Consider the following 57,671-nt stretch of genomic DNA (forward strand, 5'->3'; position numbering starts at 1 on the left):
CAACACGCTCTACAACGCCTAATTTAAAGGCTAAGGTGTAATCTCGTTGTGTGCGCTTACGGCTTGAGTTAATTGATGTTGTCATAAAGAAGTCCTCTTTATGTCAACGTATTTCAGGACGGGACATCAGATGTAAAAAAGCCCCGACTAATGTCGAGGCTTATTTACTATTCATAAAGAATAATGGTACCCGAGGCCAGACTTGAACTGGCACGCTGTTACCAGCGAGGGATTTTAAATCCCTTGTGTCTACCGATTCCACCACTCGGGCAAACTCTGTATATCGCAAGCTTTGCTGTTGATATTTAACTCTTTGCTTCGATTTTATACTTAAGTTTTAAAATACTTAAGCTTCGAAGTTTAACGCTTCAGCTCGCTTTGAGCTGTCACCATCATAATAATGGTACCCGAGGCCAGACTTGAACTGGCACGCTGTTACCAGCGAGGGATTTTAAATCCCTTGTGTCTACCGATTCCACCACTCGGGCAAACTCTTTATATTAACAACGGGAATCGTGTCATTAATACCTTAATATGGAGGCGCGACCCGGAGTCGAACCGAGATCGACGGATTTGCAATCCGCAGCATAGCCATTCTGCCATCGCGCCATTTTTCCAACCTATTAAGATTGGAGCGACATATCGGGTTCGAACCGATGACCTATACCTTGGCAAGGTATCGCTCTACCAACTGAGCTAATGTCGCCTTCAACTGATATAATGTTATATCACGCAGAGTTAAGATTTTGTTTTCACTTCGTCTCTCGTCTACGGGGTGGCATTCTACCGATTTGCGATGCTGTGTCAACCGCTGTTTTATCGATAACTTACTGCTTGCGCACTAAATAATCTCTTTGATTTTTTATTGTGCTATTCCGCCGTCAGATCTTTCCAAGCAGCTAAAATGTAACTCATCATTGACCAGAAGGTTAATACCGCAGCGATATATAAGAGCACAAATGCGGCTTGGATCATCAGCGGATTGTATTGCCAAATCAGGCCAATAATCGCCACCATCTGCGCCGCAGTCTTATATTTACCGATCCAAGATACGGCAACCGTACCGCGCTTACCTAATTCGGCCATCCACTCACGCAGGGCTGAAATGACAATTTCGCGACCAATCATAAAGAGGGCGGGAAGAGTAAGCCAAACATTGGCATATTGGTCCACTAATAAAACAAGCGCGGTGATCACCATCAATTTATCGGCAACGGGATCGAGGAATGCGCCAAAACGGGTCAGTTGCTTCAGTTTACGGGCCGCATAACCGTCTAATGCATCCGTTAACGCCGCCAGCCAAAACACAAATGCGGCAACAAAAGGTGTCCAACTATAGGGTAAATAAAACAGCACCACGAAAATGGGCAGTAAAAAAAGCCTGAAAAGAGTTAATGCTATGGGTAAGTTAAACGGCATGATCAAACCAGTTAGTCAAAAGCAGCGCCAATCTTGCCTTAATTTTATCACCCTCGCAATGCATCATGAATGGTTTGTGCCATTTCTATGCTGATCCCTGGTACTTTGACTAATTCCGCCACACTTGCCCCTTTCACTTCCTGCAAACCACCTAAATGCTGTAACAAAGCTTTACGGCGTTTAGGACCAATACCAGGAATCGATTCCAGTGTTGATGTATTGCGGGTTTTCTGGCGGCGGTTTCTATGCCCTGTGATGGCAAATCGATGTGATTCATCGCGAATATGCTGGATAAGGTGCAACGCTGGCGAATCGCCCTCGAGGGAGAAGCTGGTTTCTGTATCCCCTAAAATTAAGGTTTCGAGCCCAGGTTTACGCCCTTCGCCCTTTGCAACCCCAACCAACTGTGGCGCTTTATCTAAATGGATAAACTTTTCGTCAACGACCTTCTGGGCAATACGCAACTGCCCGAGTCCACCATCGATAAACAAAATGTCAGGGATTTTACCGCCCGCCTCAATCTTATCGAAACGACGACTAATGGCTTGTTTCATCGCGGCATAATCATCACCCGGAGTGATACCCTCGATATTAAAGCGCCGATACTCACCTTTATGTGGCCCTTCTCGATTGAACACTACGCAGGAGGCAACAGTACTTTCCCCCATGGTATGGCTGATATCAAAACATTCCATCCGTTGGATAGGCGCGTTCAATTCTAAAATTTCTTCTAATAATACAAAGCGCTGCTCGACCGTATTCTTATGAGATAAACGCGTGGTAACGGCATTGCTCGCATTGGTCACAGCCAGACGTAGGAAGCTGGCCCTATCGGCGCGCACATTGGTCTTGATTGCAAATTTTTTATCCAGTGCCGTAGAGACTGCCGCTTCCAGCTCGTGCAACTCTTCAAAGTTGTGGCTGATGACGACTTCCTTTGGAATTGTACGCTGTATATCTGCATTTAAGTAAAACTGCAGAATAAAGGATCGCAGCACTTCATCCATATCCGTTTCGGCTGGCACAGAAGGATAATAACTGCGACTACCAAAGATTTTACCCTCGCGGATAAATAACAAATGGAAACAGGCGATACCCGACGCATAGTGCACGCCAATCACGTCCATATCGCCTTTATTGTTCGATACTTCCTGCTGCTCGGCGACCTTACGCAGCGCCATAATTTGATCGCGAAAGCGTGCCGCCTGCTCATATTCCTGCTGCTCGGCCGCTTGTTCCATCTTAACCACTAAGGCGCTGATCACTTGCTGATCTTTGCCCTTTAAAAACAGGCTGGCGAGTTTTACTTGCTCATCGTAGTCGGCATTGCTGACTTTACCCACACAGGGCGCGCTGCAGCGAGAAAGCTGATACTGCAAACAGGGTCGTGAGCGGGATTTGTAATAAAGGTCGTCGCATTGGCGAATGGGGAAGAGTTTCTGCATTAAATGCAGGCTTTCACGTACCGCGCCGCCATTGGGGTAAGGGCCAAAATAATGGCCTTTTTCCCGCTGCGGGCCGCGGTGATAGGCAAGCCTTGGGTGTTCGTGTTGACTCAATAAAATGTAGGGATAAGATTTATCATCACGCAACAACACATTGTATTTAGGCATGTATTGCTTGATGTAATCATTTTCAAGCAGCAGCGCATCGGTTTCACTGTGGGTCAGTGTCACATCAATATGGTGAATATGTGAGACTAAGGCTTGGGTCTTAATATTGCCTAAATTTTTACGAAAATACGATGAAAGCCGTTTTTTAAGGTCCTTGGCTTTCCCCACATAAATGACGTCACCTTTGACGTCATACATGCGATAAACCCCGGCGGAAGATGAAACCGTGCGTAGAAAACTTTGGGCGTTAAACACACTCGACATTATTCACACCCACGTCTTTCAATAGGCAGACAAGATATCAACATCAAAAACGAACATACCCTAGGATTAGAAATGACCCGCATCCAACATTTTGTAGCGAATAGCTAAACGTGTCAGCTCAACATCACCACTGATCCCAAGCTTAGCAAATAAACGGTAACGATAGCTGTTAACCGTTTTAGGGCTTAGGTTGAGCTGCTCAGAAATATCATTCACTTTCTCACCATTAGTGATCATCAGCATGATCTGCAGCTCACGCTCAGATAAGGCCTTAAATGGGTTGTCATCGGCGGGATTAAACTGGCTCAGCGCCATTTGCTGGGCAATTTCAGGGGATAAATAACGTTGCCCGCGGGAAACCTGACGTATGGCTTGCAATACCTCAGGCGGTGTTGCTCCCTTGGTTAAATAACCCGAAGCTCCCGCCTGCATCACCTTGCTTGGGAAAGGATCTTCGGTGTGCACAGTTAACACTATAATTCTTGCATGGGGTTGATAACGTAAAATTTTACGCGTGGCTTCGAGCCCCCCCATTCCGGGCATATTCATGTCCATCAAGATCACATCGGCTTCGTTTTGACGAGCCCACTGCACCGCAGTCTCGCCATCCGGGGCCTCCCCCACTACTTTGAGCCCACGCTCATCTTCCAAGATACGGCGGATCCCAGTTCGCACAAGCTCATGATCGTCAACTAAATATATCGATATCAACTTAACCCACCTTTTATCTTTCCCGTCCGAGCCGCACACTATAAAAGCAATACAGCAAACGGATTACGAGTTTATAGGGCTAATTTAGCCCAACAACCCCGTTTCGCAAAGCATAAAATGAATATTGTTAACTAGATGATATTTAAAGGAACGATTACAGAATGCCTCCCCAATAAAAAGCGTTTAAAAAGGCAGCAATATACAGCATCCAATCCCACAATCGCGCCAATAACAAGGGTTTGGCATAACTCGTATGGTGCAGGCGCTGCGCTTCGAATGAGCACCCCAAGGGTTCAAACGGCTTGAATGCAAAAAGCCGCTAATTACTTAGCGGCTTTTTGACTTAATATGGCGGAGGAGCAGTGTTTCGAATGAGGAACCCGGGGTTCAAATTCCTTAAACAAAAAAGGCTATCATTGCTGATAGCCTTTTCCGTGAAATATGGCGGAGGAGCAGGGATTTGAACCCTGGGTGGGCTATAAACCCACGCCGGTTTTCAAGACCGGTGCATTAAACCACTCTGCCACCCCTCCGAACGCCGCAAATAATATAAGTATCGTTATGTATTGTAAACCTCAATTTTCGAATATCGAATCGAATGCTCATCTTATGTTCAGCACGGTGTTTTTTCGGGCGGAATTCAAACTAATTTTTCTCAATTAGAGGGCAAACGCGCGTAAAAACACCTATACAGTGAGAGACTTGTGGTTCGGGTATGGTAAAATCACGCTAACTTCTTACGGTAAATGCTTATATGAATTCACTCTTGATATCGACATCGTCACTCGCACCTGAATTTAGCCTCCCCACCCTATCTCAATCGGCTGTCAATTTAAGCGCCTTACTCTTAGGCCAAGAACGTGCCCTTGATGCCTTTAAGCTAAACAATGCCATCAAAGATCAACAACTTTATCTTGCCGATTTCCCAGGGATTGACCGTCATTTAATAATACAAGCCTTGATGGAAACCTTAGCGCCACAAGCGCCCGCTTATCTTGTGGCGACTAGGCCAATAGATAAGAGCATTAAGTTTCAATGGCAGAATGAACAACCACTAGGGGAGCAGGGCTGTATTGCAGAAAAAAGCACTCAGTATCGATACCTGAGTGGCAATATCCGTCGCGTGGATCTGCTTGGACGAATGGTACAATCGGGGAACTCTAGTCAATATCAAGCAGGAGCCTTGGCCCAATGCCATACCCTCTTTATCTGTGCCGAGTCCCTATGGAAGCGTGAGAGTTTATGGGATTTAGTCATGCAAATCCTCACGCAAAAAGAATATCAAATCAGCAGCACTTTAAGCCCTATTCCATTGAACTGTAAAATCGTACTCGTTGGCGCGGGGATGATATACAGCCAAGTACGTTCAGAGGATTGGCAATTTCAACGCCATTTCACTCTATTAGCGGAACTAGCAAGTGAAATGGATCTCACTCGTTATAAAGAATCCCAGTACGCCGCTTGGTTACAGGCTATCGCCCACAGTGTTGAGGTGAGTTTAGAGCAATCTAGTCTCGCGCCCCTGTTCCGTTACAGTGCGCGCCTGACGGAACATCAACATCGCTTAAGTTTGTCTATGCTCGAGTTTGCTCAATTGATGGCACAGGCTAAAGCCTACAGTGGTAAGCCTAGTATTAATGCCAGCAGCATTGAACATGCTCTTATCCAAGCGAATTACCGCCACAATAGCTCCGAAGAATTCTCGGGCCAAAGTTTCGATGATAATTTCATAAATCTGCCAACAACCGGTGCTATGGTAGGACAAATCAATGGATTAACGGTTATCGATGCCATTGATTACAGCTACGGTGAACCCGCCCGAATTACTGCATCTGTTCATTACGGTGATGGGGAAGTGGCAGATATTGAAAGAAAATCTGAACTTGGCGGCAATATTCACGCCAAAGGGATGATGATCCTATCGGCCTGTTTGTATCGTATCTTTGGCCGTGACGCGCCACTGCACCTCAATGCCAATATCGTTTTTGAACAGTCCTATCAGGAAATTGACGGTGACAGTGCATCACTCGCCGAATATTGTTGCCTTATGTCAGCCATTGCCGAACAGCCGATTATTCAGTCACTAGCGATAACAGGCGCACTCGATCAGTTTGGTAATGTGCAGGCTATCGGCGGTATTAATGAGAAGATTGAAGGATTCTTTAATTTATGTGAGCGCCGAGGTTTAACGGGTGAACAGGGCGTGATTATGCCCAAATCGAATGTGTTACAGCTTAACTTAGCCCCTAAAGTGATTACAGCTGTAGGCAAAGGGTTATTCCATATCTATGCTGTCGAACATATGGATCAAGCGGTTGAGCTATTAATGCAGATGCCCGCAGGCGTTGCCGATGAAGACAATGATTTCCCTCACGATTCTTTATATGGTTTAGTGCAGGAAAGACTCGATAAACTTGCAGGTAATGGTGAAGAGGAAATTGGCCTAATGGCGCGATTGCTCGCAAAATTAGGATTATTTCGTCGCTAATTAGCTGATCGGAGTTGTTTAGCTTACACGTGTTCGCTAATCTTGGCGACTCTTATTGCTGGAGTAGTAAAACAATGAATAAAGCAAACAGTTTCAATAAAGAAGAACTCATCGCCTGTGGCCATGGGACATTATTTGGTCCAAACTCCCCTCGCCTCCCCGTCGATAACATGCTGATGATCGATAGGATCGTCACCATTAACGATAATGGTGGTGAGTTTGGTAAAGGCGAAATTGTTGCTGAACTCGATATTAATCCAGAATTATGGTTCTTTGACTGCCATTTTATTAGCGATCCTGTGATGCCCGGCTGCTTAGGCTTAGATGCCATGTGGCAACTGGTCGGTTTTTATTTAGGTTGGGAAGGCGCAGAAGGTAAAGGTCGTGCCCTTGGCGTGGGTGAGGTCAAGTTTACCGGCCAAGTATTACCAGGGGCGAAAAAAGTCACTTACAAGCTCAATATCAAGCGTACTATCCACCGTAAACTGGTGATGGGTATTGCCGATGCCACCCTCGAAGTCGATGGTCGTCAAATCTACAGTGCAACCGATCTTAAAGTCGGCGTATTTAGCGATACTTCCACGTTCTAATTACCTCGAACTCTTAACACAAAATTGCCCTCATCTGAGGGCAATTGTGCTGCATTACTCTGTGTATTCCGGGTTATTTAACTTGTTGAGCAAAGGCTCATCATTTGTTAAATAACCCATTAACTCGGCCATCCACACCTTCACGCCAACCGCCCAACCACTGCGATCGCGAATCAAGATTTGCATAAGGACAGAGCTCCTTCGAGCGCCCACCTACACCAGCTTGGAATCCTTTGGAAAAAGCTCTATCTAAACGATCTCGTTTTTGTCTTTTCATGCAAGCGTCCTCTGTTCTACATAAAATAGAAGCAAAAGCTTCACCCATAGGAATAGTGCTTTTTTACCCTAAGATCAATCAAAAAAATCGCTCATTATATCGACTATTTATTAAACTATTGAGATCTTAGTTAAAAAAAATCGAGGCATTTTTGCCTCGATTTTTGAGTCTGAATTCAATCTTAAAAACTAGCCTTTGCGACGACGGAACCAAATCAGTGGTAAGGCAAGTAACCAAGCCAAAGACGCGGCGCCCTTACGCTCATAGTTACCCGTCTCTGTACTATCGTTTACGGTACAAGCCTCTCCATTGGTAGTTGGCTTCAGCACAACCATACGTGGAATATAAGCTGTCACAGGGTCGCCATTACCGCTCAATTCAAATAGGGGTAAGCCATTTTCACCAACAACCACATTTCCCTTATCATCAAACTGGTATGACGGCTTACGAATAAAAGCGGTTCCGACAATAGTGCCATCTTCATTAATACTCGATGCCTCTACGACCAAGATATCGCTCTTATAGGTCAAAACCTTACCTGAACCGTCTTGCACTTCAACTGGATGACGAGTCCAATTACCATCACTACCTTTCTCATAACCTTTCGATTCGCAGGTGAGTAAAGTATTTAAATTGCTAAATTCGCCCGTAGATTTCTCATAGAGAAAGCCTGCCTTAGGGCGAGGCTTTTCTTTATCATAGGTCGTTTCAATATAACCAACGACTTGGCCTTTATTATTGATATCCCTAGGCTTACTCGAAAGGTCCGTTAGTTTTGTTGCAAAATCATTCGGAGTGACATAGCCAACATCAGGGGTATTTATATCAAAATAAAAGAATTTATCGCGTAAATATCCTTGGATATAACTGCGATAGCTACCTACCACAATACCATTGTCGTTAATATCATAGGCAATCGAATTCGAGATAGAATCACCCATTTTAATCCAGTGGTATTGATAGTTACCGTCGGCATCTTTAGACCAATAGGCGGCGTCCTGGCGCAGTTTATCGGTATTGTTGTTGCGGTAAACATGCGAGCGCCCAACGACAACACCATTATCATTCACTCCTAGGGCTTGGGCGGTGAAAGTTAACGTACTACCGCTTGCAGGCGTGAGCCCTAAAGGTAACGTCGTGCCAGTGGCGACACCGTTATCGATTTGCCATACATAGGCGCGGGTCTGATATTGGATATTACGTGTGCCGCTTTTATTTGGATATTGCTCACGCTGCACACACACATCTAACGGCAAGGTATTATCCGAACTGAGGCAATAAGTAACACGATCGCCACCATATTTGCTGATATCGGTGCTCGCATAACCCACAACAAGATTATTGTTGTTAACGGCCGAAGCAGCAGACCAACCGCCTAATTCAACAGTTTTATCGTCTTTCACATATTGAGTATAAGGTGGTGGTAATGGAATTTCAGAGTCACCCGTTTTCACCACACCACGGAATTCAAAGTCACGGTAATACCAATAATCATCTGTAACCTCTGTGGTTGCAGTATTTTCAGTTTTCTTTTCCGGAGAAGTCATACTTCCGACTTTGACCCCCGCATCATTGATACCATAGTAAAAACTATCGACTGAGTTTATCACTGTGGTATCACTGGGGGGGGTTGTTCCACTGATACTGTCAAAAGTCGGTAACCATGCACCCTCAGCGCCATTTTGGGCGGCAATAAAAGCAAAGTTATTGGCAATAATTGGCTCTGTAATAGAATAAGTGATGCTTTCTTCAGGTGCGATACCATCTTCAACATCAATCACGCCATCTTCGACATCAGAGGTGCTAAGCTTTTTCTTACCCTTTGATATGCCGACTAACTCATCATTTGCATTGACGCCTAAAGCATAACCGTTACGCGTTCCTTCGAGCGTGCCTTTCAGGTCATAATTGTCAATATTAACAATTTCATAGACTGGTGCGGCATGGGCACTATTCAATACGCCAAGGACACCTAAGGCAACCAAGGACAGGGCGTTATCCAACTTTAACTTCATTAATTCTATTCCCATTTTTATTATTGGTTTACTTCAGTGACTCAAGCTCTTCCCATCGCTCGAAGCAAACTTCCAATTGCTTTTCTTTATCCGCCAACTGGCTTAATACCAGATTGACTTTATCTTGCGCCTGACTGTAAAAATCGGGATTGCCGATAGTGGTTTGCAGTGCAAGTATATCTTCCTCTAACTGTTCCATCACATTGGGCAACGATTCTAATTCACGTTGTAACTTGTAAGACAGTTTTTTCACTGCTTTAACAGGTTCGGCCGTCTTGACTTCCACCGCTTTAGCGGGTGTCGCTGGAGCTTCGACCGTCTTTAATGAACTAGGTTCCTCTGAATAAAACTTTGCTCCCTGATCGACCGCATCCTGGTAGCCACCCACATATTCACTCCAGTGGCCGTTACCGGCATACCACCAGCTACTTGTGACAGTGTTATCGATAAACGCCCTATCATGGCTGACCAATAACAATGTGCCCTGATATTCGGTTAGCAGCGACTCTAGCAATTCTAGGGTCTCGATATCAAGATCGTTTGTCGGTTCGTCGAGAATGATAAGGTTTGCAGGGCGGATCAATAATTTAGCCAGCAATAAACGGTTTTTCTCACCACCGGAAAGGGCTTTTACCGGCGTTCTCGCTCGCATAGGCGAGAATAAAAAATCCTGTAAATAGCTTAAGATATGGCGATCTTGGCCATTGATCGTAATGGTTTTTTTACCTTCGCCGACGTTATCTTCAACGGTTTGCTCAGGATCTAAAGCTTCACGGTATTGGTCAAAGTAGGCAATTTCTAACTTAGTGCCGACTTTAACTTCGCCAGACTGGGGTTGTAGCTTTTCAATCAACAACTTAATCAGTGTTGATTTACCACAACCGTTTGGACCAATTAGGGCGATACGGTCACCACGGATCACCGTAGTATTAAAGTTCTTAACCAGATTTTTATCGGGTAAATTATAATTTAAGTCTTTAACATCAAATACTAACTTACCAGAACGCTCGGTATCAGCCACCGCCATTTTGGCGTTACCCTGACGATTTAAACGCTCGCTGCGTTCTTGACGCAATGCCTTGAGTGCACGCACTCGACCCTCATTTCGAGTACGTCTGGCCTTCACCCCTTGACGGATCCACACTTCCTCATCGGCTAGGCGTTTGTCAAATAATGCATTTTTATCCGCTTCGACCCGTAGCCATTCCTGCTTACCATCAAGGTAAGCTTGATAATTACCCGGCCACGAGGTAACAACACCGCGGTCTAAGTCCACGATTCGAGTCGCCATACGGGCAATAAAACCCCTGTCATGGCTAATAAAAACGATGGCACCTTGATAATCGAGTAGAAATTTTTCTAACCACTCAATGGTATCAATGTCTAAGTGGTTAGTGGGTTCATCGAGCAGCAATAGATCAGGCTCACTCACCAGTGCGCGGGCCAATGCCACCTTACGTTGCCAACCACCGGATAGTTCACTTAAGGATTTATCTGGATCTAAGCCTAACAGTTCGCAATTTTGTTGGATGCGCGAATCTAATTGCCAGCCATTGTAATGGTCTAAGGTTTCCTGCAGGCTCTGCATTTCATTGAGCATGCGATCCATCATTTCAGGGGAGGCATGGGCGACATCGTGTGACAACTGGTGATAACGCTCAAGCGCCTCGCCCACTTCCTTAAGGCCGGCGGCAATATAGGCATAAACAGTCCCTTGCTCGGCTTTAGGCGGATCTTGCTGTAAACGGCTAACAGTCACATTACCATCAATGTTAAATTCACCTTCATCCAGCAGCACCTCACGGTCTAAAATCTTCAATAAGCTCGACTTGCCAGCACCATTGCGCCCAACAATACACACTCGCTCACCGCGTTCAATTGTAAAATCCGCATTCTGCAGTAGCGGCGTGTAACCATAGGCTAAAGAGCCATTATTGATACGAACCAGACTCAAACTAAGCTCCTAAAAAATCTTGTAATTGTGTTGCGTTAAATGGCCAAAATAGGCAGCGTCCATCCCATGCTTTCACTACTGGGATCGACACACCATAACGCTCCGCTAATGTTTCATCATCGCAAATATCGATAGCTTGAAATGCAATCCCCGCCTTGGCGAGCAGTTCGGCGGCTAATTCACACAGATGGCATCCTTCTGTGTGGTATAGCACATAAACCTGCTGCGGTTCAGACATAGGGTCTAGTGACAATTCAGGCATGGGTAATTAACCAAGTATTGTGGATATGGGGATTACGCTTGTAGTCCATCGGCAAGGTGATGTCATCGATGTTTTTCACTGTGATATTCATCTTAGTGAGTGTTTCTATGTCCATCTTAAACTTACGTTTATTGTTGGAGAACACTAACTCCCCCGTTGGGCTTAAGAGTTTCACCAAGGCGCCGAGTAAATTGACATGATCCCGTTGCACATCGAAGGAATCTTCCATTCTTTTTGAGTTAGAAAAGGTCGGAGGATCGATAAAAATCAAATCATACTGCACTTTTTTATCGAGAGTACAATCGCGGATCCACTGTAAGCAATCCGCTTGCACAAATTCATATTGCTTACCTTGTAATCCATTAAGTGCAAAGTTTTCCTTTGCCCATGCAATATAAGTATTTGACATATCGACCGTGGTGACAGACTTTGCCCCACCGAGCGCCGCATGCACCGACGCAGAACCCGTATAGGAAAATAGGTTCAACACCCTGCGACCCTTTGCTTTTTGACCAACGAGACGACGAGTCAATCTATGGTCAAGGAATAAACCCGTATCTAAATAACCCGTTAAGTTCAACTTAAACTTAGCGCCATACTCAGTGGTGATAAGTTCTAATTTACGCTCATCGAGCTTTTGATATTGATTAGTGCCCTTCTGACGCTCACGGGTTTTCATGATGATTTTGTTAGGATTAATCCCAATCGCTGCGGGTAACGCCAACAGCACATCACTTAAACGACGCTTGGTCACAGCCTCAGGAATGGTCGCTGGCGCCATATATTCCTGCACAATCACATAGTCTAAATATTTATCGACTGCGACGTTATATTCAGGAATATCGGCATCATAAATACGATAACTATCAATGCCTTCTTTGTTCGCCCACTTCTCTAACTGCTTCGCATTTTTCTTGATGCGGTTCGCAAAGGCGGGCGCGATATCGGCAATATCGACCCCTTCAGGCAACACCGGCGCATCACGACGTGTACTGGTTGCATGCAAGGTATAAATGTTAAAGGCACACTCGAGGGCACCGTTAAACATCTTCATTTGTTTATCGGCTTTCAACTTAAGCGACGAGACTAGCTCGATATCACTACAGAGCATGGCAACTTTCCAACCGCCGAATTCTTTTTTAAATTTATCGCCAAGTTGGTAATAAAGTTGCAAAAGTTCAGAGACATTACCTAAACGCTCGCCATAGGGCGGGTTGGTGATGAGATAGCCTTCTGCCGCAGGCGGCTCAATATTAAGGGCATTAGCGACCTTAAACTCAATCAGCTCCAGCACGCCGGCATTTTCGGCATTGCGTTTAGCCAGTGCAACGAGGCGCGAATCAATATCCGAACCATAAAATTTAATCTCGCAGCGCTTAACCCCTAAGGAAGCGCGGGCCTTGGCTTCGGCAACAATCTCTTGCCACAGGGTTTTATCGTGGCGACGCCAATGTTCAAATCCAAAACGACTGCGCTGCAACCCAGGAGCAATATCCGCCGCCATCAATGCCGCTTCAATCAACACTGTACCACTACCGCAAAAGGGATCGAGTAAGGTAGTAGGCGCAGCCTGCCAGCCACTTCGCACTAACATATTCGCGGCAAGGTTTTCTTTTAAAGGCGCTTCACCTGTGGTGGAACGGTAGCCCCGTTGGTGCAGCGATGGGCCGGAAAAATTCATCGCAATGGTAATCACACCATTACGGAAATGCGCATCGACTTTAAAATCCGCATCGGTGCGAGAGACATTAGGGCGCTCATCGCCATCGTCACGGAACCTATCGACTATCGCATCTTTAATTTTCAGTGCGCCAAACTGAGTATTGTTGATAAAGCCGCCCGTACCATGAAAATCGATACTAAAAGTGCTTTTATTAGAAAAATGTGCAGGCCAATCAATACAATAAGCGGCATTATACAGTTGCTCTGCCGACTCACAGCTGCCTTTATAGATAACCAATACAATCCGGCTGGCTAAACGAGTCCATAAAGTAATGCGGTACGCTAAGGCTAAAGGCGCGGTGAAATACACACCGGCAACACTTTCTTTAATCTCAGTCGCACCAAATTCAGTCAGTTCTTGGGCTAAGCTATATTCAAAGCCCTTAGGGGCAGCGGCAAAAAAATTAAGCATGGGATAATCAGTACGCAGTCAAAATCAAAGCGACATTATACCTGCTCGAATAGATAAAAGATAAACAGTTATTAGCCAAAGCCAGAATTTGTCAGTCGATTTCGTGCCTGCTCACTGAACAAAACACTAGGCTGGCCCTAAGATCGCCTAAAACCCCGGCACTACGCTTTATATTTGAGCATTCACCCTACTTTTTAAGATTCGTCCTTGCATTGCCCTCTCGCTGCCGTTATAGTCTGCCCCGCTTTGAAGACGGACGCGGGATGGAGCAGCATGGTAGCTCGTCGGGCTCATAACCCGAAGGTCGTTGGTTCAAATCCAGCTCCCGCAACCAATTTAAAGCATAGTTTACAGATAGATATCGGACGCGGGATGGAGCAGCATGGTAGCTCGTCGGGCTCATAACCCGAAGGTCGTTGGTTCAAATCCAGCTCCCGCAACCAATCTGATATATAGGTTTATAAATAGAAACAGCTTGTCTGGCTCAACTCTTTATAAACAACAGGCGAAGGTCGTTGGTTCAAATCCAGCTCCCGCAACCAATCTGATATGTAGGTTTATAAATAGAAACCGCTCGCCGGGCTCAACTCTTTATAAACAACGGGCGAAGGTCGTTATTCAACCCCTACTCTCGTAATTAATTTAGTGTAAAAATAGTACGGCAATACAGATAGATATCGGACGCGGGATGGAGCAGCATGGTAGCTCGTCGGGCTCATAACCCGAAGGTCGTTGGTTCAAATCCAGCTCCCGCAACCAATCTCTTGATAAAGAGAACATAACCAGCATAGGCTGGTTTTTTTGTAGCTAAAATTTGCAATACCGCTGACTCTCCTCAAGTAGACCAAATGGCTCCCATAAATCCGTTTATTTCAAAAGCGCCAGTAAGCCTGCGAACAGTCTACAAATAGCCACTCAGGTGTTTGCCGCCCCATAAGCATTTCTGCTATGATCCAGCGCTGACTAATCATAATTCCACAAAATTTAAGATAATCAGATTTAAACCCTTTTTATCTTGCGATATCAGATCCATCGCCTGCAGGTACAAGTATGATTAACCACTTTAGTGTGCTCGGCATCAAACCCAGCGCCAAAGAAGACGACATTAAAAAAGCCTATCGACGACTCTCAAATAAATACCATCCAGATAAGTTGTTAGGTGCCTCTGAAGAGGAAAAGGAACAAGCATCACAGCAACTCGAACGCGTTAAAAAAGCCTATGAAGTGCTATCAGACCCCAAGCTTAGAAATGCGTTTATCAAAGATTTCAATAACGTGATAGTGACAGATCCCGCTGGTGCCATGCGCGAGCTATGGGATCAATTTTACCCTTGAACGTTTAATGTAGAGTAATGCCACATGGCCAAAAAACTGAATATCTCACGCATTAATGAGCTAAAAAATAATGCCTACGACAATATCGAGTCCTATGATGACCCCGATACTCCCAAGGCATTAGAACAATTTACGAGTCAAATCAGAAAGGTATTACAAGCCGATCCAAAAATGTTGGATTCAGTGCCTGAATATCTCCCCGTTGCGCTCTACGGTCGAGTAAAGTTTCCTGCCGATGCCAAGTTGAAATGGGCCCATTGGATCAATACGGCCACCCAACCCGAATGGGATGAGTTTAAGGTCACCATTGGCTTTAATAATGCCGATCTGCCATTAGTATTGGCCGTACGAGCCTATTCAGAAGATTTGCTTATTGAAAGCTGCGCTGTTTTGTATTTACTTGAAACTCAAGGTAAAGCAGCACCTGCACCTAAGCATAGTGAAGACGATGAAGATGATGACAACGACTATGTCGGTCATTCCGATGACGACGATGAAGGTGAAGAGGAAGATGGCTACTACGATCACTATGATGATGAGGACCGCTAATGAACACTAGTCTCATTGAGATAACCGTTGCCGAAATAAAAGAACTGGCAGACGTAGAGCCCAAACAAGCGAGCAAACGTTTCGAACTCATCGCCACCACTATGAGTGATGAGCAATTGGTTGAAGTCATTGAACAGATGGATATAGTCACGCTGACTCAAATTAATAGTCACCATGATATATCCTGCCCTTCAATCATGTCTGAACTGATGACCCCAGAGCAAATCCGCGACATAGTGTGTCAGCAACCTTTGTACTGGGAAGAAAAAATTAAAAACAACGCTGAAGAACTCATACAGCATACCTTTGATTTTTTAACCTATTTAATCCGCATTCAAGATAGCGAAGAAAAACAAACCGCCATTTTAGAATGCATTGCCGACGATCCTGCAGGCCTCTTCTACCTGTCTATCCCCTTTATCGAAATGATGTTGGGCGAACAACACCAAGACGATGATGGCTTTACCGATCTCTATGATGACGAAGAAGACACCGACACCGTCGGCTACGATAGTCGCTCTAAGAGTGAAGAAGCCCACAGTTTGAGCATAGATGATCCCCGCAGTCTGATGGCGCTTATCCACGAGCTGGCACCCGATGTCGAAAAAGCCATCAAAAATCTGCTGCGCAACGAAAGCTCAGGCTGGGAAATCATCATTAGCAAGTTCGTCAATGAACTCGTGATCCAAGCCAAAGAGAAAAACCAAGTGGCGGATGAGTACGCTGAAGTAGATGATATGTTTAGCTTTTTGGATTAAGGAATCTTTTGATGCAACTGGTACTGCGTGATGTAGATCAGGGACCATACCTGAGTAAGGTATTGATCCAAGGCCAAGCAGACGAATCGCTGAGCGGTGAACAGCTGTCACAAATCAAATCCAAAGCCATTTTGATGAGTCTCAAACTGGCCGACAAGTTCTATAACAAGTATAAAATGCACTTGCTAGAACAAGCGGCCCACGATGTGATTGGTGTCGTAAGTCTAGGTTTAATGGAACTTTCCCATCAAGATCAACAACAAGCTATACGTCTACTGACAACGGCCGACGGTGTTGTTAAATGCTTCCAAAAGGGATGGAGTATGCTGAGCACGGTGAGCAAGCATAAGCTCGCCAACGGAAAGTCGCTCTATGGAGATGTTGACAAATTCCTCCTTGAGCAAGTCTCTAGCCCTCCAGATGCAGAAGAATGGCAGGGGTTTCATGCCTACCAAGAGGCATTAGTCGAATACCAGCATCAACAGTCGATCGCCGCCTTAATGGCGCAGTTTTATGTGCAAACTCAGTACGATCCCTTGGACTTTCTTAACCTTGAAAGCGTATTAGCCGAAGCAGTGTTATACAGAATGTTGTTTGATAATGCGAAAGTCAGGCAGGATTTGAAAAAGCGAATAGCCAAAGTAACACTGTTAGATGAATGGTTTACCCTTGAGCATATTGAGCTTCAAACCCAAAAGGCGCTAGCTGAGCTACCCGCAGAATTAGCTGAAACCATCAGCAAAGATCTCGGTAAAAACTTTACCCCTGCCCTACTTCGCACCCTAAACTTTGCGAAAAGCTACCGCGAGCTCTTACTCGATGGCGCTTCCCCAGAACGTCTAGAGCGATTCGAGCACAAGGAAGGTCTTGTCGGCCTCCTAGGCTGGCCGCTGTATATCGTGTTTTAATCTTGGCGGTTTTTAACTTGGAGTACAGGGCTCGATAAACCCAGTACTCCTTTTATCGCCAATGCGTTATTTAAGCGTCACTTTTATTTTGAATAATTCAACAGGTATTTAGAAAACCGGCATGTACCTAGAAAAGCGAAAAGAACTTGAAATATCAGAAGGATTTTTCAAGTAGATCAACAACGTTAAGCTTCCTTGCGCCCCCCATTGCCGCGATTTGAGCCAATAGCAACTCTGCGCAGGCCAATGCATCTGTCAGCGCACTGTGGGCAGAGTATACAGGTAAGCCATAGCGTTCACGGCAGGCCCCAAGGCGCAAGCTACCTTCTTTGATGACAGAATGCTCCCGCAGCAAACGCAACCTTTCAACCAAAAGGGTATCAATTGTCGGTAACATCACAGGCTGATGATAAATAGCGAGCATATCCTGTTGTAGAAAGCGGCAATCTAAAGGTGCATGGTGTGCAACGAGAACCCTGCCACGGGTGCGGCTAAGAAACCACGCCATGGCTTCTTCAATACTGACAGCTTGGACTAAATGATTATCGAGAATGCCATGAATAGTGGCACTCTGACCGACACTGCCACGAATTTGCACCAATTTCTGCTCCGCACCCGCCAGTGGAATAGCCCCATGTTCAATAGGCACAAGACCAATACTCAAAATTTGATCGCGCACGGGATCGAGCCCCGTCATCTCCAAATCCATTGCCATCAGTGGCGCTTCGGACAAGGGCATATCCAGTAAGGGCATTAAGGATTGGTAATAATCTTTAAATAGCCGATGCTGACTGCGTAGGATGCGCCATTTGAGCTTGGCCTTTACCCTCAAACTGCCCATTTAAAAGCTCCGCATAAACTTCATTTTCATCCCTGACTGAGCATCGTGCACCACCTTAAAGGCATCCCTTAATTGGTGACGCACTAATGAAGACAAATGCGCGGGTAATAAATAATTGCTCAGGGGCTGCCCCTGGGTATGTTGGTAACCTTGATTAGCTAAACGCATATGAGCGATAAACTCATGGGCATCGGCCAAATTCAGTGCATCCTTGCGATTCAGAATATTCGCCTCCATTAAGGCACGAATGCGTTTAGCCGTATTCACTTCTTTAATGCCTGCGGATAACGCATAGACACGGGCAATATCATTGATTAAAGCATTACCTTTATGTTTTAAATCAATACCTTTAACTTCGCTCCCATCACGCTCGAGCACAAACTTGCGAAAGAAGCCTAGGGGCGGAGACTCAATCAGTGAGTTACCCGCCATCCCCGCCAGAAATATATCGTTATCGCGGGTTTGGGCTAACACTTTATCCTGCAGGGCATCGAATAGGGTTTGCGGACCGTACACTGAGCGCATATCGAAAAAGATACTGGCGTGCATCAGCGCCTTGGGTTCTGGGGTGATCACCCATTTTTCAAAGACCTGCTGCCATTGTTGCAGTGACATTCGCCACTGTGGATTTTGCGCCATAATATTACCGGGGCAAAAAACATAGCCACATTGATCAAGCCCGGCACACACGGCATGGGTGAGTGCATCGAAATATCCCTTAGCGTAATCATCCATTTCTTCAGCGACTAACAGACCGTTATCTTGATCGGAACATGCCGCTTGATCCTGTCTGCCCTGAGAGCCAAAGGCTAACCAACAAAATGCCATCGGGGGCTCACCCAGCAATTGCTGATTGAGTACAATTAAGCGCCGTGTCAGGGCATCGGTAACCGAAGTTAACACCCGGCCAATTTCTTCGGCTCGTGCATCGGCGCTGATTAAATTTTGCAATAACAAGGGGATTTGCTTGCTCACATTGATGAGGCTTGGCAGATCCAGTTGACGTTCTATTTCACCAATCAACAGCAAAGGTTGTGAGCCCTGACCACGTAAAATATCTGTGCTCGTGACCATGCCAATGGCTTTCCCCTCATCAATAATGGGTAAATGGTGAATGTTATGCTCACTCATTAGCAGCATTGCTTCAAAAATCAATGCATTAGATGAAATAGAAATGGGTGATACTGTCATAGCTTGATGAACGGCTAAATGGCCATCGAGTCCAGCGGCCAACACACGATTACGCAAATCCTTATCGGTTAAAATACCAACTAACTTGTGATTATCTATGACTAAAAGCGAGGATACGCGGGCATTACGCATCAACAGCGCGGCTTGGGTCACACTGGCATGGGCATCGATCATAATGGGGTCGGGTGACATTAAGGTACTGATACGGCTTGTGGTCGTCAGATCTTTCGCCTTAAAACGCGCCTCATGGCGCAAACGCTTTGCAAAGGCACGGGTAAAAAACTTATCAAAATTGCGGTTGTCGCCCCTCAATTGATCAAACAAAGTCTGGGGCAAATGGTAAACCAAACCATCCTCTAGGATAGCGACTTTATTGACGACTTTCTCACCCGATAACAGGGTTGAAAAACCAAAGAATTCGCCCTCACCGACCCTATCCACCAGCACCCCTTCGGGATCGCGCACCTCAAAGGCACCGCTGCGAACTATGTATAATTTAGGCGCATTAGCATCAAAGGTGACATAACGAGAAGCTTTACTGTAATACCCAACGGTGACCGCCTTAGCACAACGTAAAACAGTTTCATCGGCTAATGTTTCAAAGGGAACAATGGATTTTAAAAATTGCACAACGGGCTGCAATTCGCTGGCATTCATTGGCAACACCTTATTTTTAGGTGGGTTTATCTTCACTATAACCTGCAATAATCCTACACCATATTCGACTAAAGTCAGTGAACCAATAAAGACAAAAAGAGCGCCTAAGCGCTCTTTTCAACTCGATGATAATACAGACTAACTAGTGACCGCTTGCTTCGCCAGAGCCTTTAGGGAAACGGATAGACTCAACCATTTCCTGTACATGTTGTGGTGTAGCAGAGGTCACTTTACTCACTAGCGCAGCAACTGCAAAGTTAACCACCATACCCACCATACCAATACCCTCTGGTGAAATACCGAGGAACCAGTTTGCAGGCACGTTAGCCGTTGGATCAACAAACTTAAAGTAGATGATATAACCAGAGGTGAACAGTAATCCCGTTAACATACCGGCAATCGCACCTTCTTTGTTCATGGTTTTAGAGAAGATACCCATGATAATTGCAGGGAACAGTGACGATGCCGCAAGGCCGAAGGCAAAGGCCACTACCGCCGCCACAAAGCCTGGAGGATTCACCCCAAAGTAACCCGCAATCACAATCCCGATTCCGGCCGCAAGCCTTGCAAACATCAGTTCCTTCTTGTCAGAGATATCTGGCATTAGGTTCTTTTTAAGCAGATCGTGTGAAACCGAGGTTGAAATCACCAACAATAAGCCCGCAGAAGTCGATAGAGCTGCAGCTAAACCACCAGCGGCGACCAAAGCAATCACCCAAGCTGGCAGATTAGCGATTTCAGGCGTTGCTAATACGATGATATCGTTATCGATTTTCATTTCGTTAGGGCTAGCCGCATCTTCCATTTTGCCTTTAGCATAATAGATTTTGCCGTCGCCGTTTTTATCATCCCACTTGATAAGACCAGTTTTTTCCCAGTTTTTGATCCAATCGGGTGCAGTCTCATAGGCTACGCCTTTTTGATCTGGACCGTTGATGGTTTCGATCATGTTTACGCGAGAGAATGCCGCTAACGCAGGTACAGTAGTATACATAATCGCGATAAATACTAATGACCAACCCGCAGTTATACGCGCATCTTTTACCTTAGGTACAGTGAAGAAACGCACGATAACATGGGGTAAACCTGCAGTACCGACCATTAAGGCGCCAGTAATACAGAACACGTCGATCATGCTCTTAGAGCCATCGGTATAGGGTGCGAATCCCAGTTCAGTCGACAGATTGTTAAGCTTTTCTAATAGATATACCCCAGTATTATTACCCGCAGCATCGATAAGCTCGGCACCGAAACCAATTTGAGGAATAATATGACCCGTCATCATCACAGACAGGAAGATAGCCGGCACCATAAAGGCGAAAATCAACACGCAGTATTGGGCAACCTGAGTGTAGGTAATTCCTTTCATGCCGCCTAATACAGCGTAGAAGAACACCACAGCCATACCAATATACACACCGGTATCGACTTCAACTTCTAAGAAGCGAGAGAACACCACCCCCACACCGCGCATTTGCCCTGCGATGTAAGTAAAGCAAATGAAGATGGCACAAATCACCGCAACGGTTCGCGCCGCCTGCGAGTAATAACGCTCACCCACAAAATCAGGCACAGTAAACTTACCAAACTTTCGTAAATATGGCGCCATACACAGGGCTAATAGAACATAACCGCCAGTCCAGCCCATCAAGTACACACTGCCGTCGTACCCAACGAAAGACACAATACCCGCCAGAGAAATAAATGACGCCGCCGACATCCAGTCCGCCGCCGTCGCCATACCGTTAACCACAGGATGCACACCGCCACCAGCAACATAAAACTCTTTGGTAGAGCCTGCCCGTGACCAAATTGCAATCCCGATATAGAGCGCAAACGACAGCCCTACGATAAGATACGTTAATCCTTGAACACCCATTTCAATTCTCCTTAGTCTTCTTGTACGTTATATTTTTTATCTAAGGCGTTGGCTTTTGCCGCATAGACAAAAATAAGCACAACGAATACATACATAGATCCCTGTTGTGCAAACCAGAAGCCTAATTTAAATCCCATGAAATGGATTTCATTGAGTACATCAACCAATAGAATGCCGCATCCAAATGACACTGCGGCCCAAATAGCTAATAAGCCAAGAACGAGACGTAAATTCTTGCGCCAATAGCCTTTTGCTTTATCGTTGTTTTCAAAACCCATAGCGACTCCCCTGTGCTGTTTTATTATTAAGTCATGTTTAATCTAGCAACAGCTGAGGTGACCACAATCAAGACCTTAGTCTAATTTGTGAATAGACTCACAATTAAATAATAAAAATAATGATTAAAATCAATGGTTTAACAATAAAATTACACTTTAAGGATGGTGGTGATTTTTTCGCAGGTTAGACCAATGTCGTACAGATAATACCAATCGTATTAAATATCTGTTCATTCAGCGGGAGTTCAACGCACTTTAGACAAGGCGAAGGCTTGAAGGCCTAGTGGTGCTCTGTCGAAAGCCTTAAACGCAGTATAAAGCGCGTTGAAACCCGCCCTTCGGGAGCCACACAGGCACCCCACTCCCGTATTGCATTGACTTAAAAGGGAATGACAATTTCTGCGTCAATGCGCCTTGGATTGAGATGCCTGTGTGGCTCTGAACTGATTAGATATTTAATGTGATTGGTATAAGAACCGCATTTATCAAGAGCAGCCTAATTAATGAACATAAAACAAAAAATAACCCAGCATCCGCTGGGTTAGTCATCAAAAACAGGGGCAGAATGAGTTTATAAACAAAATCAATCTGGCGTTCAGGCTTATTTAGCAGCCAAAAACTTCACTAATTGTGCGAGTTCTTCCGGGCTATGGGCAGTGGACGTTAACATATAACGTCCGTTGACCAGCAATGCTGGCACCCCTTTAAGGCCTGCTAATTCTGCTTGGGAGTCATAGTTCATCATAGTAAATTTAGCATCGACAGAATTCATTGCCGCATCCACATCATCGGCTTTGGCCCCCTGTGCCACGAAAAAGGCTTTAACCTGCTCGGGTCGAGTAAAGGGCTCTCCTTTCTCGTGGATTTGTTTAAAAATAGTCTCATGCACTTGCTGGGTCATTTTCAGCTTTTGCGCCACATAATAGGCAAGTTGACTCAATTCCCAAGCGGGGCGTCCAGCACCAACAGGGGTGCGCTCAAAGGCCACCTCTTTACCGAGTAAGGCGATCGTCGATACCATTAGCGGTTCTTGTTTGTAGCAATGTGGGCAGTTATAGGAGAAAAACTCCCGTAACACAGGCTGTTGCGTTTCGGCTATTCCCGCCACTGTGATGTAATCTTTACCTTCTTCAAAGTTTGCCGCCTGTAGCGCAAAACTGGCACTCAGCATTAGCCCACACACTAAGGCGACTACTGGGCGAACAACATTAAATACACTCATTATACTGTCTCTTTTCGTTGAATTTGTTGTATATAGGGATTGTACTTGGTCAAACAAGGACTAAAGATAACCTAAAAATTCAGTCTATATCTTTAACTTTTGTTCACCCACATGCCGCGAGCATAGCAAGTGGTGACGCATATTGATAACTGAAACCTAAATCGGCCACAATCGCCTCGCCGACGATCACCTTACTAGGCATTGTCAGTTGATTAAACATCGGGGACACTAGACCCAAGGACTGGGCGGCAGCCTGATAAAATTCAGCCTTAGTGGGATGTAAAGGTGCGCAAAGATTATAGATAGGAGCGATAGTTTTACCCTGACAACTCGCCGCTAAAATGCTGCTCACGGCCCGCACACAATCGCTTAAATGGACTAAATTGACCGCCACATTAGCCCCTGGCACATCGGTTTTGCCCGCCAGAAAACGCCCAGGATGACGTTTAGGCCCGACTAGCCCTGCAAAGCGCAGGATACAGCTATTTTTTTGGGCACCAAACAAGGCTTCAGCATCTAACAAGGTTTGGCTATCTAAGGTTTCAGCAACAGCATCGGCCTCCGTCATCAGCTTATCTTGGCTTGGGTACACACCCGTAGTGCTGATAAACACGATACTTTGATATTGCCAACCTTGGGTTAATGCGATGAGTTGTTGTAATTCTTGAAGATAAGCCCCGTTGCCACGCTTTAATCTGGGCGGAATATTGACCACAAGAAAATCGGTTTGCAATACTCTTTGTAATGCTTGCGCATCGGGCTTAACCTCGGCGTCTGCACCTAACTGCAATTGAAAGGCTTCAATACCAGCATCCGTGAGTAAAGCAAGTTCATCGATACTGCGCTTACAACCTGACAGCCGATACCCTTCTTCAACCAATTGCTTTGCCAAGGCAAAACCAAACCAACCACAGCCTACAACAGCGACGCTTGTGGATTTAGCGCCCGGTTGTTGTTCCATATTTGCCATAACCATTCCAAGGAAGTCAAAATCAGCGGATAGAATACGGAACTTAACTCATAAGATTCAAGCTTGCAGCGAGCTAAAATAAAAACTAATGCCCTTATCCACCTGTAAAGTGCGGATCGCTCCCTCGGTCAACTCCTCCGCCTTAATAGCCTTTTGTACCGTCACGCCTTCATCACTTAAAAAACGCAGCGACGCTTCACTGCCATCTTCCTTACAGGCCCACACTTGGGGTTGACTCACATCCTTAGTAGTCATAATAACCTTCGCCACACTGTCGTCCGATAATTTGACGATAGTCCCGGGGGGATAAATCCCCAGGATCTTGACCAATACGGCGATTAAAGATTCTGCATGCTTACTCGCCCGATTCTTAAACAAATACCCTAATGCCACTTGAGGAGATGAGGTTTGCTGACCACTCAATTGCTGATCATAATCATTTGCTAAGCTCACTATTTGAGTAGTGATGGGAATTTTATGGCCAGTTAAACCATCGGGGAATCCAGAACCATCAATAAACTCATGATGATGCAAAACGATATGTAACACTTCCTTTGGGAATAATCCGCTACGATTGAGCATGTCATAGCCAAAGTTGGGGTGCATCTGCAGATAGTTGGATTCATGGGCAGTCAAAGCCCCCCGCTTTCGGCGAATAATGTCGGGGACTTTAAGCTTACCAATATCGTGAAATAAACTCCCAAGGGCAATATCCCGCAGCTCCCTCGGGGTGAGATCCAATGCATGACCTATCATCATCGCCAGCACGGCCACAGAAACCCCGTGTTGCGTCACACTGACCTCCTTTTCATCCATCCCCACTAAGGTAAGAAAGGGTTTTTCCACATCCTGCAGATGACTCAAAAGATCTTCGACAAGTGCGGCCGATAGGCGATAAGCGCCCTCGGGATCACTGACAATTTTACTAAACACATTGCGGCAATTATTCACGCCTTCTAAAAAACGCTTCTGGCTTAAACGCATTGCCCTACGGGTATCGGCCTTAAGATCCCGCTCGGGGGGAGCCTCTGCAACCTCTTCAATATCTTCAACTTCATCCAAGGTTTTAGCATCCCCGAGACTCTCGGAAATCAGGAACACATAGGGCACGCCTAAGCCACGGATCATTTCAATTTGAGCGGCACTGTTGATATCGACCCGGTTAAATAAAAAAGGATGATTCGTCCATGACAAAGGCAACTTGACTCTCATGCCAAGTTGAAGTTCGGATAATAATAGTTTGCGTTGTTCTGCTTTTGCCACGCAGTATGACTCCTTTCAAATGCACCGAAGAAAAATGGACTGGCAGTCCATTACTTCGATGCACCTTTAAGCTAAGTACATATAACTATAGATGATTCCAAGAAATCAGTAAGCTATAAGTCAAAAAATGCTTATCAAACTGAGGGATTGCACACATAAATTTCACGGTTTAGAGCAGGATTCTGATAAATATCAAAAATAACAACAGGATAATATAGGTTAGTTTGCTTTTGAGCCTAGGCATCCTTTGGCCAATCCGCAAGATAATAGCCAAGTCGTTTCGATTTAAGCACATATAAACTGGACCAAAACAGCACTAAAGCATCGAGGGCTAGACTCCAGTGGAACAAAAATTGCCCATGGAACAGTCGCTGGCCTAATAGCAGGGCATCCACCAACAGGAGTAACCACAATCCCCATTTTAGGTGCACAAAAAGTGGCCTTACCCATAATGGTGAACGGCGACGTTCGGCAATCACCACAAAATAGAGCAGCACGGCGCCAAGGCCCGCGGCGAGTGACAGTAAAAAGTCGGCTTTTTCAGGATAGAAAATGCGCACCAATTCAGCCCTATCATTTGCTTGCGTTAATGACGCAATAAAAATACACCAGCCGCGGGCTAAAAATGCCAAAAGCACATATAAGAAAATAGGGGGCTTGATATGGCCTTTATCATCGAGCCAAGTGATGTGACTGAAATTCAAATAGGTTTCCATTAAGAAGAAGCTAAAGCAGCATTTCTACTAAATGGTGCCTATTCAGCCAATTTCAATGGTGATCTGCAATATACCCTTAAGATTCAAGATCCAGCAGACGGATGCTAAAGCCATAAAAACACAGGCCCATAATAACGCAAGTTAGCAAGACCATTTATTGCTCCTGCATAAATGGCATTCACGCCATCCATGGCGATTGCAGTTATTTGCAGACCTTGCGGGCTAAGTTAAAAAACTAACACCGCATAAAGTGTGTTACCCCGAGAAACATCAGGCGCCGAGACGGAGCGTCTAGGGCACTTAACGCTTCGCAGCCAAAAGTGCTAACAGTTCGGCCTCATCGATCACTTTCACGCCGAGTTCCTGTGCCTTGGCCAATTTTGACCCCGCCGCCTCACCCGCCACTAAACAATCGGTATTTTTTGAGACACTGCCAGCGACTTTTGCCCCAAGAGCCTGTAGCTGTGCCTTAGCATCGTTGCGGTTAAGCTGGTTTAAGGTGCCCGTTAATACCCAAGTTTGGCCTTTTAGGGGTTGTGCGTCCGCGCTTGGGGCTTCGATGGCAGGCCAATGGACTCCGGCTGCGATCAAGGCATCGATCACCTCAAGGTTATGGGGCTGGGCAAAAAAGTGCGCCACATGTTGGGCAACGACAGCTCCAACGTCCTCAACCTCAGTTAACTGCTCCACAGTGGCAATCCGTAGTGCATCTAAACTGGCAAAGTGCGCCGCAAGATTCGCAGCCGTCGCCTCACCGACTTCACGGATCCCCAGGGCATATAAGAAACGTGCTAGGGTCGTGGTTTTAGCCGCTTCAATCGCCGCAGCTAAATTGGTTGCCGACTTCATCCCCATACGATCGAGCATGGTCATCATAGAAGCGGTAAGCTTAAACAGATCCGCAGGACTTTGAACTAACTCTTTATCAATCAATTGCTCGACGACTTTATCGCCCATGCCATCTATATCTAATGCCTTGCGGGAGGCAAAATGCTTAATCGCTTCTTTACGCTGCGCCTCACAGAATAAACCACCACTGCAGCGAGCAACGGCCTCACCTTCGAGACGTTCGACTAAACTGCCACACACAGGGCAATTGTGCGGAAATTCAATTTCTTTAGCATCTTCAGGGCGTCTTTCAGGGACTATGGCCACTATCTGGGGGATCACATCACCGGCGCGGCGGATAATCACAGTGTCACCGATTTTAATCCCGAGACGCTCAATCTCATCGGCATTGTGCAGCGTGGCATTAGAGACGGTCACACCGCCCACAAATACTGGCTTTAAACGTGCGACGGGGGTGACTGCACCCGTACGGCCCACTTGAAAATCGACTCCTTCGAGTAGGGTCATTTCTTCCTGTGCGGGGAATTTATAGGCAATCGCCCAGCGGGGGGATTTTGCCACAAAACCTAAACTTTGCTGCTGGACAATATCGTTAACTTTCATCACCACGCCATCGATTTCAAAGGCTAAATCACTGCGACGGCTGAGAATATCTTTGTAGTAGTCATAGACTTGGCTTAGTTCAGCACAGACTTTGATTTCACTGCTGACGGGTAAGCCCCACGACTTAAGCTGCTGCAACTGCTCGAAATGGGTTTTCCCTAGGGGATAGGTATCCGGCTCAACGACGCCCAAGGCATAGGCATAAAAGGCCAGTGAGCGAGAGGCGGTTATCTTACTGTCGAGTTGACGTAGGCTTCCCGCCGCCGCATTACGTGGATTAACAAAAAGCTTTTCATCCTTTGCGCGAGCGCGTTCGTTAAGCGCTTCAAAGGCCGCTTTAGGCATAAAAGCTTCACCACGCACTTCAACCAGTTCAGGGAAATCATGGCCACGTAATTTAAGTGGGATTGATTTAATGGTCTTGACGTTTTCGGTGATATCTTCACCCGTAGTGCCATCACCTCGGGTTGCGGCGCGCTCAAGCACGCCATTGCGATATAAAATGCTTACCGCAAGACCATCGAGTTTAGGCTCACAGCAAAAACTCACCTCACCCACTTTATCGGTAACACGTCTATGGAAAGCACTAAAATCCGCCTCATCGAAGGCGTTATCGAGGCTCAGCATAGGTTTGAGGTGGGTGATTTGCTCAAATTTAGCCAGCGCCATTCCCCCGACACGCTGGGTCGGCGAATCGGCAGCAATATACTCGGGAAACTGCGCCTCTAACTTAAGCAAACGCTGCATCAACCTGTCGTACTCGGAATCCGTAATGCTCGGCGCATCATCCACATAGTAACGAATATTATGTTCGTTCAGCGATTGGCTGAGGGCCTGCATCACCTGCAGCGCATTTTCGGGTGACACATCGGAAGAAAGGAGTTTATCGAGTTGAATGTCTTGCATATTCTTTATCCAGAATTCTTTAGATCACAAAAAATAGATCACAAAAACTGAGGCCGCAATTAGCGGCCTCATCAATCTATTAACCGCCAAGTTGCGGCGTCGGTTTAAGCATTAGCGCGAATACGGTGCAAATAGTCTTGTTTAGTAAACTCGCCCCAGGGTTGACGCTGACCATCGAGTACAACCGCATCAATATCATCCGCTAGCTGGCGCGCCGAATTGAGCATGATGGAGAAATTCATTAAAGCATCGCCATAGCAAGGTAGCGTCATAAAAAACACCACGCCTTGGGTGCTGAATTGCTCCATATTATCGGGATCGAACACTCCAGGCTTTAACATATTTGCAATTGAAAACAACACCTTACCATTACCAGCATTGTCCACATGGCGGTGGAAAATATTCATATCACCATATTTAAAGTTGAGCGTTAAGAAGCAAGGCAGCAGTTCAGCGCCATTAAGTTGCTGGCCTTCTTTGGCGACCACATGCAGCACTAATACATCACGGGGTTCACCTAAACCTTCTTCTACGGCTTCTTCGACATCTTCGTCTTGCATCTCTTCTTGATAGACATCTTCATCATCAAACAATGCGGTTTGAGTTGGCACGGGGGCATGGGCTCTTTGTGCTTCTTCTGCCGCTTTTTGGGCAACCATAGCGGCATGGGATTGACCCATATGCGCAGAGAGCCCCGTGAGTATCGGCTCTTGACGCGAAGCCTTAGGGCCACGGTGCTGCTCTTTTGCTGTCGGTGACTGCAGACTAAAATCCGGTTGTTGCAAAATAGGCTCTTGCTTAATCTCTAGCTTAACGTCTGGCTTAATCTCTAAGTTAACATCTGGATTTAGGTCTTGTTTAAAGAGCGATTTAGAGTCTACTTTGGTATCTTGTTTTAAATAGGGATTAATCGCAGGTATCTCATGGCTGGTTTCACCCGCCTTACGCACACGTACGGCACCAATCCCATCGGCATCAAAGCCATCGGCATCGACCCGCTTAGGCACACCCTCGCCTCTGTCAGCCTGTTTCTTATAAAAATTGCCCATTGGACTATCTTTTAATGACTTAGGTTGTTGTCTTCTGATAGACCAAAATCCATGCACCAGCACAGCAACTATGGCTATGGCGCCTAAAACAAACAGAACTAGTTGCAAATCTTCCATTGGTTACCCTGTCTTTCTTCTAGTTATCCAGCGTCAGCCATCGCCACCGCTTGCTCTAAATCTACCGCGACTATACGGGATACACCCGGCTCGTGCATAGTCACGCCTATAAGTTGATCAGCCATCTCCATGGTTATTTTGTTATGGCTAATATATATAAACTGTACGCTTTGCGACATTTCTTTGAGTAATCGACAGAAACGTTCCACGTTGGCATCATCTAACGGTGCATCCACTTCATCTAACATACAGAAGGGTGCGGGATTCAGCCTAAAAATAGCGAATACCAATGATAAAGCGGTTAAGGCTTTTTCACCACCCGAAAGAAGATGGATTGTGCTGTTCTTCTTACCCGGTGGCTGGGCCATAATAGTCACGCCCGTTTCCAGCAAGTCATCCTCTGTCAGTGCTAAATAGGCCCGTCCGCCACCAAATACCTTCGGAAATAACCGCCCGAGATCTTCGTTAACGGTATCAAAGGTGGTCTTAAAGCGTGTACGGGTTTCCTTATCTATCTTACGGATCGCCTCTTCTAAGGTGGCGAGCCCTTTATTTAAATCGTCATCTTGATGATCCAGATACGATTTTCGCTCACTTTGCTGTTCAAATTCTTCGATCGCGGCGAGGTTAATCGCTCCTAAGCGGATGATTTTTTGCCGTATTTGATCTAAATCACTCTGCCACTTATCGGGATGACCATCTAAAGGCAAAGTATCGATAATCTGTGACAGGACAATTTTTTGTTCCTGCAGCGCCTCTAATTGGCTTTCTGCTTGGCCTTTTAATCCTTCACGACGTAACTTTAACGTGCTCAGGCTTTGAGTCAAGCCCTCAAGCTTACCAAGCTCTTGTTTTTGCTTTAATCCTATACGGTTTAATGCCTCTGAAAGCGTACTTTGCTCCGTTCGTACAATTTTAAGGCTCTGTTGTTGCTGCTGTTGTTGATTAAGCAACTCGGCTAATTGCACGCTCAATAACCCACTATTTTGCAGTCCACTTTGCTCTTGGACGCTGGCAAGCTGAGCTGACAACATTTCTCGAGACTGGATTAATTCACTGACACGGATTTGCTGTAGCTGAATTTGCTCGCTGCTGACGGCAATTCGCATCGTGACCGACTGCAAGCTCGCCCTTAGGGTCGATAACTGGCGTTCAACCTCAGTGATCCGAGCCTTTAATGCTTGGTGGCGCACTAAATCCGTTTGGGTATCCTGATTGAGTTGTTGCTGCTTTTCTAGGCTTGTCTGCAGGCTATCCTCAAGTTCGGCTTCTTGCTCTTCAAGCAGGTTAAATTGCTCAGTTAAGGTGAACATCTCAGTCGCACTGAGTGACAGAGCTTGTTCAAGCTGAGTGCGTTTCGCGGCGGATAACTGAGCCTGCTCAGTTGCATTCGCCAATTGCACCTGTTTAGTGGTCTGTTCTAGTTGCAGTTGATGTAACTTCTGCACCCCAGAGGTCAACTGTTGCCTCGCTTGGTTTAGGTTAGCAGCGCATTCCGATAACCTAGTTTGCAGCAGAGCAAGTTTACTCTCCCACTCACGGATACTTTCGGCTAATTGCCCCTGCTCTTTACTGAGTTGCACTAGGGACTCGGCGTTATCTTGTTTAGCAATTAAAAAACCTTGGCCCAATAAATAGCCATCGGCGGTGACAATACGCTCATTATCCTTAAGGAGAGGCAACATCAGCCTAGCAGATGGTAGATCCTGAGCCCATTTCAGCCCAGACAACCAAGGGGCAAGGTTGACATTGGATTGAAGCTTGGCTTGATATTCACTCTTTAGACCTATCCCAGCAGACGGTATGGTAAAGGGCTGAAAACCCACTTCAGTCTCAATTACCCCAACGGGTAAGTTCATCAGGCCATTGAGGGCAAGTTCGGCGGCGGTTTCCCAGCCATTTTCGACGGTTAAACTTTGCCATAGCTGCGGTTTATCCGTGAGCTGCTCTTGTTTTGTAAGCCATTGCTCGATCAACTCAAAACGGGCTCGCATTGAGGTAAGTTCTTGGGAAATCCGTTCAAAATCAATTCGAACTTGATCTAATTCTGCCGTCTCTGTGCTGACTTGATGCTCAAGCTGATGATTAACTTCCACTTGCTCGGCGAGCGTGTGCGTGATTGTCGCAACTGCTTGGCTAAGGGGCGTGAGTCTATCTTCCTGCTCAAGTTGAGTCAGAGCTATTAGCTCAGCCTGTTGCTCACGGCTCTGTTGCTGCTTATGCTCCAACAATTGCTGCTGATGTGTAAGCTTGCTGCGACTCAGCTCAAGCTGTAATTGGTGCTTTGCAACCAACGCCGCTTGCTGGCGTAAGCTTTCAGTCTGCTGCTCGTTACGCTCGACACTCATTGCCCACTGACATTGCAGCTCATCCAGCATTTCTTGCTGCTCATCATGCTGGGGGGCCAGTTGGGATAACTCTAACTCCAACGCCCTGAGATTGGTTTGATAACCTTCGAGTTTATCCGTATGTTGCTGGATCTGCTCCTTAACCTGGATTAACTGCGTCTCAAGCTGGGCATCGCGTTGTTTTTGGCTCTGTAATTGCTGCTCTAACTTGGCGATTTCGGTGCCAGTAAGATAATAGGCCTCGACCGCACGCTGCTCCTGTTCAGCCAACTGAGCGAGTTGTACTTGTAATTCAGTGGTTTGTAACTCATCGGTTTGCGCAAGCGACTGCGCCGCGGCTTGTTGCACTTCGATGGCGCTGATTTGCTCAGACAGGTTTGCCATCTGGGCTTGCAACTCTTGATAACGCATCACAAGGAGTTCGGCGTGGGTCTTGCGCTCGGCCTGCTTTAACTCTCGGTATTGTTTGGCGGCCTTAGCTTGCTGGGCAAGCTTATCGAGTTGTTTACCTAACTCGCTACGAATATCCCCCAAACGTTCGAGGTTTTCACGGGTATGGCGAATGCGATTTTCGGTTTCACGACGGCGCTCTTTATAGCGGGAGATCCCTGCGGCTTCCTCTATAAAAGTTCGCAGATCTTGGGGTTTAGATTCAATAAGGCGAGAAATAGTGCCCTGCTCAATAATGGCGTAGCTGCGTGGGCCAAGGCCAGTACCCATAAATAAGTCGGTAATATCTTTTCGGCGACACTTTTGCCCATTGAGAAAATACCAAGATTCGCCATCACGGCTGACCTGACGCTTAACCGATATTTCTTCATAACTGGCGTATTGGCCGGCAAGACGACCTTGTTTATTTTCAAAGACCAGTTCAACTCCGGCCACTGAGACAGGTTTGCGCGCACTGGAACCGTTAAAAATCACGTCGCTCATGGAATCACCGCGCAGGTGTTTAGCCGAGCTTTCGCCTAATACCCAACGTACGGCATCGATCACATTCGACTTACCGCAGCCATTTGGGCCAATAATGGCGGTTAATGCCTGTAAAAAAGGAATTTTAGTGGGATCGACAAACGACTTAAAGCCGGCAAGTTTTATTTGTTTTAATCTCATAGTGCCAGTTAGCGCGTCTCTGAATTTTGGCCCTAAATTGGCCCAAGTAGTGCAAATATACCCTGCTGGCAACTTTAACAAAGCAAGCAGCATTTTGTAACGCTTTTTATTGAATTCATGCGGCTTTTCACTTGTCATCTGCCCATGAGTTGCTCACAATCGCACTTATCTGTATCTCAGGTTGTAGCTTAACTTTTTGGAAAAACGATATGACACAGAAGAAAACCTTGCCCTTCCCCGCCAAAAGCGGCGTTAATTATTTTCTCGACGGTTTTGGTCTGATCAGACGCAAAGGGCTGCGTACCTTTGTATTTATTCCTTTAATGATTAACTTGTTACTGTTTGCAGGCGTCATTTATGTGGCCATAGGTCAGTTAGATGCCATGTTTACGTGGATGAATGCCCAGCTACCCGAGTATTTAAGTTGGTTAAATTTTTTACTCTGGCCACTCGCCGTCACGACTATGTTAGTCATGCTCGCCTTTGTGTTTAGCTCGGTGATGAACTGGCTCGCCGCGCCTTTTAATGGCCTGTTGGCTGAAAAGGTTGAACAATTACTCACGGGTAAACCGCTGAACACAGGTTCGGGTATCGATTTAATCAAAGATTTACCCCGTATTTTGGGCCGAGAATGGATCAAACTTAAATACTATCTGCCCCGGGCACTGGTATTTTTATTACTGTTTTTAGTGCCTATGGTAGGTCAAACCTTAGCCCCTATCCTATGGTTTTTCTTTAGCGCTTGGATGATGGCTATCCAATATTGCGATTATCCCTTCGACAATCACAAGGTCAGTTTTAAGGATATGCGCTTTGCCTTAAATCAAACCCGCGGCAGCAGCTTTAGCTTTGGCGCGACTGTAACGTTATTTTCGATGATCCCCATAGTGAACTTTGTCGTGATGCCCGTAGCCATTTGTGGCGCCACCGCTATGTGGGTCGATAAGTACCGCGAAGCCTACCGCAATCCCATGATAGCACCGGAATAATGATTGCAGCTGAATAGCTTATGAAACAAATTTTTATCTAAAATAACGCTGGTGTGGTGCATATTCCTGCAATATAAAAACAGCCTCAACTGAGGCTGTTTTTATTAAAAAGTGGCAGAATAATCTGCTTATTCTGAGGTTAATTTAGCACTTTTGCAGAATAATACTGCCGATGGAATATCCCGCACCAAAGGAGCTCAACAGGCCTAAATCGCCCGCCTTAAAGTCGCTAGAAAACTTGTGAAACGCTATCACAGAACCCGCAGATGCCGTATTAGCATATTCATCGAGCACCACAGGTGCCTGCTGCGGCGAAACCTCATCCCCAAGCAGTTTTTTCACCACAAACTGATTCATATTGATGTTCGCTTGGTGTAACCACAAACGTTTAAAGGACTGAGGAGTTAAATCCTGTTCGGCTAAGTGTTCATCCAAATGCTGGTAAATCATTGGCAACAGCTCTTTAAAAACCTTGCGCCCCTGTTGGTGGAACAATTTATCGGGCTGATGTGCCGAGCTGGGATCGCAGCGATTTAAGAAACCAAAATTACTGCGAATATTGCTTGAATAATCGGTAAAACAACGGCTTGAAAGGATCTTAAATCCAGTCCCAGGTGCAACTAGGCTCTGCTCTTCGAGTACCAGCGCGGTCGCCACATCACCGAAGATAAAATGGCTATCACGGTCACGGTAATTGACCTGAGCCGAGCAAATTTCAGGGTTGATCACGAGTACCCGAGAGGCGGAGCCAGTGGCAATTGCATTGGCGGCGGCAACAATAGCGAAGGTCGCCGATGAACAGGCCACTTGCATATCATAGCCATAACCTCGGGTGCCGAGCGCGCGCTGGATTTCAATCGCCATTGCCGGATAGGCGCGCTGGGTATAGGCGCAGGCAACAATGACTAGGTCAATCTGCTCCGCCTTAAGATTGGCATGATTGAGCGCCATCAATGCGGCTTCAACCCCGATTTCGGCCTGCATAGATAACTCTTCGCTGCTGCGCTCGGGGATCAGTGGCATCATCACTTCAGGATCGAGAATGCCCTCTTTCACCATCACATACCTGTGTTTAATACCCGAGGCTTTTTCGATAAATTCGCTCGATGAATAGGATAAGGGCGCGACATGACCCTGCTCAATTAATCCTGCATTCTCAAGGTTAAACATATCCACGTAGGCATTGAAACTCTCGACTAGGGCTTCATTGGAAATACTGTGGGGCGGCGTAAATAAACCGCTTCCTGAAATAACAACCTGTTTCATAGGTGCTCCAAACGAGTGCTTGTTGTAAGGTGAGCAGACGTAGCATGTTCCGTTGGTCTGCACAGGGTTTAATCCATTTTTTATCTGTGCTTGTTGCTGCTCTAATTATTGCTTTTTATGCATTTGTATTAAGTCTATCACGACTGTTGAGGATATTTTATCTTGGATCCCCTGCCGATTGGCATATCCGATGTGCGTAATAGGCTGGTTTTAGCGTTGAAACATCAAGAAGTTATTCTTGTGAATACCAAAATCTTTTTTATGTTAGCAAGAGGTTAACACAGTAAAACCGGCTGCCAATCTGGCTTTGCGAATAACAGCATACTCTTTAATAACTAAATCGAATAAAGAAGAACAAACAATCACTTCTAAAAGTGCCAGAGGCGATTATGATTCAATAGTGCAAACATAGGAGCAAGCAATCCATGAGCAAAATTTTCGAAGACAATTCATATACAATTGGCAACACCCCGCTAGTACGTTTAAACCGTGTTAGCCAAGGTAAAGTGCTGGCCAAAGTCGAAGCACGCAATCCAAGTTTCAGTGTTAAATGCCGTATCGGTGCCAATATGATTTGGGATGCCGAGAAAAAAGGTTTGCTGACAAAAGATCATGAACTGATCGAGCCGACATCGGGTAACACGGGTATCGCGCTCGCCTACGTCGCCGCAGCCCGGGGCTACAAGCTGACGCTCACTATGCCCAACACCATGAGCTTAGAGCGTCGCAAATTGCTTAAAGCCTTAGGTGCAAACCTAGTGCTGACCGAAGGCGCGAAAGGCATGAAAGGCGCGATTGATAAAGCGGAAGAAATCCGTCAATCGGCTCCTGAAAAATATGTTTTATTACAGCAGTTCAATAACCCTGCTAATCCAGAGATCCATGAAAAAACCACAGGTCCAGAGATCTGGAATGACACCGATGGTGAAGTAGATGTCTTTGTTGCGGGTGTGGGCACGGGCGGTACTATAACAGGTGTCAGCCGTTACTTGAAAAAAGTGGCAGGCAAGACTATTACCTCTGTCGCGGTTGAGCCAGTGGATTCGCCAGTGATCTCCCAGACATTAGCAGGTTTACCCGTACAACCCGGTCCCCATAAGATCCAGGGTATTGGTGCAGGCTTTATTCCAGGAAACTTAGATTTAGAGTTGATTGACCGCGTTGAAACGGTCAGCAACGATGATGCTATCGATATGGCCCGTCGCTTAATGCAAGAAGAAGGTATTTTGGTCGGTATTTCATCGGGCGCCGCAGTGGTTGCCGCGAACCGTATCGCAGCATTACCGGAATTTGCGGATAAAACCATTGTCGTGGTATTACCCTCGGCAGCAGAGCGCTATTTATCTTCGGTATTGTTCCAAGGCCAATTTGGCGACGAAGAAAATATCCAATAATTTGTCAGCTTTCCATGTAAAAACCCGGTTTTGTCCGGGTTTTTTTATGCCTATTGTCCAAACTATTTACGGCTAATTATTCTCAGCTAACTCGCCGCGCTATCCCTTTAAGCTTCTGTTGCCTCAATTTCGGTGGCATTCATTGGATCAATTAAGTTAAGACTCAGTTCATAGTTTTTTAACGCCGAACTGACTTTTGTGATCCAGTTCGCTATAAAGTCATCACCTAAAGCCAATTAGCTCGTTTCTATGCCTTTTTACTCTGCTCCCCGCGATATCACCGCCTTTGATGCTAAATTTGAAGCTCAAAAAATTGCCTTCGGGCCCATCAGTTTCCAAGTGGCCCATTGCCTGCTGAAGTTCAATATTCTAGCCACTATCGATAAAGCGGGTGGGAATGGCATCACCTTGGCTGAATTGAGCCAATCCACCCAAGTGAGTGAGTACGCCCTAGGGGTATTACTCGATATGGGGCTCAGCATGGGTTTAGTCTGGCAAAAGGATGTAACTTATGTGCTAGATAAAACCGGATATTTTCTATTACATGACGATATGGCAGCAATCAATCTTAACTTTGTTCAGGATGTTTGCTACCAAGGTTTGTTCCAACTTGATAAGGCTCTCGCTGATGGAACCGCGGCGGGATTAGCCGTATTTGGGGAATGGAGCACTATCTATCCCGCCTTAAAAGATCTGCCACCTAAGGCGAAGGAAAGCTGGTTTGCCTTCGATCATTACTATTCAGACCATGCGTTTCCCGCCATTATCCCATTCGTTTTTAAGCATAACCCTAGACACTTAGTCGATATCGGCGGCAATACAGGCAAGTGGGCATTCACATGCTGCCAATACGATCCTGAGGTTGAGGTCACTATTATGGATTTTCCAGGCCAACTCGCGGTTGCCGCGCAGCAAGCAGCCAAGCAAGGATATTCATCACGGGTACACACCTTTGCGACGGATCTGCTAGATGAGTCCCTGCCCTTTGTTGAAGGTGCCGATACTTATTGGATGAGCCAGTTCCTCGATTGTTTCTCTAAATCACAGATCCTGAGCATTCTTAAACGCACCGCCAATGCCATGGCGCAAGACAGCCAGCTTTTTATTGTTGAAACCTTCTGGGATCGGCAGCCCTCGGCGGCTTCGGCTTACTGTGTCAATGCCACTAGCCTCTATTTTAGTGCTATGGCTAATGGCAATAGTCGCATGTATCACTCTAAGGACGTGTTGGCTTTACTACAGCAAGCAGGTTTATATGTTGATGAAGATACAGATAATTTAGGTCTTGGGCATACTCTACTACGCTGTAAACTCAAACCCATATAGTAAATTTTAATTACTTTACAAATAAATTTAATCAATTTTATTTATCAATATCTCAGACATACACTGACATTATCAAAACAGCGTCCTCTATCGGGCAATGTTAAGCAATGTCAGTATTGAGAGGTAAGTAAAATGACTTCAAAACGCAAACGCTGGACAGCAAAAGCCGCCAAATTACCTAGCCCAATGGCAGGGTTAGCACTCGCCATTGCTAGCTTAGGTTGGGCATTTGAAAGTATGCTACCGTCACTTAATGGCATGGGCCAACTCACTGGAGCCATTATAGCTTCGCTGCTGTTAGTGCTACTTAGCGGAAAGTTTTTACTCCATCCCAACATTTTAAAGGATGAACTGAGCCACCCTGTGATTGGCAGCGTGATCCCCACATTTGCCATGGCATTGATGGTTGTCTCAAACGTGCTCGGCCACTATTACGCCAATGCCGGCTTAGCACTATGGCTTGGGGCAATCTTTATCCATCTGATTTTTTTAGGGGCATTTATCTACTTTCGCGCGATCGATTTTAAGCTCGAACATATGGTGCCAAGTTGGTTTGTGCCCCCGATTGGCATCATAGTCGCGGCGGTTTCGTTCCCCGCCTCCGGTTATCAGTGGTTAGTGAATGCCATTTTAAGTTTCGGTATGCTGGCTTACCTCATCATGCTGCCGCTGATGCTCTACCGCTTAATTTTCTGTAAAGCCGTACCCGACGCAGCAAAACCCACGATTGCAATCCTTGCGGCCCCCGCAAGCCTATCCCTTGCGGGCTACTTAACCGTCACAGAGCAGCCTTCTATCGCCCTCGTCGCGCTGTTAGTGAGTATTGCTATCCTGATGACGAGCATTATCTACTTAGCATTCTTTCACCTGCTTAAACTCCCATTTAGCCCGGGATACGCCGCATTTACCTTTCCCATGGTCATTGGTGCCACTGCACTCTTTAAAACATCGGCATGGCTTGGGCAGTTTGACCAATTTAATCAATTAACTATGTGGATAAACTACTTAGCACGCTTCGAATTAGTGATTGCCACCTTAGTGGTGGTCTATGTATCACTGCGTTATCTGATACATTACTTCCCAGTGCCATTCACTCCACTAGCACCAAGAAGGGTATTAAATGCCCATTAAACCGAATGCAAGATGGCATAAACATAAGCAAGGATTCGATTTAAAAATCACAGTAAACATTTTATCTAACCGACTCAAATAGAATAAATGGGAGTGAATTTATATTCACTCCCATTTATTAATTAAACAACATTTAATACTGATAATATCTATTCCAAAAATAATACCTACCATCAGTCCAAAACAACCACAAAGTTTATTTAACGACAAAACAAGTTGGCGCGAAAAACAACCGCCAATTCAAACTATACCGTATACAAACCCTATTTAACCTCAAACAAAATATTCAAAGGTAAAATAAATCGAACGATTGACTATATCGCTCTCTTTTTATTTTTTAATTTAAACAAATAAAAAATATCGTAAAAATCACCACAACATATAGCCACAAAAAATAACACTAACAAACAAATTAATTTAAACAAATTAAAAACAATTAAACACAAAAATCAACAAAAACCCTATATATGTAGTTAATAAGTGATTATATTCGTATCAAATATACCGTAACAAACACCGTAAAATTCAAAATAAAACAATATATTAACACGGCGTATGCAAGTCACATTGTTGCACTTGTTATATTCTTGTGGTTATATCCTGAGCTTAATTAAATTGGGCACTGATTTATCACATTTGTACCAGTTTAATAAAAATAACAACTAAACAAATAACAAGTGTTAAGGGAGAATAAAAATGCGCGCAAATTCTACATTAGCCAAAGCTATTCGCTTTGCGTTAATAAGTGGTGCAACTACTGCAGCATTATCAACTTCAGCAATTTATGCTGCTGAAGATGGTGCAAAAGTTGAACGTATTGAAGTAACAGGTTCTCGTATTCAAAGAACCGACATGGAATCAGCATTACCTGTAACCGTGTTATCTGCTGAAGATATTGCCAAAACAGGTTTAAGTGATGTGTCAGCTGTATTAGCACAGATGCCATTTAACACTGCAGGAAGTTTCATTAGTGATTCAGGCAGTTCTGCCAGTAACCACGCTAGCTCAGGCATGCGGGGATTGGGTTCAAACCGCACTTTAACCTTGATCAACGGACGTCGTATTGCTCCCTCTGCGACTTTTGGTGGCGATGCAACTAACCTCAATTTAATTCCTATGGATGCCATTGAGCGTATTGAGATTTTACGTGACGGTGCATCAGCAATTTATGGTTCGGATGCTATCGGTGGTGTTATTAACATCATCCTCAAGAAGACATTCGATGGTCTTGCATTCGATGTGAAATACGGTAATCCAACCCAAGGTGGCCGAGACGAGAAATCTGCATCGATCACATTTGGCAATACTGACGATAAAAGCAGCAGCTTAATCATCCTCGAGCACAAGCAATTCGATCCCCTACAAGGTGGTCAACGCCCTCATTTAACCGCAAATTGGGATAAAAAATATGGCCGCAGTGGTTTATATGCACCAGAAGGTACATACCGCCCAGTAGCATCCCGCCCAGTTAAAGGAGCTGACGGCACATATGGAGATCCGGTATACACAGGATTACAAGTGCCAGGTAAAGACTGTCCTGCAGATCGTATTGTCACCAGTAAAGATGGTTCTGCGTGTGGCTTTAATCAGTTCGATGGCACAGACTATTTACCCGATCAAACAAAAGACTCACTATTCTCCAATATGACTTATCGCATCACCGATGAGCTAGAGTGGTTTGGTCAAGCTATCGTTATGCGTGATAAATCAATTACTTCTTCAACAGCACTATGGACACCCAATCTCTATATTGCCGCTGATAACCCATTGAACCCCACATTCGGCACAGCTAATGCTTCTGAAGTTCAGGCATATCACCGCTTGAAGGGCGTAGCCGATCGTAGTACCGAGTTTGATTCTAATGTTGTCGATATAGTTACAGGTCTAAACCTAGAGTTAGATGCAGGTACCTTAAACTGGTATATTCAATATTCAGATCAAATCGTAAACATTCAAACTGATTCTTACGTCTTTGAAGATAAGTTACAAGAAGCTGTAGATAAAGGTCTATACAACCCATTCGTTGAAGGTGGTAATGCTACCCAAGCGACTTTAGATACTTTCTTGCACACTGCAACACGCAAAGCAACCTCAAACACCACTGGTACCGCTTTATCATGGGCGGCGCTTGCTCCAATCTCCTTACCAGGCGGTGACTTAGGTTATGCTGTAGGTATGGAATACCAAAAAATCGAATACAAAGATACCCGTGATGCCCAACAAGCTGCAGGTAACGTATTAGGTACTTACGGTGGTGATTCTGCTGGCGATAGAAGCTATAAAGCGGCATTCGTTGAGTTAGAGCTCCCTATGTCAGACAGCCTAAATGTGAAGTTAGCGAGCCGTTACGATCAATATAGCTTGCCAGATGTAGGCCAATTATCTAGCTCTGTAAACCTACGTTACGAAGCGTTAGATAACTTAGTGTTGCGTGCTTCTTACGGTCAAGGTTTTAGAGCACCTTCTTTAGATGATTTGTTAGGTGAACCAGCAACCAGCTATGACTACGTCACTGACACAACCTTGTGCCAAAGCTTACCACCGGGGCAGCAAGCTGGTAACAAAGCGTGCGAAGATAACCAATATCTCCGTAAGAGCTCAGGTAATAAAGAACTAGATCCAGAAGAGTCTGCGCAATACTCTTTCGGTGCGGTATGGAATATTACAGAAGACATAGATCTAGTCGTTGATTACTACAACATTGAAATCAAAGACCAAGTAAGCTACATCGATTCACAGACTATCGTCGATTTAGAAGCCATCGGTGGTTTAGGTGCCTATGACCCTAACTATATCTACGTCAAACGTAAAGCTGACGGCACTATCGATGAGATCGGTGCGGGCAACATCAACATGGATGGTGTACAAACTTCGGGTCTTGACGTGTCCTTCACTTCAAACTTCGATTTAGGTGAAGCTGGTACGTTTAAGTTTGCTGTTGAAGGTACCTATGCACTTGAATTCTCTGAGCAAGCAAGTCCAATTGCTAAACGCTATGATGTTTTAGGCACTAAAGGTTATCCACCACTACGTTTCAACACTACATTTAGCTATGCTATTGATGATTTTTCTGCATCTTTAATTGCTAAATATATTGATTCCTATGATGGCGAAACACCACAACAGCAAGAGGCTGGCACTAATAAGCAAGACTTCGCATCCTTCACAACATGGGATATGACACTGAACTACGACTTTGACAGTTATGGTAAAGTCACAGTTGGTGCGCGTAACTTATTTGATGCAATGCCAACCGTTAACTACAGCTTAGGCTACCCTGGATACGATACTGATACCCACAATATCATTGGTCGTGTCGTGTTTGCAGGATATAAAGTTAAATTCTAATCTCCCTTTAGGTAGATAAAAAATAACAGCGTCAAACGGCATCCTCGGATGCCGTTTTTTTTACCTCGTAACCTAACCCCCAAATAATGTGCTGTATTTCCTTGCTTAAATACGCAAAATAATTCATATCGCTTTCAAACAATCACTCTGCATAAAAAGCACAATGTCACTTAATACCACACCACTAAAACAGTCATGCCCAGTGAAACTGGGCATGGTGAAAACACTAGATTATCTCAGCGAGGTAGCAATCAGATGTTATTTACTCTCTTGGCTATTTTTCGCCTTTTCAGTATGCAGTGGTGATGTAAAAAAATGGGGTTGATGGTTTTTTTGCGGATCGGGTAAGGCTATTTGTCCCTTCTCAATCCACCAGTAACCTAAACCAACAATCACACCGCCACCGACAATATTGCCTAAGGTCACAGGAATTAAATTATTGAATATAAAGTTCGCCACAGTTAAATCGGCAAATTGTGCTTGAGTAACCCCTAAAGACGCGAAGAACTCTGGGCTGGCGATAGATTGGATCATCATGCCCATAGGCACCATAAATAAGTTAGCGATACTGTGTTCAAAGCCACTACTGACGAACATAGCCACAGGTAAAATTAACAGTAACGATTTAGTCAGTACATCACGGCTGGCAAAGGTCATCCACACACCTAAACACACCAACATGTTACATAAAATGCCTAAACTAAAGGCTTGAACCCAAGTATGGTGCAGTTTGTGCTGTGCCACTTTAAGGGCATTTAATCCCCAGTTACCACCATCGAGATCATACATACCTGCGGCAGTGATCAAGCAAACCATCAACATAGCGCCGACAAAATTGCCAGCATACACGCGGCACCAACATTTGAGTAATTCAGCGCCAGTGACCTGTTTTTGTGCCCAAGCGACGGTACTGAGCACAGAACTGGTAAACAGTTCTCCACCGCAAACAACCACTAAAATTAACCCTAAACTAAAGGCTATCCCGCCAACGAAGCGGACTAAACCCCAAGACGCATCGCCTGCGTCAGTGGTTACGGTTATATAAAAAACAAAGGCTAAGGCAATAAATGCGCCTGCAAACACCGCTAAACCAAAGGATTGCCAAGGCGCTTTAACCACTTTGCTTGTACCATAAATTTCAGCCTGATGATAACAACTAAAGTGGGAAGAAACCTGCAGTGACTCATGGCCATTCGCAGACGCCTGTGAGGCGTTAGAGCGAGAGTCTTTCATAACTTAACTCCTGAACCAGATAAACGAACGCGAGCTTGCAACATAGGTCTCTCCTGCTACAGCGCCAAAGCGCAGATCAAACCAATCAAAATATACATAATGATGTGCTTAAATGATGATTCACTAAAGTCACGCTTTGTAACATATAAACATCCGTAGCCGTGATGCAGAGATAACTAAAGCGTGATGTTATTCACAGGGAAAATGTAAAAATTTTGAAGTTACAAACATAAATGGCCAATTGGTAAGACCAATCTTGACGAAGTTAAAGTGCATTACAATACCGTCTTTTCGTTCAACGTTGCCAAAAGATGAAACAGATTTAACCTCGTAACGTTTTGGCATGTCGTTAAATATTGTCTTTTTATATGAAGCTTTTTTGACTGGTACCAAGTTGTTATTAGAAAACTCACTTCAAAAAACATTCCACTACCAAGTAAACCACTATAGTTCACTTATTGGCCGTTACCACTTGGTACTTAGAAAAACAACGTGACTGCAACTAAGATAAGAGCGGCGTTTAACACATAAACATAAGGTACTATAAAAATCATTCGATACGATGATGGCTTTCCTGAGTTAAAAGCACGACAGTCTGCTGTAAAGGGCATTACAGTTAGCCGATTAAGGCCGATAAAAGCGTGCTTTAAACCTTATTGTGCTAAAAAAATGCTACCTCGCTAGCAAATTTAAGATTAACCGAGCACAAACTAGCCCGTTTAAGATGCGAGACAGTACTAGCTATGTTAATATGCTTACGGACAATTGGTCTTACCAATTTATAAAAAGAGTTATCGATACCGATAATCCAAGTTAAACGAAATAGTTGTCATCTTATCGGGTATCAATAGACAGACACTTGGTGTGATATACATCCCCAAGTTCCAGTTCCCATCATAGGGCGCCATCTTGAAGGGAGCTTTAATCAGGAATTAGCGATTGGCCTATACTCAACATGGTTTGCCCCATGAGCGCCAATGACCTTTATCTCAACCAAAAGGTATTAGTACGATGACCGACAAAACTGAACTGTTTGCCAACGCATGGGAAGGTTTTACCCCAGGTGATTGGAAATCTGAAGTCAATGTACGTGACTTTATCCAACAAAACTACGCTCCCTATGAAGGCGACGAATCATTTCTAGCCGGTGCCACCGAAGCGACCACAAAATTGTGGGACAAGGTAATGGAAGGCATTAAACAGGAAAACCGCACCCACGCTCCTGTTGATTTCGATACTAAGATGGTTTCCACCATCACCTCCCATGACGCTGGCTACATCAATAAAGAATTAGAAACTATCGTTGGTTTGCAAACCGATGCGCCGCTCAAACGCGCTATGTTGCCAAACGGTGGTATCCGTATGGTGGAAAGCTCCTGCGCCGCCTACGATCGCGTACTGGATGAAGATGTTAAATACATCTATTCAGAACTGCGTAAAACCCATAACCAAGGTGTATTCGATGTTTACACGCCAGAAATTATGGCTTGCCGTAAATCAGGCGTATTGACCGGTTTACCCGATGCCTATGGCCGTGGTCGTATTATTGGTGACTATCGCCGCGTTGCTCTCTACGGTATCGATTACCTGATGAAAGATAAATTTGCCCAATTTAGCTCACTGCAGGCGCAGTTCGAAGCGGGTGAAGATTTATCTAACGTTATCCAACTACGTGAAGAAATTGCCGAGCAGCACCGTGCATTAGGCCAGATGAAGAAAATGGCCGCTAAATACGGTTTCGATATTTCTCGCCCAGCGACCACTGCACAAGAAGCGATCCAATGGACTTACTTCGGTTACTTAGCCGCAGTGAAGAGCCAAAACGGCGCGGCGATGTCTTTAGGCCGTACCTCTTCATTCCTCGATATCTATATCGAACGCGATCTGAAAAATGGCACCTTAACTGAGCAACAAGCCCAGGAGATGATTGACCATTTCGTGATGAAACTGCGTATGGTGCGCTTCCTACGTACCCCTGAATACGATGAATTATTCTCAGGCGATCCAATTTGGGCAACCGAATCTATCGGCGGTATGGGCTTAGATGGCCGCACCCTAGTGACCAAATCAAGCTTCCGTTTCTTGAACACCCTTTACACCATGGGCCCAAGCCCTGAGCCAAACATCACAGTATTGTGGTCAGATAAACTGCCAATCGGTTTCAAAAAATATTGCGCAAAAGTGTCAATCGACACTAGCTCAATCCAATACGAAAACGATGACTTAATGCGTCCTGATTTCCAATCAGACGACTATGCAATCGCCTGTTGCGTGAGCCCAATGGTTGTGGGTAAACACATGCAGTTCTTCGGTGCTCGCGCTAACTTAGCGAAAACCATGCTGTATGCGATTAACGGCGGCGTAGACGAAAAACTGAAAATCCAAATCGCGCCTAAAGCAGACATGATCACAGACGAAGTGCTCAACTTTGATGATGTGATGAATCGCTTAGACGGTTTAATGGATTGGTTAGCGACTCAATATGTCACTGCACTGAACTCAATTCACTACATGCACGACAAGTACTCCTACGAAGCGGCCCTCATGGCGCTGCACGACAGAGACGTGCGTCGCACTATGGCCTGTGGTATTGCGGGGCTTTCAATCGCAGCCGACTCACTGTCAGCCATCAAGTTCGCTCAAGTTAAACCTGTGCGTGATGAAAATGGTATTGCCGTTGACTTTGAGATCAGCGGTGACTATCCAAAATTTGGTAACAACGACCCACGTGTTGACGATATCGCCTGTGACTTAGTTGAACGTTTTATGGCGAAAATTCGTGACCGTAAAATGTACCGCAACGCGATCCCAACGCAGTCAATTCTGACCATCACCTCAAACGTGGTTTATGGTAAGAAAACCGGTAACACCCCAGACGGTCGCCGCTCAGGTGCGCCATTTGCACCGGGTGCAAACCCTATGCATGGCCGTGATGAAAAAGGCGCAATCGCCTCGTTAACCTCAGTGGCTAAACTGCCTTTTGCCCACGCACAGGACGGTATCTCTTATACTTTCTCTATCGTACCTAATGCTCTAGGTAAAGACGAAGATGGTCGTCGCACTAACTTAGCGGCACTGATGGACGGTTATTTTGCCCATAACGAAGGACATGAAGGTGGCCAACACTTGAACGTCAACGTGATGAACCGTGAAATGCTTGAGGATGCCGTGGTTAACCCAGACAAGTATCCACAACTGACCATCCGTGTTTCTGGCTACGCAGTGCGTTTTAACTCACTGACGCCAGAACAGCAACAAGATGTGATCACGCGTACATTCACAAAAGGTCTGTAAGCTAAATTAGTTAAGGCTGTAGTACAATGTGCTACAGCCTCACTTATTTAAACAGGAGTCACAATGGCAGTTACCGGTCGGATCCACTCAGTGGAATCCTTTGGCACAGTAGATGGTCCAGGCATACGGTTTATCGCCTTTATGCAGGGCTGCTTAATGCGCTGCCAATATTGCCATAACCGTGACACTTGGGATCTTGATGGTGGCAAAGAAGTGCAGGTCGAAGAGTTAATGAGCCAAATCATCAGCTATCGACCTTTTCTCGATGCCAGTAATGGCGGCGTCACCGCCAGTGGTGGCGAAGCCATTTTACAGGCCGAATTCGTCGCCGAATTATTTAAAGCCTGCAAAAAAGAAGGCATTCATACTTGCTTAGATACCAATGGTTTTGTGCGTAAGTACACGCCCATCATCGACGAGTTACTGGACCATACCGATTTAGTCCTGCTCGATATCAAGCAAATGAATGACGACAAACATATAGAGTTAACTAAGGTCAGTAATCACAGAACCCTGCAGTTTGCGCAGTATCTGGCAGAGCGCAACCAAGCAACATGGATACGTTATGTGGTGGTGGGCGGATTTACCGATGATGAAGCATCGGCGTTACAGCTAGCCGAGTTTATCAAGCCCATGAAAAACGTTGAAAAGGTAGAGTTACTGCCCTACCACGAGCTCGGTAAACACAAATGGGAAGCCATGGGAGAAACCTATCAACTCGACGGCGTATCACCACCGAGCCGGGAGACCATGGAAAAGATCAAAACCGTTTTTGCTCAGCAAGGGATAAACGCAGTTTATTAGTGGCACAAACAATCACTAGAGTTCTTCCCAATAACTGGCATCTAAGCGTTCAAAGGCTATTTTTAAGATAAGCGCCATATCGAGGTAACAGGCTTTAGCACCTAAGGTATGGCAATGAATGCCCATGGAAGACAATTTCGCACTCAACTGATTACTCCAGTCGAATAGCGATAAGGGTAATGGATGGCGCGCACGCCAACCTAACCACAATAAACCCTGTATAGGCAGGCTAATAAAGAATAACGCGATAGTGAGTGCTTGGGGCAAAAATGCCCAGCCGTGAAGATATAACTGGCTCACACTCGCAAAAACCGCCAGCACTGGCATCACCAGAATGGCAAGCTGAGTGGCGCGCACTACCCGATACTCAGGAAAATACAAACCCAGTTGTCTAACCATAGGCCACGTCTTCATATAACGACGACCGTCCCCTAAGGTTTTGAGAATATTAATACTCAATTTTAGACACCTACTACAATGGAACACTGCTTTTACCATAGCACAATCTGGCACTTCGCCCCAAGACTGTGACGGCAAATACTAGTGAATTCCGAGATTTTTGAATCGTTAAATTAAACACAATGGCAAAAGGTTTACACATGTCTAATAAACTGGTTTTAGTACTTAATTGCGGTAGCTCATCACTCAAATTTGCCATCATTGACGCGCAAACAGGTGACGATCAGATCTCTGGCCTAGCCGAGTGTTTTGGCTTAGAAGATTCACGCATTAAATGGAAAATTAACGGCGAAAAGCATGAAGCAGCCCTAGGTGCATTCACCGCGCACCGTGAAGCCGTTGAATTTATTGTTAATAAAATTCTTGCAGGCCAGCCAGAGCTAGCTGCACAAATTCAAGCCGTTGGTCATCGTATCGTGCACGGCGGTGAGAAGTTCACTCGTTCAGTGATTATCGACGAGCATGTCATTAAAGGCATTGAAGAGTGTTCATCCCTCGCGCCACTGCATAATCCTGCTCATCTTATCGGTATTCGCGCGGCGATTGCTTCTTTCCCTAAACTTCCGCAAGTGGCAGTATTTGATACCGCATTCCACCAAAGTATGCCGGAGCGCGCCTACGTTTATGCCCTGCCATACAAGTTATACCGTGAGCATGGGATCCGCCGTTATGGTATGCATGGCACTAGCCATTTATTCGTGAGCCGTGAAGCTGCGAAAATGCTCAACAAACCCTTAGCCGAAACCAATGTGATCTGCGCCCATTTAGGTAATGGCGCCTCTGTCACCGCGGTAAAAGGCGGCAAAAGTATCGATACTTCAATGGGGTTAACACCACTCGAAGGCTTAGTAATGGGTACGCGCTGCGGCGATATCGATCCCTCTATTATCTACCACTTAGTGCATCAATTAGGTTACACCCTAGAAGAAGTGAACAACCTGATGAACAAGCAAAGTGGTTTACTGGGTATTTCTGAACTGACTAACGATTGCCGCGGCATCGAAGAAGGTTATGCCGATGGCCATAAAGGCGCGACCTTAGCTCTAGAAATCTTCTGCTACCGCTTAGCTAAGTACATCGCCTCTTACACTGTGCCGCTCGGCCGTTTAGATGCAGTCGTCTTCACTGGCGGCATTGGTGAAAACTCAGAACTCATTCGTGAAAAAGTGCTCAACATGCTGGAAATCTTTAATTTCCATGTCGATAGTGAGCGCAATAAAGCGGCTCGTTTCGGTAAAAAAGGCATCATCACCCAGGATAACAGTACAGTGGCCATGGTGATCCCAACCAATGAAGAGTGGGTTATCGCCGAAGACGCCATCCAACTTATCACTAAATAATAAGATGACCTAAGCCGTTTGCTCACCCAAACGGCTTTATTGTTAGCGACCTATAGTTAATACATTTACAAGCAATTTCGCAGATATTGATCTGCCAAAAACCATCGAACTTAGAGGTTTTTATGTCCCGAAATATTATGTTAATTCCCATAGGCACAGGTGTTGGCCTGACCTCCTTAAGCCTTGGGATGGTGCGAGCCTTAGAGCGTCATGGGGTTAAAGTACAATTCTTTAAACCTATTTCCCAACTTCGTCCGAATGATAATGGTCCAGAACGCTCGACCACCATTTTAAGCAAATCCCCCACAGTCAATCCGTTAGAGCCCTTCGATATGGCCCATGCGGAAGCCTTAATTCGTGCCGATCAAACCGATGTTTTGATGGAACAAATCATTGCCCGTACTGCGGAATGTGCCAGCAATACTGAAACCCTTATAGTCGAAGGTTTAGTCCCAACCCGTAATCATCCCTTCGCCGACGATGTGAACTACGCCATCGCTAAAGCCATGGATGCGGATGTGATCTTTATCGCCACACCGGGTAGCGACACCCCAACAGGCCTAATGAATCGCCTCGAAATCGCCTATAACTCTTGGGGTGGCAAAAAGAACAAACGTCTAATTGGCGCAGTGATCAACAAAATTGGCGCGCCAGTAGACGATGAAGGTCGCGCACGCCCCGATTTATCGGAAGTATTTGATCACCATGGTGTTCAACGTTCCGATGCGGCCAGTATGTTCCAGCTTCCGGGTAAGAGCCCACTGCGGATCTTAGGCAGCGTGCCCTACAATCTCGATTTAGTCGCGCCCCGAGCCTCAGATCTTGCCAAGCATTTACGCGCACGCATTCTAAATGCCGGTGAAATGCACACTCGCCGTCTACGTAAAGTGACCTTCTGCGCGCGCAGTATCCCCAATATGGTTAACCATATTAAAACGGACTCCCTGCTGGTGACCTCGGGCGACCGCTCGGATGTGATCGTATCTGCCTGTCTCGCCGCCATGAACGGCGTAAAGATTGGGGCCCTGCTGCTTACTGGTAGCTACGAGCCTGAGCCAGAAATCCTCAAGCTCTGTGAGCAAGCCTTTGAGACAGGTCTACCTGTATTTTTAATTGATACAAACACTTGGCAGACCTCGTTGAATATTCAACGCTTCGACCATGAAGTGCCCGTCGATGACGCTGTGCGCATCGATTTAGTGCAAGATTATGTGGCAAGCCACATCGACCAAACTTGGATTGAAAGCGTTACCAAAAATTCACCACGGGAACATCGCCTGTCACCACCCGCCTTCCGTTACAAGTTAACCGAACTGGCGCGCGCCGCCCACAAAACCGTGGTGCTGCCTGAAGGTGATGAACCACGTACGATCAAAGCCGCTGCCATCTGTGCTGAACGTGGTATCGCGCGCTGCGTACTCTTAGGTAAAAAAGAGGAAATCCTGCGTATCGCGGCGCAGCAAGATGTCGTGCTTGGCGAAGGCGTGGTGATTATCGATCCTGAAGAAGTGCGCGATCGTTACGTGGAACCTATGTTAGATCTGCGTCGTAGTAAAGGTTTGACCGAAGTCGTTGCCAAAGAACAGTTAGAAGACAACATGGTGCTTGGCACTATGATGCTGGCACAAAATGAAGTCGATGGCATTGTCTCTGGCGCGGTTAACACCACCGCCAACACCATCCGTCCACCGCTACAATTAATCAAAACCGCACCGGGTTCAAGCTTAGTTTCATCTATTTTCTTTATGTTGATGCCAGACCAAGTGTTAGTTTACGGTGACTGTGCCATTAACCCCGATCCCAATGCCGAGCAGTTGGCTGATATTGCCATTCAATCGGCAGAGTCTGCAAAAGCCTTTGGTATCGAGCCAAGAGTGGCGATGATCAGCTACTCAACGGGGAATTCTGGCACGGGTTCAGATGTGGATAAAGTCCGTGAAGCGACTCGCATCGCCAAGGAAAAACGCCCAGATCTGATTATCGATGGTCCATTGCAATACGATGCGGCGGTTATGCCAAACGTTGCCCGCTCTAAGGCGCCTAATAGCCCTGTCGCGGGTCAAGCAACGGTATTCGTGTTCCCAGATCTCAATACTGGTAACACCACATACAAAGCCGTACAGCGAAGCGCCGACCTTATCAGTATCGGCCCTATGCTGCAGGGAATGCGTAAGCCTGTGAATGACTTATCCCGCGGCGCGTTAGTCGATGATATCGTCTACACCATCGCATTAACAGCAATCCAAGCTTCGCAAAATGATGCCACTAAAGGCTAATAGATAATTTGAACGTTTATTAACCTAAAAAGCACCGACAACTGTCGGTGCTTTTTTGTATGGGCTTTTTAAATAAACCTTGGCAGCGTACGGCGCAAATAGGACAGAAGGAAAAACTAAGGAACACTCCTTTAACGAAGCAAATCGCTGTTAAATGGCATTAAGCATTGTGAATAGAGTTGGTCATTCGAGGAAAATATCCACAAGGAAATAGGAGTTTTAGCAGAAAATAGAAAAGCGTCACTTTTTAACCAGCAGGTAAAGCAAGACAATATCAGTGACTTACAAAGTATCACTAAAGTCTTCAACATACTTTTCCACAGATTCTGTGGATAACCTTTTGAGCATATCCTTTAGTATATGCCACAGTGTTCTCCCTTAAGTCAATCCATTTTTCATCCACGGCTAAATTATTACAAAACTTGAACATGGACGCTAAAATCGCGATACTTAACAACAAATTCCGATAACTAAACGCTATGCGAACCCTATTCCTTCTCTGTTTACTATTTCTGTTTAGTTGTGGCGATCCCAGTGATAAGGAAAAGCCTACACTTACCCCTGAAGAAGTCAGTCTTGGTTTTTTTCGCGCGATTTATGTCGATCGTGATGTCGAGAAAGCAAAGCAATACGTTAATGATCCACTTAAAGAAGTGCTCACCCATTACTATATTGCAGCTGCGGTGCAGCGTAATATGCTCAGCCTCTCTATGACCAATGTCGAGATGGAGATTGACGATATTGATATCGACTTTTTCCGTAAATTCACTAAAGACGTTATTGTCGTGATTAAAATGAAGGGGCTTAAAGGTGGTCAGCCTTGGATAGACGACAGATCGATTCGCCTACATAAAATTGGCAATCAGTGGATTATTGTTGAGATCATGCCCGAAAAACGCAAAGTCAATGGCTAAGGCCTACCCTCGTGGGTCAAGAGGGCAAATTAGCCCTGTTTGTCATACCCCGCACATTCAAAGGGCTAATCCAGAACAGATAAAAAAATAGCAACCCTAGGGTTGCTATTTCAATATGCTTGTTTTGTTATTTCTGACTCATAATTACCGTCAAGCTAATATTCAAATTAAGCTTGGATCACTTCTTCTTCACTTTCAGCAGGTAAAGACGTCAGTACATCGTCTTTTACTTGGTAGTAAGCGTTTTCGTATTCATGAACTTCCATAACAACTCCTGCTCGATTTTGTAAGGTCGCAAAGGCATGCCGTTCTATGCTGACATTTTGCCCATGAGGAAAGGGAATTTCCGTGGCCGCGAGTATATCAAAGCTCAATACGGAATTACAGAAAACTTTCAGTTCCGTTTTATAAAAGAAGATGAAAACACTCTAATTTGGCATTTAAAGTCAAGATTAAGGATTGAATAATGAAAGTCTTTCAGCCCATTCCTCACTCAATATACATTTACGCTATTAACAGCGCTGGCTTACAAATAAAGAATCTTGGGAAAACGTGCGCTAGCTGCTATCAATTAAATAATGATGCGAGTAGGAGGCCGATATGAACGCTCTCATTGAACTTGAAGCCACTAAGCTAACGACATTATTTAGCCACGGTGATGTATTAGGGATCCGTATGTTTATGGAGCATATGAATATCCCATTGGATGTTCAGGATAGGCTTTATGATGAAATTTCAGCACTAAAACATCTAGACCAAAATCAGGTGAGTCAAGTGATTGAAACCTTTGGCCAGTCACTGTTGTCGGAGCGGCTAAGCTACTAAGCACTAAAAGAATTAGTACTAAAAGCATCAGTACTAAGTGAATACTTGCCTAAGTGACTGACTTGACAAGCCCCATCTTGTGTCACTTATAACAAAGGCCAGTGAGACTGGCCTTTAGGTTTAGCAGCATTAAGCCGTGTTCAATCACATTATCCCTTTAATCGATAGCGTAACACTTTCAGTGATTTCTCCTCGGACACATCAATAAATGCAGCGGGATTGGCCAGTCTTTCGATATATTCTAGGGCTGGAGCGGCCTCTTCGACCTGCTGGCGCAGGAAATGAGTATCGAGTTCAGGGGCATTTAAGCAAAGCAGCACTTCACCATTATCGGCAAGTAACTCGGGTAACCGACGAATAAGACGCACATAATCCTTAGTCGCCACAAAACTGCCCTTCTGATTACTAGGAGGATCGGCAACGATAATCCCATAGGGGCCGAGTTTTTTCAGCTTTCCCCATGACTTAAAGATATCGTGGCCCAGAAAACGTGCTCCAGCACTGAAACCGTTGAGCAAATGGTTTTGCTTACCGATCGCCAGCGCCCCTTTGCTCATATCCATATTAACCACTTCATCGGCACCACCTTGTAGCGCCGCAACGGAAAAACCACAGGTATAGGCAAATAGATTCAGCACTTTTTTATGGCGCGCATTCTCCCTCACCCATTGGCGACCATTAGCCATGTCGAGGAATAATCCGTGATTCTGGCCACGCATCAAATGCACTTGGAAACGGGCGCCATTCTCACTCACCACATGGGGTTCGGGCACTTCACCCGCCAGCAATTGGCAAAATGTTTCGCCGGCACTGCGGTACTGATACACAAGGTTTAACGGGGTTGATGGATGCAGCGCTTGCCAACGCGCTGCAATGGCTTGATGGCAAACCGATAAATCCGCCTCTTCCAGTGGAGTAAAACTGGTTAATAACAATACTGGTGCAAACCAATCCAAACACAAATGTTCACTGCCGACATAATGTCCACCGCGACCATGGAATAGCCGCGCTGCATCTTCACCTAGCTCAATTGACGCCAGTGCTTGTATAAAACTTTGCATTATCTACTACTTAATCTCTGTTGAATGGGTGTCGGCGCTTTCGCCAACCGAATTGGCTGTATCAGGGTTAAGCACGAGCTTATCATCCACATCATCCGATAATAGGATGGCTAACCAGCCACCACTCTTACTCGATTCCAGGGCAATTTTGACCACCATAGTCAATGGCACTGAAAGCAACATACCCACAGATCCAAGTAGCCAACCCCAAAAAATTAACGATAGAAAGACTACTAATGTGGAAAGCCCTAGGCCACGGCCCATAAATTTGGGTTCAACCACATTGCCCATCACCATATTGGCCCCCAGATACAAAAGGGCTGTGCCCCCCGCCGCCGCAGGGCCCAATTGGACAAAGGCCAACAAAACGGCAGGAATAGCCGCAATAATTGAACCTATGTTAGGGATATAGTTGAATAAAAAGGCAATAACAGCCCATAGCAGCGCGTAATCCACCCCGATAACCGCAAGCCCAACGCCGACAATCAAGCCCGTCGCTAGACTGACTAAGGTCTTAATCACCATATATTGATTCACCGACTGCAAGAAGCGGTCAATCTGCTGCAAACGCATGTCGGGATCGTCCAATGCCAAATGCAGTTTTTTCGGTAACGACTGAGCTTCGAACAACATAAAGACTATGGTGAGAATGATCAGGAATAAGTTGGCCATCACATTGCCCACACCAGAGAGCATATTGGTGGTCATAGATAGAGCCATGCCAGGGTCGAAATAGGCTAAAAACTGATCCTTAGATATCTGGATATTTAAGGCATGTAACTTACTTAATATCCAGGCAAATTGCTCGACTAACTGCACGCGATAGTAAGGTAATTGCTTGGAAAACTCATTGATTGAACTGCCCACAAGGGAAGCTAACCACAGCCCCATCAACACAATAAAGCACATCAGCAGGATCACGGCTAACCATTTAGGCACCCGATATTTGGTCATTTGGCCAATGGCAGGATTACAGATCACCGCAATAAAACTCGATAGCACAAAGGGTACGACAATTGGACTCGCGGCCTTTATCCCGGCCAAAATAATCACTACAAAAGCCATCACCGCAAAACCGCGATAGGCTGCAGAGGGCGCATTAGCTCGCGTCATTTATTAAAAATCCTTCTTGATCTTAGATAAAATTGTTAGGCTAGCGCGAGAAAAAATGATTATCTCATGCACCTAAGACTTAAATAGCAACCTATCATTATGAAACCAGAAACCGCGATTATACGCATTAAAAACTTAAGACTTCGCACTTTTATCGGTATCAAAGAAGATGAAATTCAAAATAGGCAGGATGTGATAGTCAATGTCATCATCCATTATTGTGCCGAACATGCCCGTAACAGTGATAATGTTGAAGATGCGCTCAATTACCGTACTATTACCAAAAAAATTATAGCGTTAATTGAGAACAACCGTTTTTCATTACTCGAAAACCTCACCAGCCAAACGCTGGCCATCGCCAGTGAACACCCTTGGGTGGAGTTTGCCAGTGTCGAAATCGATAAACCCCATGCACTACGCTTTGCCGATTCAGTCTCTATGGAGTTGTGTTATCAAAAATAATTCCACGAAAAATACCCAGACTCAGTGATCGCTACACGCTGTATTCCGGTATATATACCCAAACAACCTGAAGATGCAGGATTCAAGTAGCTTGGGTATATCACAGAGCTAAACCGATAAGAGAGGTTCCATGAATATACTGATCACTGGCGCAAGCGGCTTTATTGGCAGCCAACTAGTAAACCTGTTGGCTGGCGAACACCAATTAACCATACTGTCACGCCATCCCGCCACGACTCGACAATCACTGGGCGCTAACCACCAATACCTTACCAGCCTCAATGATATTGACGATTTAAATCACTTCGATGCCGTAGTGAACTTAGCGGGCGAACCTATCGTTGCTAAGCGCTGGAGCAAACGTCAAAAACAAGTGATTTGCGCCAGTCGCTGGAATATCACCGCAAGACTGAGTCAACTGATAAAACAAAGCACAAACCCGCCTAAGGTGATGGTGAGTGGCTCAGCCATTGGTTTTTATGGTCGCCAAGGTGAGCAACGTTTAGATGAAGCTAGCCTGCCCCACATCGAGTTCAGCCATGAGATTTGCAGCACATGGGAACAGTTAGCCCAGGACGCCGCATCGGATAAAACCCGCGTCTGTATCATCCGGATTGGAATCGTGCTTGGCCAAGGTGGCGCACTTGCTAAAATGCTGCCCCCCTTCAAACTCGGCCTCGGAGGCCCCATTGGGCATGGTCGCCAAGGGATGAGCTGGATACATATTGATGATGTTATTGCACTTATCGACTTTTTACTCAACCAGGAAAATTGCCAAGGGATATTCAATGCGACAGCGCCCAATCCCGTGAGCAATGGTGAATTTGCCAAGACCTTAGGTAAAGTACTTAACCGCCCAGCCCTGCTCACAACCCCACCACTGGCGCTGCGACTCGCGATGGGGGAAATGTCAGAGCTCCTTACCGAGGGCCAATTTGTTATCCCTAAACGGGCACTCGAAGCGGGTTATATATTCAAATACAGCGAACTTGAAGCGGCATTAACGAGTATTGTTACAAATTAAGTAAACTAAATAGCGGCCCCTTGGCGATCAACGTCACTATCCGCTAAGGGATACTTAAACTAATAACTTAAAAAATAAGGCATAAATAGGGCTAATCGCCCCTTCACATTGGCTCTTCCACCCAAACTGTAGA

At 45.5% G+C, this 57,671-nt stretch carries 44 protein-coding genes, 8 tRNA genes and 1 pseudogene; 22 read left to right on the forward strand and 31 right to left on the reverse strand.

The genetic code is table 11. The annotated features are described in order from the left end of the window. The 9 genes from MJO46_RS03900 to MJO46_RS03940 form a co-directional block, all read right to left on the reverse strand. Positions 1 to 85, reverse strand: an 85-nt coding sequence (locus MJO46_RS03900) for a valyl-tRNA synthetase (RefSeq protein WP_242325992.1), incomplete at its 3' end; no start/stop codon positions are given. Between the two features lie 99 nt (positions 86 to 184). Then, positions 185 to 271, reverse strand: a tRNA-Leu gene (locus MJO46_RS03905). A 130-nt stretch (positions 272 to 401) separates the two neighbouring features. Then, positions 402 to 488, reverse strand: a tRNA-Leu gene (locus tag MJO46_RS03910). A gap of 47 nt (positions 489 to 535) precedes the next feature. Further along, positions 536 to 609: transfer RNA gene (locus MJO46_RS03915), tRNA-Cys, on the reverse strand. Between the two features lie 21 nt (positions 610 to 630). After that, positions 631 to 706: transfer RNA gene (locus MJO46_RS03920), tRNA-Gly, on the reverse strand. A gap of 164 nt (positions 707 to 870) precedes the next feature. Further along, the gene (pgsA, locus tag MJO46_RS03925) at positions 871 to 1,419 is read right to left on the reverse strand and encodes a CDP-diacylglycerol--glycerol-3-phosphate 3-phosphatidyltransferase (RefSeq protein WP_198780299.1); all 549 of its coding nucleotides are present in this window, start codon (positions 1,417 to 1,419) and stop codon (positions 871 to 873) included. 47 nt (positions 1,420 to 1,466) lie between these two features. After that, the gene (gene uvrC, locus MJO46_RS03930) at positions 1,467 to 3,296 is read right to left on the reverse strand and encodes an excinuclease ABC subunit UvrC (protein ID WP_253988206.1); all 1,830 of its coding nucleotides are present in this window, start codon (positions 3,294 to 3,296) and stop codon (positions 1,467 to 1,469) included. Positions 3,297 to 3,362: 66 nt separating this feature from the next. After that, positions 3,363 to 4,007 (reverse strand): UvrY/SirA/GacA family response regulator transcription factor, encoded by a 645-nt coding sequence (gene uvrY, locus MJO46_RS03935; protein ID WP_253988207.1) that lies wholly within the window; start codon positions 4,005 to 4,007, stop codon positions 3,363 to 3,365. A 442-nt stretch (positions 4,008 to 4,449) separates the two neighbouring features. Further along, positions 4,450 to 4,540, reverse strand: a tRNA-Ser gene (locus tag MJO46_RS03940). Positions 4,541 to 4,761: 221 nt separating this feature from the next. On the opposite strand from MJO46_RS03940, the gene MJO46_RS03945 reads away from it, so the two are divergent. After that, the gene (locus tag MJO46_RS03945; RefSeq protein ID WP_253988208.1) at positions 4,762 to 6,495 is read left to right on the forward strand and encodes an AAA family ATPase; all 1,734 of its coding nucleotides are present in this window, start codon (positions 4,762 to 4,764) and stop codon (positions 6,493 to 6,495) included. A 74-nt stretch (positions 6,496 to 6,569) separates the two neighbouring features. Further along, a complete protein-coding gene (gene fabA, locus MJO46_RS03950; protein ID WP_253988209.1) occupies positions 6,570 to 7,085 on the forward strand; it encodes a bifunctional 3-hydroxydecanoyl-ACP dehydratase/trans-2-decenoyl-ACP isomerase in 516 nt (171 codons plus the stop codon). A 100-nt stretch (positions 7,086 to 7,185) separates the two neighbouring features. Here the strand turns inward: fabA and rmf are convergent, their stop codons facing one another. The 5 genes from rmf to rlmKL all read right to left on the reverse strand — a co-directional run bounded on the left by rmf (position 7,186) and on the right by rlmKL (position 13,727). Next, positions 7,186 to 7,362 (reverse strand): ribosome modulation factor, encoded by a 177-nt coding sequence (gene rmf, locus MJO46_RS03955; protein ID WP_006082074.1) that lies wholly within the window; start codon positions 7,360 to 7,362, stop codon positions 7,186 to 7,188. 188 nt (positions 7,363 to 7,550) lie between these two features. After that, positions 7,551 to 9,377 (reverse strand): DUF3466 family protein, encoded by a 1,827-nt coding sequence (locus MJO46_RS03960; RefSeq protein WP_253988210.1) that lies wholly within the window; start codon positions 9,375 to 9,377, stop codon positions 7,551 to 7,553. Between the two features lie 28 nt (positions 9,378 to 9,405). Beyond that, positions 9,406 to 11,331, reverse strand: coding sequence for an ABC transporter ATP-binding protein (locus MJO46_RS03965; protein ID WP_253988211.1), 1,926 nt, complete (start codon positions 11,329 to 11,331; stop codon positions 9,406 to 9,408). A gap of 1 nt (position 11,332) precedes the next feature. Next, positions 11,333 to 11,593, reverse strand: a complete 261-nt coding sequence (locus tag MJO46_RS03970) for a glutaredoxin family protein (protein WP_253988212.1) — start codon at positions 11,591 to 11,593, stop codon at positions 11,333 to 11,335. After that, positions 11,586 to 13,727, reverse strand: a complete 2,142-nt coding sequence (gene rlmKL, locus MJO46_RS03975) for a bifunctional 23S rRNA (guanine(2069)-N(7))-methyltransferase RlmK/23S rRNA (guanine(2445)-N(2))-methyltransferase RlmL (RefSeq protein WP_253988213.1) — start codon at positions 13,725 to 13,727, stop codon at positions 11,586 to 11,588. Before rlmKL ends, MJO46_RS03970 begins: the two co-directional genes overlap by 8 nt. Before the next feature lie 257 nt (positions 13,728 to 13,984). On the opposite strand from rlmKL, the gene MJO46_RS03980 reads away from it, so the two are divergent. From MJO46_RS03980 to MJO46_RS04010, 7 genes are all read left to right on the forward strand, one after another. Continuing rightward, positions 13,985 to 14,061, forward strand: a tRNA-Met gene (locus tag MJO46_RS03980). Between the two features lie 32 nt (positions 14,062 to 14,093). After that, positions 14,094 to 14,170 (forward strand) — tRNA-Met (locus tag MJO46_RS03985). A 239-nt stretch (positions 14,171 to 14,409) separates the two neighbouring features. After that, positions 14,410 to 14,486, forward strand: a tRNA-Met gene (locus MJO46_RS03990). A gap of 291 nt (positions 14,487 to 14,777) precedes the next feature. Beyond that, on the forward strand, positions 14,778 to 15,062 hold the full coding sequence (locus tag MJO46_RS03995; protein WP_007649137.1) for a DnaJ family molecular chaperone: 285 nt from the start codon (positions 14,778 to 14,780) through the stop codon (positions 15,060 to 15,062). 24 nt (positions 15,063 to 15,086) lie between these two features. After that, complete coding sequence (locus MJO46_RS04000) at positions 15,087 to 15,611, forward strand: hypothetical protein (RefSeq protein ID WP_253988214.1); 525 nt, start codon at positions 15,087 to 15,089, stop codon at positions 15,609 to 15,611. Beyond that, a complete protein-coding gene (locus MJO46_RS04005) occupies positions 15,611 to 16,369 on the forward strand; it encodes a hypothetical protein (RefSeq protein ID WP_198780310.1) in 759 nt (252 codons plus the stop codon). The genes MJO46_RS04000 and MJO46_RS04005 overlap by 1 nt, the downstream gene beginning before the upstream one ends. A gap of 11 nt (positions 16,370 to 16,380) precedes the next feature. Then, entirely contained in the window at positions 16,381 to 17,277 is an 897-nt protein-coding gene (locus MJO46_RS04010; RefSeq protein WP_253988215.1) for a hypothetical protein, read from the forward strand. Positions 17,278 to 17,431: 154 nt separating this feature from the next. Here the strand turns inward: MJO46_RS04010 and MJO46_RS04015 are convergent, their stop codons facing one another. The 11 genes from MJO46_RS04015 to MJO46_RS04065 form a co-directional block, all read right to left on the reverse strand. Continuing rightward, entirely contained in the window at positions 17,432 to 18,118 is a 687-nt protein-coding gene (locus MJO46_RS04015; protein WP_253988216.1) for an exonuclease domain-containing protein, read from the reverse strand. Then, complete coding sequence (locus tag MJO46_RS04020) at positions 18,119 to 19,966, reverse strand: DUF294 nucleotidyltransferase-like domain-containing protein (protein ID WP_253988217.1); 1,848 nt, start codon at positions 19,964 to 19,966, stop codon at positions 18,119 to 18,121. A 142-nt stretch (positions 19,967 to 20,108) separates the two neighbouring features. After that, entirely contained in the window at positions 20,109 to 21,845 is a 1,737-nt protein-coding gene (locus tag MJO46_RS04025; protein WP_253988218.1) for a sodium:solute symporter family protein, read from the reverse strand. A gap of 11 nt (positions 21,846 to 21,856) precedes the next feature. Beyond that, positions 21,857 to 22,123 (reverse strand): DUF4212 domain-containing protein, encoded by a 267-nt coding sequence (locus tag MJO46_RS04030; RefSeq protein WP_253988219.1) that lies wholly within the window; start codon positions 22,121 to 22,123, stop codon positions 21,857 to 21,859. 601 nt (positions 22,124 to 22,724) lie between these two features. Next, entirely contained in the window at positions 22,725 to 23,345 is a 621-nt protein-coding gene (locus MJO46_RS04035; RefSeq protein WP_253988220.1) for a thiol:disulfide interchange protein DsbA/DsbL, read from the reverse strand. 103 nt (positions 23,346 to 23,448) lie between these two features. Beyond that, the gene (locus MJO46_RS04040) at positions 23,449 to 24,315 is read right to left on the reverse strand and encodes an SDR family NAD(P)-dependent oxidoreductase (RefSeq protein WP_253988221.1); all 867 of its coding nucleotides are present in this window, start codon (positions 24,313 to 24,315) and stop codon (positions 23,449 to 23,451) included. Positions 24,316 to 24,372: 57 nt separating this feature from the next. Continuing rightward, positions 24,373 to 25,578 carry an HD-GYP domain-containing protein gene (locus MJO46_RS04045; RefSeq protein WP_253988222.1) on the reverse strand — a complete coding sequence of 402 codons (1,206 nt, stop codon included), beginning with the start codon at positions 25,576 to 25,578 and terminating at the stop codon, positions 24,373 to 24,375. Between the two features lie 236 nt (positions 25,579 to 25,814). After that, positions 25,815 to 26,294 carry a DUF2919 domain-containing protein gene (locus MJO46_RS04050; RefSeq protein WP_253988223.1) on the reverse strand — a complete coding sequence of 160 codons (480 nt, stop codon included), beginning with the start codon at positions 26,292 to 26,294 and terminating at the stop codon, positions 25,815 to 25,817. A gap of 300 nt (positions 26,295 to 26,594) precedes the next feature. Beyond that, entirely contained in the window at positions 26,595 to 28,652 is a 2,058-nt protein-coding gene (gene ligA, locus MJO46_RS04055) for an NAD-dependent DNA ligase LigA (RefSeq protein WP_253988224.1), read from the reverse strand. Between the two features lie 104 nt (positions 28,653 to 28,756). Next, complete coding sequence (gene zipA, locus MJO46_RS04060; RefSeq protein WP_253988225.1) at positions 28,757 to 29,818, reverse strand: cell division protein ZipA; 1,062 nt, start codon at positions 29,816 to 29,818, stop codon at positions 28,757 to 28,759. Between the two features lie 23 nt (positions 29,819 to 29,841). After that, positions 29,842 to 33,279 (reverse strand): chromosome segregation protein SMC, encoded by a 3,438-nt coding sequence (locus MJO46_RS04065; protein WP_253988226.1) that lies wholly within the window; start codon positions 33,277 to 33,279, stop codon positions 29,842 to 29,844. Positions 33,280 to 33,488: 209 nt separating this feature from the next. Here MJO46_RS04065 and cysZ point away from each other — a divergent pair, with 209 nt between their 5' ends. Next, entirely contained in the window at positions 33,489 to 34,268 is a 780-nt protein-coding gene (cysZ, locus tag MJO46_RS04070) for a sulfate transporter CysZ (protein WP_253988227.1), read from the forward strand. Between the two features lie 144 nt (positions 34,269 to 34,412). Here the strand turns inward: cysZ and MJO46_RS04075 are convergent, their stop codons facing one another. Both MJO46_RS04075 and MJO46_RS04080 read right to left on the reverse strand, forming a co-directional pair. Next, positions 34,413 to 35,534 (reverse strand): beta-ketoacyl-ACP synthase III, encoded by a 1,122-nt coding sequence (locus MJO46_RS04075; protein WP_253988228.1) that lies wholly within the window; start codon positions 35,532 to 35,534, stop codon positions 34,413 to 34,415. Next, positions 35,531 to 35,726 (reverse strand): annotated as a pseudogene (locus MJO46_RS04080) (RDD family protein); the annotation flags it as partial. The gene MJO46_RS04075 and the pseudogene MJO46_RS04080, both read right to left, overlap by 4 nt. A gap of 233 nt (positions 35,727 to 35,959) precedes the next feature. Here MJO46_RS04080 and cysK point away from each other — a divergent pair. The 4 genes from cysK to MJO46_RS04100 all read left to right on the forward strand — a co-directional run bounded on the left by cysK (position 35,960) and on the right by MJO46_RS04100 (position 42,733). Beyond that, on the forward strand, positions 35,960 to 36,928 hold the full coding sequence (gene cysK / locus MJO46_RS04085) for a cysteine synthase A (protein WP_253988229.1): 969 nt from the start codon (positions 35,960 to 35,962) through the stop codon (positions 36,926 to 36,928). Between the two features lie 249 nt (positions 36,929 to 37,177). Further along, positions 37,178 to 38,254 (forward strand): methyltransferase, encoded by a 1,077-nt coding sequence (locus tag MJO46_RS04090; protein WP_253988230.1) that lies wholly within the window; start codon positions 37,178 to 37,180, stop codon positions 38,252 to 38,254. Positions 38,255 to 38,386: 132 nt separating this feature from the next. Further along, a complete protein-coding gene (locus MJO46_RS04095) occupies positions 38,387 to 39,385 on the forward strand; it encodes a TDT family transporter (RefSeq protein WP_253988231.1) in 999 nt (332 codons plus the stop codon). A 696-nt stretch (positions 39,386 to 40,081) separates the two neighbouring features. After that, positions 40,082 to 42,733: a TonB-dependent siderophore receptor gene (locus MJO46_RS04100; protein WP_253988232.1), complete on the forward strand. Its 2,652-nt coding sequence runs from the start codon at positions 40,082 to 40,084 to the stop codon at positions 42,731 to 42,733. 258 nt (positions 42,734 to 42,991) lie between these two features. Here MJO46_RS04100 and focA read toward each other — a convergent pair whose 3' ends face one another. After that, the gene (gene focA / locus MJO46_RS04105) at positions 42,992 to 43,966 is read right to left on the reverse strand and encodes a formate transporter FocA (RefSeq protein WP_253988233.1); all 975 of its coding nucleotides are present in this window, start codon (positions 43,964 to 43,966) and stop codon (positions 42,992 to 42,994) included. A 1,011-nt stretch (positions 43,967 to 44,977) separates the two neighbouring features. On the opposite strand from focA, the gene pflB reads away from it, so the two are divergent. Together pflB and pflA are read left to right on the forward strand one after the other, a co-directional pair. Then, positions 44,978 to 47,260 carry a formate C-acetyltransferase gene (gene pflB / locus MJO46_RS04110; protein WP_253988234.1) on the forward strand — a complete coding sequence of 761 codons (2,283 nt, stop codon included), beginning with the start codon at positions 44,978 to 44,980 and terminating at the stop codon, positions 47,258 to 47,260. 63 nt (positions 47,261 to 47,323) lie between these two features. Next, a complete protein-coding gene (gene pflA, locus MJO46_RS04115; protein ID WP_253988235.1) occupies positions 47,324 to 48,064 on the forward strand; it encodes a pyruvate formate lyase 1-activating protein in 741 nt (246 codons plus the stop codon). A gap of 15 nt (positions 48,065 to 48,079) precedes the next feature. On the opposite strand, the gene yfbV is transcribed toward pflA, so the two are convergent. Next, entirely contained in the window at positions 48,080 to 48,523 is a 444-nt protein-coding gene (gene yfbV, locus MJO46_RS04120; RefSeq protein ID WP_253988236.1) for a terminus macrodomain insulation protein YfbV, read from the reverse strand. A 140-nt stretch (positions 48,524 to 48,663) separates the two neighbouring features. Between yfbV and ackA the strand changes: the two genes are divergently transcribed. The 4 genes from ackA to MJO46_RS04140 all read left to right on the forward strand — a co-directional run bounded on the left by ackA (position 48,664) and on the right by MJO46_RS04140 (position 53,878). Beyond that, positions 48,664 to 49,863 (forward strand): acetate kinase, encoded by a 1,200-nt coding sequence (ackA, locus tag MJO46_RS04125; RefSeq protein WP_253988237.1) that lies wholly within the window; start codon positions 48,664 to 48,666, stop codon positions 49,861 to 49,863. 122 nt (positions 49,864 to 49,985) lie between these two features. Then, positions 49,986 to 52,139, forward strand: coding sequence for a phosphate acetyltransferase (gene pta / locus MJO46_RS04130; RefSeq protein WP_198780339.1), 2,154 nt, complete (start codon positions 49,986 to 49,988; stop codon positions 52,137 to 52,139). 479 nt (positions 52,140 to 52,618) lie between these two features. After that, positions 52,619 to 53,053, forward strand: coding sequence for a hypothetical protein (locus MJO46_RS04135; protein WP_253988238.1), 435 nt, complete (start codon positions 52,619 to 52,621; stop codon positions 53,051 to 53,053). A 600-nt stretch (positions 53,054 to 53,653) separates the two neighbouring features. Continuing rightward, complete coding sequence (locus MJO46_RS04140; RefSeq protein WP_198780341.1) at positions 53,654 to 53,878, forward strand: hypothetical protein; 225 nt, start codon at positions 53,654 to 53,656, stop codon at positions 53,876 to 53,878. Between the two features lie 149 nt (positions 53,879 to 54,027). Here MJO46_RS04140 and MJO46_RS04145 read toward each other — a convergent pair whose 3' ends face one another. After that, a complete protein-coding gene (locus MJO46_RS04145) occupies positions 54,028 to 54,939 on the reverse strand; it encodes a class I SAM-dependent methyltransferase (RefSeq protein ID WP_253988239.1) in 912 nt (303 codons plus the stop codon). Positions 54,940 to 54,945: 6 nt separating this feature from the next. Next, positions 54,946 to 56,052 carry an AI-2E family transporter gene (locus tag MJO46_RS04150; RefSeq protein WP_253988240.1) on the reverse strand — a complete coding sequence of 369 codons (1,107 nt, stop codon included), beginning with the start codon at positions 56,050 to 56,052 and terminating at the stop codon, positions 54,946 to 54,948. 99 nt (positions 56,053 to 56,151) lie between these two features. Here MJO46_RS04150 and folX point away from each other — a divergent pair, with 99 nt between their 5' ends. Further along, positions 56,152 to 56,514 (forward strand): dihydroneopterin triphosphate 2'-epimerase, encoded by a 363-nt coding sequence (folX, locus tag MJO46_RS04155; protein WP_253988241.1) that lies wholly within the window; start codon positions 56,152 to 56,154, stop codon positions 56,512 to 56,514. A 130-nt stretch (positions 56,515 to 56,644) separates the two neighbouring features. After that, positions 56,645 to 57,538 carry a TIGR01777 family oxidoreductase gene (locus tag MJO46_RS04160; protein WP_253988242.1) on the forward strand — a complete coding sequence of 298 codons (894 nt, stop codon included), beginning with the start codon at positions 56,645 to 56,647 and terminating at the stop codon, positions 57,536 to 57,538. The last annotated feature ends 133 nt before the right edge of the window (positions 57,539 to 57,671 follow it).

Origin of the sequence: Shewanella sp. KJ2020 (genome assembly GCF_024197625.1) — a bacterium.
GTDB lineage: Bacteria > Pseudomonadota > Gammaproteobacteria > Enterobacterales > Shewanellaceae > Shewanella.

Bases quoted from the DNA above. Each gene is read 5' to 3' on its own strand.
- pgsA (WP_198780299.1), bottom strand. From the start codon at position 1,419: ATGCCGTTTAACTTACCCATAGCATTAACTCTTTTCAGGCTTTTTTTA.
- uvrC (WP_253988206.1), bottom strand. From the start codon at position 3,296: ATGTCGAGTGTGTTTAACGCCCAAAGTTTTCTACGCACGGTTTCATCT.
- MJO46_RS03945 (WP_253988208.1), top strand. From the start codon at position 4,762: ATGAATTCACTCTTGATATCGACATCGTCACTCGCACCTGAATTTAGC.
- fabA (WP_253988209.1), top strand. From the start codon at position 6,570: ATGAATAAAGCAAACAGTTTCAATAAAGAAGAACTCATCGCCTGTGGC.
- rmf (WP_006082074.1), bottom strand. From the start codon at position 7,362: ATGAAAAGACAAAAACGAGATCGTTTAGATAGAGCTTTTTCCAAAGGA.
- MJO46_RS03960 (WP_253988210.1), bottom strand. From the start codon at position 9,377: ATGAAGTTAAAGTTGGATAACGCCCTGTCCTTGGTTGCCTTAGGTGTC.
- MJO46_RS03970 (WP_253988212.1), bottom strand. From the start codon at position 11,593: ATGCCTGAATTGTCACTAGACCCTATGTCTGAACCGCAGCAGGTTTAT.
- rlmKL (WP_253988213.1), bottom strand. From the start codon at position 13,727: ATGCTTAATTTTTTTGCCGCTGCCCCTAAGGGCTTTGAATATAGCTTA.
- MJO46_RS03995 (WP_007649137.1), top strand. From the start codon at position 14,778: ATGATTAACCACTTTAGTGTGCTCGGCATCAAACCCAGCGCCAAAGAA.
- MJO46_RS04000 (WP_253988214.1), top strand. From the start codon at position 15,087: ATGGCCAAAAAACTGAATATCTCACGCATTAATGAGCTAAAAAATAAT.
- MJO46_RS04005 (WP_198780310.1), top strand. From the start codon at position 15,611: ATGAACACTAGTCTCATTGAGATAACCGTTGCCGAAATAAAAGAACTG.
- MJO46_RS04010 (WP_253988215.1), top strand. From the start codon at position 16,381: ATGCAACTGGTACTGCGTGATGTAGATCAGGGACCATACCTGAGTAAG.
- MJO46_RS04015 (WP_253988216.1), bottom strand. From the start codon at position 18,118: ATGGGCAGTTTGAGGGTAAAGGCCAAGCTCAAATGGCGCATCCTACGC.
- MJO46_RS04020 (WP_253988217.1), bottom strand. From the start codon at position 19,966: ATGAATGCCAGCGAATTGCAGCCCGTTGTGCAATTTTTAAAATCCATT.
- MJO46_RS04025 (WP_253988218.1), bottom strand. From the start codon at position 21,845: ATGGGTGTTCAAGGATTAACGTATCTTATCGTAGGGCTGTCGTTTGCG.
- MJO46_RS04030 (WP_253988219.1), bottom strand. From the start codon at position 22,123: ATGGGTTTTGAAAACAACGATAAAGCAAAAGGCTATTGGCGCAAGAAT.
- MJO46_RS04035 (WP_253988220.1), bottom strand. From the start codon at position 23,345: ATGAGTGTATTTAATGTTGTTCGCCCAGTAGTCGCCTTAGTGTGTGGG.
- MJO46_RS04040 (WP_253988221.1), bottom strand. From the start codon at position 24,315: ATGGCAAATATGGAACAACAACCGGGCGCTAAATCCACAAGCGTCGCT.
- MJO46_RS04050 (WP_253988223.1), bottom strand. From the start codon at position 26,294: ATGGAAACCTATTTGAATTTCAGTCACATCACTTGGCTCGATGATAAA.
- ligA (WP_253988224.1), bottom strand. From the start codon at position 28,652: ATGCAAGACATTCAACTCGATAAACTCCTTTCTTCCGATGTGTCACCC.
- zipA (WP_253988225.1), bottom strand. From the start codon at position 29,818: ATGGAAGATTTGCAACTAGTTCTGTTTGTTTTAGGCGCCATAGCCATA.
- MJO46_RS04065 (WP_253988226.1), bottom strand. From the start codon at position 33,279: ATGAGATTAAAACAAATAAAACTTGCCGGCTTTAAGTCGTTTGTCGAT.
- cysZ (WP_253988227.1), top strand. From the start codon at position 33,489: ATGACACAGAAGAAAACCTTGCCCTTCCCCGCCAAAAGCGGCGTTAAT.
- MJO46_RS04075 (WP_253988228.1), bottom strand. From the start codon at position 35,534: ATGAAACAGGTTGTTATTTCAGGAAGCGGTTTATTTACGCCGCCCCAC.
- cysK (WP_253988229.1), top strand. From the start codon at position 35,960: ATGAGCAAAATTTTCGAAGACAATTCATATACAATTGGCAACACCCCG.
- MJO46_RS04090 (WP_253988230.1), top strand. From the start codon at position 37,178: ATGCCTTTTTACTCTGCTCCCCGCGATATCACCGCCTTTGATGCTAAA.
- MJO46_RS04095 (WP_253988231.1), top strand. From the start codon at position 38,387: ATGACTTCAAAACGCAAACGCTGGACAGCAAAAGCCGCCAAATTACCT.
- MJO46_RS04100 (WP_253988232.1), top strand. From the start codon at position 40,082: ATGCGCGCAAATTCTACATTAGCCAAAGCTATTCGCTTTGCGTTAATA.
- focA (WP_253988233.1), bottom strand. From the start codon at position 43,966: ATGAAAGACTCTCGCTCTAACGCCTCACAGGCGTCTGCGAATGGCCAT.
- pflB (WP_253988234.1), top strand. From the start codon at position 44,978: ATGACCGACAAAACTGAACTGTTTGCCAACGCATGGGAAGGTTTTACC.
- pflA (WP_253988235.1), top strand. From the start codon at position 47,324: ATGGCAGTTACCGGTCGGATCCACTCAGTGGAATCCTTTGGCACAGTA.
- ackA (WP_253988237.1), top strand. From the start codon at position 48,664: ATGTCTAATAAACTGGTTTTAGTACTTAATTGCGGTAGCTCATCACTC.
- pta (WP_198780339.1), top strand. From the start codon at position 49,986: ATGTCCCGAAATATTATGTTAATTCCCATAGGCACAGGTGTTGGCCTG.
- MJO46_RS04135 (WP_253988238.1), top strand. From the start codon at position 52,619: ATGCGAACCCTATTCCTTCTCTGTTTACTATTTCTGTTTAGTTGTGGC.
- MJO46_RS04140 (WP_198780341.1), top strand. From the start codon at position 53,654: ATGAACGCTCTCATTGAACTTGAAGCCACTAAGCTAACGACATTATTT.
- MJO46_RS04145 (WP_253988239.1), bottom strand. From the start codon at position 54,939: ATGCAAAGTTTTATACAAGCACTGGCGTCAATTGAGCTAGGTGAAGAT.
- MJO46_RS04150 (WP_253988240.1), bottom strand. From the start codon at position 56,052: ATGACGCGAGCTAATGCGCCCTCTGCAGCCTATCGCGGTTTTGCGGTG.
- folX (WP_253988241.1), top strand. From the start codon at position 56,152: ATGAAACCAGAAACCGCGATTATACGCATTAAAAACTTAAGACTTCGC.
- MJO46_RS04160 (WP_253988242.1), top strand. From the start codon at position 56,645: ATGAATATACTGATCACTGGCGCAAGCGGCTTTATTGGCAGCCAACTA.